Raw genomic sequence first — 40449 nt, 5'->3', positions numbered from 1 at the left:
ATTCTCGCCGAGAGCCATGGCCGAGTAGAGAGCCGAAGTACAAATTCGGAAATGACCTACGCGAAAAGCAGACGACATCACTTTGCTCGTCTGGACGAAAGCATTTTCGCGAAGAGAAAAAGAAGCGTCTCACCTGGTTGTCTGAAACGTCCGCAGTAAGCGGAACAATTTCAGACAACCAGATGAAAGCGGAACCTGGCCTCAGGAAGACAGGTAAGAGGAGCGGGTCAGACCCAGACGCAATGCATCGAGAAACTGAGTGCGCTCGCTGGCGCTGATGCGGGCACTGGCGCACTTGTCGCGGTAGTGGGTCATCAGCTCTTCCGGCGACAGGTGCACGTAGCGCAGCATGTCTTCGATGGTGTCGTGGGTTTCAATACCGGCGTGGTACACGCTGCCGTCGGCGTTCTGGTAAATGTTCACCGAGTCGGTGTCACCGAACAGGTTGTGCATGTCGCCGAGGATTTCCTGATAGGCGCCGACCAGGAATACGCCCAGCAAGTAATCTTCACCTTCGTTCAGCGCGTGCACCGGCAGGCTGGTCTCGATGCTCTGCTCGTCGACGTACTGATTGATCTTGCCGTCGGAGTCGCAGGTCAGGTCTTGCAGAACGGCACGACGCAGCGGCTCTTCGTCGAGACGGTGCAGCGGGATGATCGGCAGGACCTGATCGATCGCCCAGGTGTCCGGCAGGCTCTGGAACACCGAGAAATTGCAGATGTACTTGTCGGCCAGCTTGTCGTTGAGTTCGTCCAGCACCTGACGGTGCGAACGCTGACGCGCTTTCAGCGAGTTGTGCAGGCGACGGCACACGGCGAAGTAGCACTGCTCGGCCAGGGCTTTCTCGGCCAGGGTCAGTTTGCCGTCGGCGTACTGGGCGGCCACGTCGCTCATGTAGTGGGTGGCGCGCCAGTAGGTTTCGGTGACCATTTCGATGTCGGTCGGGCCGAGCAGGTCAACCAGCCACTGCACGGTTTCCGGCAGCGCTTCCTTGTTCTCGATCTGTGGCACGTCGTCGTTGTGCTTCTCGACGTCGGTCACCTGCACCACCAACATCGCGTGGTGGGCGGTCAGCGAGCGGCCGCTTTCGGAGAAAATGTGCGGATGCGGCAGAGCCTGCGCGTCGCAGAACTCTTTGAGCATGCCGACCACGACACCGGCGTAGTCGTCCATGTCGTAGTTGATCGAACTGGCGTTGCGCGAGTGCGTACCGTCGTAGTCCACACCCAGACCACCGCCGACGTCGATGTGATCGACCGGCAGACCGAGGTTGCGCAGTTCGCCGTAGTAACGGATCGCTTCCTTGAAGCCGTGCTGGTAGTCAGCGAGGTTGGCGATCTGCGAACCCATGTGGAAGTGCAGCAGACGAATGCCCTGATCCAGGCCCGCCGCGCGGAAGCGCTCGACCACCGACAGCAGTTGCGCCGCCGACAGGCCGAACTTGGATTTCTCGCCACCGGTGTCCGCCCACTTCGACGACGCCAGCGACGACAGACGCACGCGCAGGCCGACCTGCGGCTTGACCTTGAGCGAGGCGGCTTCTTCGATCACCAGACCGACTTCGGATTCTTTCTCGATCACGATGAACACGTTGTGGCCGAGCTTCTGGCCCATCAGCGCCAGGCGGATGAACTCGCGGTCCTTGTAACCGTTGCAGACGATGGTGCCGCCCTTCGGCGCCAGCGCCAGCACCGCCAGCAGCTCAGGCTTGGAGCCGGCTTCCAGACCGATGGAAACGTTCTGGGTGGCGATGATGTTCTCGATCACCGCTTCCTGCTGGTTGACCTTGATCGGGTACAGCGCGGTGTATTTGCTCTGGTATTCCAGACGCTCGATGTTCGCATCGAAAGCGCCGGTCAGCTGACGGACGCGGTCTTGCAGGATGTCGGGGAAACGCACCAGCAGCGGCAGGGACAAGCCACTCTTGCGCAACTGGTCGACTTGTTCGAACAGATCGATAGGCGAGCTGCTCGGGCCGTTCGGACGAACTTCGACGCGACCGGCGTCATTGATCGCGAAATACCCGGCCCCCCAATGGCGAATCCCGTAAACACTGCGGCTGTCCGCAACTGTCCATTGGCTGCCATCGTCTTTGCGTGTGCGTCGTACGGACATCGAAGTCCCCTATAAAGAAGTCATAGTGCGTCGCCTGATCTCAGGCCGGCGCAGTCTAAAGAATGAAAATGACGGTTCGTCAGCGGGGCGGTAGACCGCGCTGACAGCGTTGAGTTTAGAAACCGGTCATGAACAGGCTCTGTGAAAACCATGGAAACGACGTCAGGCCCAGAAACGCTGGAGCTGAATCAAGCCGCCGGTGGGTTTCACAGAGGCTGCTAGCCGCCGGACTTCTTCGCCTTGAAACCGTGCTTGACCAACTCGGCCAGGAGCAGCTCGACATGGTCGCCCTGAATCTCGATGATCCCGTCTTTCAACGCACCGCCGGTGCCGCAACGTTTCTTCAACGTTGTCGCCAGCTCCTTGAGTGCGTCTTCGGCCAGGGGCACGCCGGTGATGGTGGTCACCGTCTTGCCGCCACGGCCCTTGCTCTCGCGGCGCACGCGGGCAATGCCGTCGCCGGCCGGGATCACGGTTTGTTTGCAGATACAGGCGTCCACCGGCTTGCTGCATTCCGGGCAATGACGACCTGCGTCGGTGGAAAATACCAGGCCGCCCAGGGCGGCGAAGGATGCGGCTTTTTTGGCCACCGGCAATCCTCTCGGGAGGACAAAGACTGATCGCAGCCTTGGGCAAGGCTATCGACCGCGAAGCCCCACTCAGGCAGGGGCAGCGCTACTGTGCCATCGGCTCGTGAAAGCGGGCCGGCACAGCTTGAAAAGGTCGCGCAGTGTAACGGCAAAAACGCCGATTGCTAAGTGCCAATCGGCGCCAATTTATGTGTTCTTTGCGACGTCGCTTTGCTGAGCCTTCAGATAGCGTTTCAACGCGGCCAGAGAGTCCGGGCAATAAGGCTTTTGCTGGATTTCCAGCATGACCTGCGCGACCGGAATGAAGCGCGCTTCGAGCACTTCTTCCGGCTGCAGGATCAGCGGCCCGTCCCACACCGCCGAAAACGCCGAACACCACAGGCGATTGCCGGTGTCTTCGAAGTAGAAATGGTCGTGGGCCGTCAGCTCGACGCCGCTCACCCCCAACTCTTCCTCCAGTTCACGGGCCGCCGACTCGGCGTACGTCTCGTTCGCCTGCACCATGCCGCCTGCCGCCACGTCCCAGTAACCGGGATAAATGGCTTTGCTCAACGTGCGCCGATGCACGCAAAGTTCACCGGCGGAGTTGAACAGCATGATGTAGGTGCCACGGCCGATCAGCCCGCGCTCGCGCAGGTCGGCGCGCACCAGGGAACCGAGCAGGTTGTCCTGCTCGTCGACCCACGCAATCTGCTCGGCATCCGAGGCGGCGCGGTGGGCCGCCTCTCTGGCGCTCTCGTCCATGACTCAGCCCTGATTGAGCAGTTGACGCAAATCGATCACGGCGGCGTTGGCCCGGGAAATGTAGTTGGCCATCACCAGCGAGTGGTTGGCCAGCACACCGAAGCCGCTGCCATTGAGGATCATCGGGCTCCAGACCGGCTCCTGGGAGGCTTCCAGCTCACGAATGATCTGACGCACGCTGACGGTCGCGTTCTTCTTCGCCAGCACGTCGGCGAAATCGACCTCGATTGCGCGCAGCAGGTGCGACAGCGCCCAGGCCTGGCCGCGGGCTTCGTAGAACACGTTGTCGATCTGCATCCACGGAGTCTCGACGACTTCCTCGTCGACCTGCGGCACTTCACCCACCGCCGGCACTTCGGTTTTCAGCGCGGTGTTGAGCTTGACCCGGCCAACGCTGGCCGACAGCCGTTGCGACAGCGAACCGAGACGGGTGCCAACATCGCCCAGCCAGTTGTTCAGGTTGTCGGCGCGGGCGTAGAACAGCGCGTTTTTCTGGGTCGGGTCGGACAGGCGCGCCTGATAACGGCTCAGGGAATTGATGCCTTCCTGATATTCCGACTCGCTGGACGGCAGGATCCAACTCTTGTTGTCGAAGTTGAAGCGCGGCTCGGCCTTGGCCAGGTCGGCGTCTTCAGCCGATTGCGACTGCGAGCGGGCGAAGTCCTTGCGCAGGGCGCGGGTCAAATCGCGAACCTGCACCAGCACGCCGTATTCCCAGCTCGGCATGTTGTCCATCCACAGGCCCGGCGGGAAACGGTCGTTGGAAATGTAGCCGCCCGGCTTGTCGAGCAACGTGCCGGCAACGGTTTTCAGGGTTTCGACGGTGGTGTAGCCGACCACCATCTGCTTGCCCTCTTTCTCGGCGGCAACCTGAGCGTTCTGCGCCACGGGAAACAGCGCCGGCTCCTGGCTCCAGTACCAGCCAAGGGCAATAGTCACCAACAGGTAAATGGCGACCAGCGTGGCCAGCGCCCGGCTGAACAACAGCCCGCCGACATAGCTGCGGGTGGCCGACTTGGGCTCGGCGGCACGTTCAGGCGCGCTGCCCGCGCGGTTCTTCCAGTCCAGCATGGCGATATCCTTTCAATCTTGGGTTCAACGGTTCGACCACAACCATACAACAACGTGCCTCGACCGGGCACCCGTCAATATTGACAGGCGTTATCTCGCTACCCGACACGAGGCCTGTACAGACCGCCCTAAGGGATTCCCCGATATCCAATTCACCACCAATTCGATGCCGATACCCGCAACGCGACAGCACAAACACCCTGCCCCACCTTTCTCATACTCCGATAAATTCACCGGCGTACAGATCGGCAAATGTCCGGTAGATGGGGACTTCCGCGACGATCAGGGTCAAATTGAAACCCGGGAGTCAGAAACTGAATGATGTCGTACCGCAGATTATTGACGTACGACACTCATGTAAGGGAAAAGAGGTGCTAGCATAGAGCCACCAGTCGATCTCAGCATGCACCCTAACTAGTAGTCAGGATATGACCGAGCCAGAAGACCCCAGCCGTGAGCGCCTCAAGCACCACTTTGCCCAGCGGGTAATTCATCAGGCACGTCAGATTCTTGAGATATGGCAGCGCCTGCAACGCAGTGAGTGGTCCACTGCCGATCTCGCCGAACTGAGCGAGGCCAATTTGCGCCTGCTGCGTTTTGCCGAGCGTTTCGAACAGCCCGAACACACGCAGCTGGCCCGCCACATCAGCCAGTCGCTGGACGCGGTGGACGCCAATCGCGGACGCCTGAGCAGCGGCCTGATCACCGATCTCAACCGTTTGATGCAGCGTCTGTCGCGCACCGGCCTGCGCCATGGCGATCAGCTTGATCAAACCTTCCTGCCGCCCCTGCGCAAACCGATCTACGTGATGCTGCAGGATCACGACCGCGCCGAGCGGCTGGCCAAACAGCTGGAGTTTTTCGGTCTGAGCGCCCAGGCGCTGGACAGCGTGTCGGCGTTTCGCTCGTCGATGGTCGAGCGCCTGCCGGCCGCGATCGTCATGGACGTGGATTTCAGCGGCGTCGGCGTCGGCCTGAAACTCGCCGCCGAAGCCCAGCAAGGTCTGGAAGAACCGCTGCCCCTGCTGTTCTTCAGCCTGCACGAAACCGACACCCCGACCCGCCTCGCGGCAGTGCGCGCCGGTGGCCAGGAATTCCTCACCGGCACCCTCGAAGCCTCGAGCCTGCTGGAGAAGATCGAGGTCCTGACCTGCGTCGCCCAGTACGAACCCTATAAAGTGCTGATCATCGACGACTCCCGCGCCCAGGCCCTGCACACCGAACGCCTGCTCAACAGCGCCGGGATCGTCACCCGCACCCTGATCGAACCGATCCAGGCCATGGCCGAGCTGGCGGACTTCCAGCCGGACCTGATCATCCTCGACATGTACATGCCGGCCTGCACCGGCACCGAGCTGGCCAAGGTCATCCGTCACAACGACCGCTATGTCAGCGTGCCGATCATTTATCTGTCGGCCGAGGACGATCTGGACAAACAGCTCGACGCCATGAGCGAAGGCGGCGATGACTTCCTGACCAAGCCGATCAAGCCGCGCCACCTGATCACCACCGTGCGCAACCGCGCCGCCCGTGCGCGTAACCTGAAAGCACGGATGGTCCGCGACAGCCTCACCGGCCTGTACAACCACACGCACATTCTGCAATTGCTCGAAGACTGCTCGTTCCGCGCCCGCCGCGAGAACAAGCCGTTGAGCTTTGCGATGCTCGACATCGACCACTTCAAGCGGGTCAATGACAGCCACGGCCATCCCATGGGCGACCGGGTGATCAAGAGCCTGGCGCTGTTTCTCAAGCAGCGTCTGCGCAAGACCGATTTCATCGGTCGTTACGGCGGCGAAGAATTCGCCATCGTCATGCCGGACACCGATATAGAAGCGGCGCACAAAGTGCTCGACGAGATCCGCCAGCGCTTTGCCGAGATTCACTATCCGGCCCAGCCGCAGGATCTGTGGTGCACCTTCAGCGCCGGCGTGGTGGAAATGCACGACGACTCCGACAGCCTGATGATGGCCAGCCAGGCCGACGAGGCGCTGTATCGCGCCAAGGGCGAAGGACGCAATCGGGTGCAGACCGCGCGCGACTCAAAGCAAAGTGCCACTTTTTCATCGGATTCGACCCAATCGGTCATAACCCTGTAACAGAACCGCAATAAATTCAGGCGCTTACCATTCTGCCGTTGGTAGCCGTCATGCGCCTGAAGTTGCTCACCAATCTCAATACTCTGTTGCTGGTCGCCGTCTGCGTGGCCCTCGGCGCCACGCTGTGGTGGTCGCAGAAAGCCCTGGAGCGCCCGTATCTGTTGATGGAGCGATACCTGGGGCTGTCGCAGCAATTTCAGAATGACGTGGCACGCAACGTCGAGGATTACCTCGCCAGCGGCGACGCCCTGCGCCTGAGCAGAGCCAGCCAGGCCATCGATCAGTTGCAGAAGGAGCTCGACGAGCTGCCGCCGGCGCTGGCCGACACCTTGCGCCCGAGCCTCACCGGCCTCGATGAATTCAGCAAGACCGACCTGCTGGCCGCCGGCAAACTGGCCGGCGATCCGCAGGCCCTGCTGTTGCAGGCCGAGCGCGAATTGAGCGCCAGCCTCGATCAGCTCAGCACGTATGCAGGCGGCAACGCGACCTATCTCACGCCTCTGCTCGTTGCCTCTCAACATCTGGGCAAACTGTCGCTGGCCCGAGACAAACTGGTCAGCAGCGGGCGCAGTGAACTGGCCGCCGATGTCGAACGCGAAGTCAGCAACATCCGCGCCCAGGCCCAGACGATCGATGCCCTGCCCTTGCTCGGCGTGGTCGCCAGCAGTGAATCCGGCAGCGACGATTTCGCCGCGATGATGGGCATCGAAAGCACGGAAAAAGCCGCTGCCGAAGATGCTGGTGTCGGCCTCAAACGCGAGCTCAACAGCCTGCTGGGGCGTTACCCGGCGGAGCTGGCGCGCACCCGCGAGCAGATCCAGAAACGCACCGACCTGAGCACCGCGACCCACCAGAAAATCGCCGCCGTGCAGCAAGCCATCGCCGGTCTCGAACCGGTGGTGCGCGCCCAGCACGGGCAGATCCAGGGTGAAGTGCGGCTGATGCAAGGCGTGATGATCGGCCTGATTCTGCTGATCGCGCTGCTGATCGACACCCTGCAGCGACGCCTGGCCCGCACCCTGACCAACCTCGCGCCGGCGCTGTCGACCTGGGCCGAAGGCGATTTCAGCCGCGACATTCATCTGGGCAAGACCAACCGCGAACTGCACGACATCGAAGCCTCGCTCAATCGCCTGCGCGCCTATCTGGTGGATCTGGTCGGGACGATTCGCGGCAATGCCGAGCAAGTGGCCGGCAGCAGCCGCACCCTCGCCGAGCTGAGCAATGACTTGCACAGCGGCGCCGAACATCAGGCCGGCGATACCGCGCTGATCCGTGACTCCCTCGGCGAACTGGAAGCGACCATCCAGCAAGTGGCCGGCGATGCGCGCCAGGCCGCCGACGCCAGTCGCCATGCCGGGCTGGCCGTCGAACACGGGCAACAAGTGATCGGCCAGAGCCTCACCGGCTTGCACGCGCTGGTCGGCGAAGTGCAAGGCAACGCGCAGATGATCGAACACCTGGCCGAAGAATCGGCAACCATCGGCGGCGTGCTGACGGTGATCCGCTCGATTGCCGACCAGACCAACCTGCTGGCGCTCAACGCGGCGATCGAAGCCGCTCGGGCCGGGGAAATGGGCCGTGGGTTTGCCGTGGTGGCCGAGGAAGTGCGCTCGCTGGCGCAACGTACCGCCGGCGCCACCGCCGAAATCCAGACCCTGATCGCCGGCCTGCAAACCGCCGCCCGGCAATCGGTCGAGGGCATGCGCGCGCAGGTCGAACACGCCGAGGCCACGGCCAATCAGGCGCAATCGGCGGACGGTGCGCTGGACAAGATTGTCGGCGCGATCCAGACCATCTCCGACACCGCGATCCGCATCGCCGACATCACCGCGCAACAGAGCGGTGCGGTCAGCGAGATCCGCGATCACAGCGAACGGATTCACCAGTTGGGCGGGGACAATCTGCTGCGCATCGGCCAGGGCCGCGAGCAAGGCGAGAACCTGCTGTTGCTGGGCGGTCAGCTGCACACCGCCGTGCAAGCGTTCCGCGTGTGACACACAGCGCAGGGCCAAGTCCGCTATCATTCCCGCACCTTTGATTCGCGAGATTGTCATGCGCCGTCTGCTCTGCCTGCTGTTTTTCGTCTTCGCCCTGCCGGCCGGAGCCGCCGGTCTGTTCGACAGCAAACCCAGCGCCACACTGGGCTCGGTCAACAACAGCGCCGATTTCCTGCCGGTGCGTGAAGCCTTTCAACTGAGCCTGGTCGAGAGCACGCCGCAATCGGTCAAACTGCGCTTCGTCGCCACCGAAGGCTATTACCTCTACCGCCATCGTTTCCAGTTTCGTGCCGAGCCTGCCGAGGTAAAACTTGGCGCCGCACAATTGCCGCAAGGCGAACAGAAACACGACGAGTACTTCGGCGACGTCGAGGTCTATCACGGCATCCTCGATGTAGAACTGCCGCGCAATGATCCCCGGGCTTTCACGCTGGCCGTCACCTATCAGGGCTGCGCCGACAAGGGTTTGTGCTACCCACCGGAAACCGAACGCCTGAGCATCGAGGGCAACGCAGCGGCGAATGACGCGCCCGCTCCGGTGACGGGTTGGGACTGGCGTGATCTGGCGCTGTTTTTCCTGGCAGGCCTGGGCTTGACCTTCACGCCTTGTGTATTGCCGATGCTGCCGATCCTGTCCGGCGTGGTGTTACGCGGTCAGGTCGGTGGTTTGCGTGGCTTCAATCTGTCCCTCGCTTATGTGCTGCCGATGGCTGCGTGCTTCGCGCTGCTTGGGGCGCTGATGGGGCTGTTCGGCGCGCAACTGAATTTGCAGGCGCGGCTGCAGTCAGCGTGGGTGCTTGTGCCGTTCGCGATGTTCTTTGCGGTGTTCGCGCTGGCGATGTTCGGCGTATTCGAGCTGAAACTGCCGCACTTCATCAGCAGCCGTCTCGACCGGATCGCCGGCCGCACTGAAGGCGGCTCGCTGTGGGGTGCCGCGGTATTGGGTGTGGTGTCGAGTCTGCTGGTATCGCCATGCGTTTCCGCCCCGCTGGCCGGCGCGCTGCTTTATATAAGCGCCAGCGGCGATGCGCTGGGCGGCGGCCTGAAGCTGTTCATGCTCGGGCTGGGCATGGGCGCACCGCTGTTGCTGGTGGCTACCGGCGGCGCGGCGTGGCTGCCGAAAAGCGGGCCGTGGATGATGTACGTGAAGAATGGCATCGGCGTGTTGCTGCTCGGGCTGGCCATCGGCCTGCTCAGCCGGGTGGTGCCGGGGCAGATCACCTTGCTGCTGATCGGCTTGCTGGCTGGTGGCGTTGGCCTGTTCCTCGGTGCTCTGGAATTTGTCTACAAACCGCCGCGCAAACGCCTCGGCCAGCTGCTCGGCCTGTTCCTGCTGTTTTATGCGCTGGCCTGCTGGTACGGCGCGTTCAGCGGGCAGACCGACCCGTTGAATCCGATAGCCCCGGCACGCCTTGCCGACAGCGGCTCGACTGCGCAAAACAGCGGTTCGTGGCAGACCGTCAGCACCCCGGCGGAACTGGATCGAGTGCTGCTCGAAGCGAAAACCGTCGGCACCCCGCTGCTGCTCGACTGGTACGCCGACTGGTGCATCAGTTGCAAAGTCATCGAACACGAAGTGCTCAATGACGCGACAGTCGTCGATCGGCTCAAGGGCTATCGACTGATCCGCTTCGACATCACCGCAAGCAATGCCGAACAGCGCACCCTGCTCGACCGCTACAGCCTGTTCGGCCCACCGGCGCTGATGTTCTTCGGCAAGGACGGGGCGGAACGTCGCGATGTGCGGGTGATCGGCGAGATCAACGCCAGCGACTTCGCCGAACGTGTTGCCAAAGCGAATGACCGGATTTAATCAGTCAGTCACATATTTTGCGCAAACATCGGTCATCGTGCTGGCTATTGCAGAGAACTGGACAGTCACAAAGTCTTTGCGGCATAGTCGCCGGGTTCTGACGAAGGCTCACCCATAACAAGGAACACGCAGATGGCAACGCTACTGGTGCTGCACGGCCCCAACCTGAACCTGCTCGGCACCCGGGAACCCGGGACCTACGGGTCGACCACCCTGGCGCAGATCAATCAGGATCTGGAACGCCGCGCCCGTGAAGCCGGCCATCATCTGCTGTATCTGCAAAGCAACGCCGAGTACGAATTGATCGACCGCATCCACGCCGCACGCGGCGAGGGCGTGGACTTCATTCTGATCAACCCGGCAGCATTTACACACACAAGTGTCGCATTACGTGACGCGCTGCTGGGAGTGAGCATCCCATTCATCGAAGTGCATTTGTCCAACGTGCACAAACGCGAACCTTTCCGCCATCACTCTTACTTCTCCGATGTAGCGGTAGGAGTGATCTGCGGCCTTGGCGCCAGCGGTTATCGACTGGCCCTGGAGGCTGCACTAGAGCAGCTTGAACAACAAGCTATACGCCCCTGACCGACCCTTGGGAGTTGATGATTCATGGATATCCGTAAAGTTAAGAAACTGATCGAATTGCTGGAAGAGTCCGGCATCGACGAGCTCGAGATCAAGGAAGGCGAAGAGTCCGTACGCATCAGCCGTCACAGCAAGACCCCGGCGCAGCAATACTACGCTCCGGCTCCGATGCAGGCTCCGGCCGCTGCACCTGCCGCCGCTGCCGCTCCGGTTGCTGCTGCCGCAGCTCCAGCCGCCGCTGCTGCTCCAGCGCTGAACGGCACCGTTGCCCGTTCGCCGATGGTCGGCACCTTCTATCGCAAATCTTCGCCAACCTCGCCGTCCTTCGTTGAAGTCGGCCAGACCGTGAAGAAAGGCGACACCCTGTGCATCGTCGAAGCCATGAAGATGATGAACCACATCGAAGCTGAAACCAGCGGTGTGATCGAGTCCATCCTCGTCGAAGACGGCCAGCCGGTTGAGTACGACCAACCGCTGTTCACCATCGTTTGAACTGCGGAGAGCCTTTGATGACTGCGAAGTTGGAAAAAGTTCTGATCGCTAACCGCGGTGAGATCGCCCTGCGGATTCTGCGTGCCTGCAAAGAGATGGGCATCAAGACCGTCGCCGTTTACTCCAAGGCCGACAAAGAGCTGATGCACCTGGGTCTGGCAGACGAATCCGTCTGCATCGGCCCGGCGTCCGCCGCTCAGTCCTACCTGCACATCCCGGCAATCATTGCGGCCGCCGAAGTGACTGGCGCTACCGCCATTCACCCAGGCTACGGTTTCCTCGCGGAAAACGCTGATTTCGCCGAGCAGGTCGAGAACTCCGGCTTCGCCTTCATCGGCCCGAAAGCCGAAACCATTCGCCTGATGGGCGACAAGGTATCGGCCAAGCACGCGATGATCGAAGCGGGCGTGCCAACCGTTCCAGGTTCCGACGGCCCGCTGCCGGAAGACGAGGAAACGGCACTGCGCATCGGTCGTGAAGTCGGCTACCCGGTGATCATCAAGGCCGCCGGCGGCGGTGGTGGTCGCGGCATGCGCGTGGTGCACAAGGAAGAAGACCTGATCGCCTCGGCGAAACTGACCCGCTCCGAAGCAGGCGCGGCGTTCGGCAACCCGATGGTCTATCTGGAAAAATTCCTGACCAACCCGCGTCACGTCGAAGTGCAGGTTCTGTCCGACGGCCAGGGCAACGCCATCCATCTGGGTGACCGCGATTGCTCGCTGCAACGCCGTCACCAGAAGGTTCTCGAAGAAGCGCCGGCACCGGGCATCGACGAGAACGCGCGCAAGGAAGTCCTGGCCCGCTGCGTCAAGGCGTGCATCGACATCGGCTACCGTGGCGCCGGCACCTTCGAGTTCCTGTACGAGAACGGTCGTTTCTACTTCATCGAAATGAACACCCGTGTTCAGGTGGAGCACCCGGTTTCGGAGATGGTCACCGGTATCGACATCGTCAAGGAGATGCTCAGCATCGCCGCTGGCAACAAGCTGTCGTATACCCAGGATGATGTGGTGATCCGCGGTCACTCGCTGGAATGCCGGATCAACGCCGAAGACCCGAAAACCTTCATGCCGAGCCCGGGTACGGTCAAGCATTTCCACGCTCCAGGCGGCAACGGCGTTCGCGTCGATTCGCACCTGTACAGCGGTTATGCCGTTCCGCCGAACTACGACTCGCTGATCGGCAAGCTGATCACTTACGGCGCGACCCGCGACGAAGCCATGGCCCGCATGCGCAATGCCCTGGACGAAATCGTGGTCGACGGGATCAAGACCAACATCCCGCTGCACCGTGATCTGACCCGTGACGAAGGCTTCTGCAAAGGGGGCGTGAACATTCACTACCTCGAGCACAAGCTGGCTGGCGAGAAGCACTAAGCTTCAGCCCGCACCAGACAAGGCCGCCTTCGGGCGGCTTTGTTGTTTCTGCAGATTGCAAAAAACCTGTGGGAGCGAGCTTGCTCGCGAAGGCGGCGCATCAGTCAGCATCAAAGTGACTGGCAATCCGCTTTCGCGAGCAAGCTCGCTCCCACAAAAGCTTTGAGCTCGCGTAAACTTGCGCGCTTCTCGCTGGCCGCTAGGCTGCAATCAATCTTTTTCACAGGTGCCCGCCATGCCTTGGCTGCAAGTAAGACTCGCCATCAGCCCAGAACAAGCCGAAACCTACGAAGACGCTTTCCTTGAAGTGGGCGCCGTTTCGGTGACCTTCATGGACGCCGAAGATCAGCCGATCTTCGAACCGGAACTCAATACCACCCCGCTGTGGGCGCACACCCACCTGCTGGCCCTGTTCGAGGGCGGCACCGAAGCCGCTCCGGTACTGGCCCATCTGGAACTGCTGACTGGCAGCCCGCTGCCCGAGCACCACAGCGAAGTGATCGAAGACCAGGACTGGGAACGCAGCTGGATGGACGGTTTCCAGCCAATGCGTTTCGGTCAGCGCCTGTGGATCGTGCCGAGCTGGCACGCCGCACCGGAGCCGGACGCGGTCAACCTGCTGCTGGATCCGGGCCTGGCGTTCGGCACCGGCACTCACCCGACCACCGCCCTGTGCCTGGAATGGCTGGACGGCCAGGATCTGAAAGACTGCAACGTGCTGGACTTCGGCTGCGGCTCGGGGATTCTGGCGATTGCCGCCCTGCTGCTCGGCGCGAAAGAAGCCGTGGGCACCGACATCGACGTGCAGGCACTTGAAGCCTCCCGCGACAACGCCGGGCGCAACAACATCGCTGACGAATTGTTCCCGCTGTACCTGCCGGAAGACCTGCCGCAGGTCAAAGCCGACGTGCTGGTGGCCAACATTCTGGCCGGCCCGCTGGTTTCCCTGGCGCCGCAACTGTCCGGCCTGGTCAAGTCCGGCGGGCGTCTGGCGCTGTCAGGGATTCTTGCCGAACAAGGTGACGAAGTCGCTGCCGCCTACGCACAGGACTTCGATCTCGACCCGATCGCCAATCGTGATGGCTGGGTGCGCATCACCGGCCGTCGGCGCTAGAATGACCGCCTGCTCAATCCGGATCGCCGCATGACCGACAGCTTCGTCACCCAGTGCCCGCATTGCCAAACCAGTTTCCGTGTCAGCCACGCTCAGTTGAGCGTGGCCCGCGGGGTGGTTCGTTGCGGCTCCTGCCTGCAAGTGTTCAATGCCGCCAAGCAATTGCTGGAGCAACACGCAAGCAAGGAAGCGGTCACACCGGTGGCGCCGCTAATCAGCGAGCCGCCGATCAGCGAGCCTGAGCCCGTCGAGCCACCGGCCATCGTCGAAGCGCCCGAGCCGCGCGCCATCAGCCAGAAGCAATGGAGCGCCGCCGAGCTGGATCTGGACAGCCTGGATCTGGACGAAGAACTGGCCCGCCTCGAACAACGGGAAATCCAGCCGACCACCGAGTTCGGTCGCCCGCGCGAAGACTCCCTGAGCGCTCGCCGCGATAGCCACGAACCGGAAGACACGACGTGGCCGGACAGCCTGTTCAGCGAACCGGCAGATGAGCGCGCCCCCGAAGTCGAAGATGAACCCGAAGCCATCGAGCCCGAACCGGTCCGACCGGAGCGCACCGAACCTTCGCTGTCGCTGGAGCCGGTGGATCTCGACGACGAACCGCCGATTCCGCAACTGCGCCTGCACGATCCGATCGACCCGAATGCCCGCCGCGAACGCCTGTCGGCCAGCGACGACGTCGATGACGAACTGCCACTGATCGAAGCCCCGCGCAAAAAGCGCGAACGCGTCGAATCCAGTGTTCGCGCCGAAGCCTTGCAGGACCTGACCGACGACCCGCTGCAACTGGACTGGCAGAAACGCCGCTCGCCCTGGGGCCGTCGCCTGCTCTGGCTGTTGCTCATCGTGCTGGCCGCCGCCGGCCTGGGCGGACAATACATCGCCTATCACTTCGACGAACTGGCGCGCCAGGATCAATACCGGCCGTGGTTCCAGCAACTCTGCCCGCAAGTCGGCTGCACGGTGCCGTCCAAGGTGGATATCGCCAAGATCAAGAGCAGCAACCTGGTAGTGCGCAGCCACCCGGAATTCAGCGGTGCGCTGGTGGTGGACGCGATCATTTACAACCGCGCGCCGTTCTCGCAGCCGTTTCCGCTGCTGGAGCTGCGCTTCGCCGACCTCAACGGTCACCTGATCGCCAGTCGTCGCTTCAAGCCCGGCGAATACCTCAACGGCGACCTCGAAGGCATGGCGGAAATGCCGCCGCAGACGCCGATCCACATCGCCCTGGACATCCTCGATCCAGGCCCGAAAGCCGTGAACTACAGCCTGAGTTTCCACTCGCCCGAGTGAACGCTTCACCGCTCCCGGATTGACGGCAGTTTTCTGACTGCGCAGCGCGCGACCAAACCGCCGGTAATAACAGAATAACTGTTCAGATTTTGTTCAATTCAGCCTTTATCCAGTCATCGAGAGCGGGTATCATGCCAACCCTTTTTCGAACTCTCATGATCCGGCCCCACTTCAGGGAAGTCCTATGTCGGCGGTACGCATCGGCCCATATACATTGCAGAACGGCTTGATCCTCGCCCCGATGGCGGGCGTCACCGACCAGCCCTTTCGTCAGCTGTGCAAGCGTTTGGGCGCAGGGCTTGTAGTCTCGGAAATGGTCACCAGTGACATGAGCCTGTGGAACACCCGCAAGTCGCGCATGCGCATGATCCACGAAGGCGATCCCGAGCCACGCTCGGTGCAGATCGCCGGTGGCGATGCGCAGATGCTGGCGGATGCGGCCCGGGCCAACGTCGAACTGGGCGCACAGATTATTGATATCAACATGGGTTGCCCGGCGAAGAAGGTCTGCAACAAGGCCGCCGGCTCCGCGTTGTTGAAGGATGAGGCACTGGTTACCGAGATCCTGAACGCCGTCGTGGCGGCAGTTGATGTGCCGGTGACCTTGAAGATCCGCACCGGATGGGATCGCGACAACAAGAACGGCCTGACCGTGGCGAAGATCGCCGAGCAGGCCGGGATCACGGCGCTGGCGGTGCATGGCCGCACCCGCGCCGACCTGTACACCGGCGAAGCCGAGTACGACACCATTGCCGCGATCAAGCAGGCGGTGTCGATTCCGGTCTTTGCCAACGGCGACATCGTATCGCCGGAAAAGGCCCGCTACGTGCTCGACGCGACCGGTGCCGATGGCCTGTTGATCGGCCGGGCCGCCCAGGGGCGGCCATGGATTTTTCGCGAGATCGAACACTTCCTGCGTACCGGCGAAAAACTGCCGGCGCCGGAGCTGATCGAGGTGGAACGCATTCTGCTTGAGCATCTGGCCGCCCTCCACGCCTTCTATGGGGACGTGATGGGCGTGCGAATTGCCCGCAAGCATGTGGGCTGGTATCTCGCAACCTTGCCGGGCGCCAGGGAATTTCGCGCCCACTTCAATCGTTTGGATGGTACGGAAACACAATGCGCCAACGTTCGGGAGTTCTTCGCCGAACGTTACAAGAGCCTGACAGGGGACGGAGAAGGGGTGGCCGCATGACGATGATGACCGAGACTTTAGTGAGTGGAACAACACCCGTGAGCGACAACGTGAATTTGAAACAGCACCTCAATACCCCGAGCGAAGAAGGCCAGACCCTTCGCGGGAGTGTCGAGAAGGCGCTGCACAATTATTTCGCCCACCTTGAGGGCGCGTCCGTCACGGACGTGTACAACCTGGTGCTCTCCGAAGTCGAGGCTCCCCTGCTCGAAAGCGTGATGAACTACGTCAAGGGCAACCAGACCAAGGCCAGCGAGCTGCTCGGACTGAACCGCGGCACGCTGCGCAAGAAACTCAAACAGTACGATCTGCTGTAAGCATTCAATCAAACCAGAAAGGCGCCCGCGTAAAACCGGTCGCCTTTTTTGCTGACTTCCCTTGCTTTTGATGGAAATTGAGATGACCGACCAGACTACCCGCCTGCCGATCCGCCGCGCCTTGATCAGTGTTTCCGACAAGACCGGGATCCTCGAATTCGCCAGGGAGCTGGAAGCCCTGGGCGTGGAAATCCTTTCCACCGGCGGGACCTTCAAACTGCTGCAGGACAACGGCGTGGCCGCAGTGGAAGTCGCGGATTACACCGGTTTCGCAGAGATGATGGACGGTCGGGTGAAAACCCTGCACCCGAAAATCCACGGCGGGATCCTCGGTCGTCGCGGTATCGACGACGCGATCATGAACGAGCACGGCATCAAGCCGATCGATCTGGTAGCCGTCAACCTGTACCCGTTCGAAGCCACCATCAGCAAGCCAGGCTGTGACCTGCCGACCGCCATCGAGAACATCGACATCGGCGGCCCGACCATGGTCCGTTCGGCGGCGAAAAACCACAAAGACGTGGCCATCGTGGTGAATGCCAGCGATTACGCCAACGTCCTGGAAAACCTCAAGGCCGGCGGCCTGACCTACGCTCAGCGTTTCGACCTGATGCTCAAGGCGTTCGAACACACCGCCGCCTACGACGGCATGATCGCCAACTACATGGGCACCGTGAACCAGGCTGCTGACACCCTGAGCACCGAAGGTCGCAGCGAATTCCCGCGCACCTTCAACAGCCAGTTCATCAAGGCCCAGGAAATGCGCTACGGCGAGAACCCGCACCAGAGCGCGGCGTTCTATGTTGAAGCCAAGCCTGCCGAAGTCGGCATCGCCACCGCCACCCAGCTGCAAGGCAAAGAACTGTCGTACAACAACGTGGCCGACACCGACGCCGCGCTGGAATGCGTGAAGAGCTTCGTCAAACCGGCCTGCGTGATCGTCAAGCACGCCAACCCGTGCGGCGTGGCCGTGAGCCCGGACGCCGAAGGCGGCATCCGTCAGGCCTACGAACTGGCCTACGCCACTGACACCGAATCGGCGTTCGGCGGCATCATCGCCTTCAACCGTGAACTGGATGCCGAGACCGCCAAGGCGATCGTCGAGCGTCAGTTCGTTGAAGTGATCATCGCACCAAGCGTCAGCGAAGAAGCCCGCGCCATCGTTGCTGCCAAAGCCAACGTACGCCTGCTGGCCTGCGGCGAGTGGTCGGCGGATCGCGTTCCGGCCTGGGACTACAAGCGCGTCAACGGCGGCCTGCTGGTACAGAGCCGCGACATCGGCATGATCGGCGCCGACGATCTGAAAGTGGTGACCAAGCGCGCGCCGACCGAACAGGAAGTCCACGACCTGATCTTCGCCTGGAAAGTGGCCAAGTTCGTCAAATCCAACGCCATCGTCTACGCCAAAAACCGCCAGACCATCGGTGTCGGCGCCGGCCAGATGAGCCGCGTGAACTCCGCGCGTATCGCGGCGATCAAGGCTGAGCACGCCGGTCTGCAAGTGGCGGGTTCGGTAATGGCGTCGGACGCGTTCTTCCCGTTCCGCGACGGTCTGGACAATGCGGCCAAGGTCGGTATCACTGCCGTGATCCAGCCAGGTGGCTCGATGCGTGATGCTGAAGTGATTGCTGCTGCTGATGAAGCCGGCATCGCGATGGTGTTCACGGGAATGCGTCATTTCCGTCACTGATACACGGCAGCTACAAGCCTCAAGCTGCAAGCTGCAAGAAAGAGCAGTCAGGTATCGCTCCTTCTTGCAGTTGCAGCCTCATTAATTCAGAGCCATAAGCTGTAATCGAGAGTCACACACTCGCTCTTGCTTGCAGCTTGTAGCTTGCAGCTTTCTCCGAAGGAGTCTCTCTTTGAACGTTTTGATCATTGGCAGCGGTGGCCGCGAACACGCCCTGGCCTGGAAAGTGGCTCAGGATCCACGTGTGCAGAAGGTTTTCGTCGCACCGGGCAACGCCGGCACCGCGATTGAAGACAAGTGTGAAAACGTCGCCATCGACGTGCTGGCCCTCGAGCAGCTCGCTGACTTCGCCGAGAAAAACGTTTCCCTGACCATCGTCGGTCCGGAAGTGCCATTGGTGGCCGGCGTCGTTGACCTGTTCCGCTCCCGTGGCCTGGACTGCTTCGGTCCGACCGCCGGCGCCGCGCAGCTGGAAGGCTCGAAAGCCTTCACCAAGGATTTCCTGGCGCGCCACAAGATCCCGACCGCCGACTACCAGAACTTCACCGAGATCGAGCCGGCCCTGGCTTATCTGCGTGAAAAAGGCGCACCGATCGTGATCAAGGCCGACGGCCTGGCCGCCGGTAAAGGCGTGATCGTCGCCATGACCCTGGCCGAAGCCGAAGATGCCGTGCGCGACATGCTCGCCGGCAATTCCTTTGGCGACGCCGGTTCGCGCGTTGTCATCGAAGAATTCCTCGACGGCGAAGAAGCCAGCTTCATCGTCATGGTCGACGGCAAGAACGTTCTGCCGATGGCCACCAGCCAGGACCACAAACGCGTCGGCGACGGCGACAGCGGCCCGAACACCGGCGGCATGGGTGCTTACTCCCCGGCTCCGGTGGTCACCGCCGACGTGCACCAGCGCGTCATGGACCAGGTGATCTGGCCGACCGTGCGCGGCATGGCCGACGAAGGCAACGTCTACACCGGTTTCCTGTACGCCGGTCTGATGATCGACAAGGCCGGCAATCCGAAGGTCATCGAGTTCAACTGCCGTTTCGGCGACCCGGAAACCCAACCGGTGATGCTGCGTCTGCAATCGAGCCTGGTGCTGCTGGTCGAAGCTGCTCTGGCTCAAGCGCTGGACAAGGTTGAAGCACAGTGGGATCCACGTCCGAGCGTCGGCATCGTGCTGGCCGCTGGCGGCTACCCGGGCGACTACGCCAAGGGCGCGCCGATCAACGGTCTGGACGCAGCCGCCGCACTGGAAGGCAAGGTCTTCCACGCCGGTACTGCGCTCAAGGACGGCAACGTCGTGACGGCCGGTGGTCGGGTGCTGTGCGCCACCGCCATGGGCGCCAGCGTCAGCGCCGCCCAGGAGCAGGCCTACAAACTGGCCAAGGCCATCGACTGGGAAGGCTGCTTCTACCGCACCGACATTGGCTACCGTGCCATTGCCCGTGAACGCGGTGAGTCTCAGTAATAAGCTACGCTGTGTTTCCGGCAGGGGCTCATCGCCCTTGCCGGACTGTTCCGACGCTGCGCATCGTTATATTCTGGCATCAACCTACGAAGGGATTTCGCCGTGCGCTGGCTCAGGATTGCCATAGGCTTCACCGTCACGCTGTTGACCTTGCTCTGCATGCTCCCGGCCCAGGCCGCGCAAGGCAGTGGCTGGTCGGTATTGCTTGACGATCAGGGCAACCTCCAGCTGAGCGACATCCGCTCCGCCCGCTACACCAATCAATTCAGCCCTATCGAACTTGACCGCCTGACCGCGGCCGAACCCGATGGCGCCCTGTGGCTGCGCTTCAGGCTGGCGCCCGGCAAGCACGAACAAGTGCTGCGGATCTTCGCCCCCGACCTGTCGCACCTCAATCTGTATGTCCTCGACGGCGATCGCCTGATCGAGCAACGCGACACCGGCACCACCCAGCCCCAGGTGGAGCGGCCGCTGCCAAGCAGCGACTTCATGCTGCCGTTGCCGCAGAGCGACAAACCCCTCGACGTCTACCTGCGACTGGTTTCCGATCACCAGTTGCGCCCGTACATCACCCTGCAATCGGCGGTGATGGCCGCGGCCAATCACAACCAGACGCTGATCTACGGCCTGCTGTTCGGCTGTCTGGCGATGCTGATCCTGCATAACCTGATCCGCTACGCCTACACCCGCTCGCGCAGCAGCCTGTGGCTCGCAGTGTGTGAAGGCCTGTTGAGCCTGAGCCTGTTGCTGTTGCTCAACCTCGCCGGTCCGTGGCTGCCGAACTGGCATGCGATCCAGACCCCCGGCGCCTATCTGGCCCTGCTGCTGACCGCTCCGGCGGGCCTGATGTTCGCCTACCGTTTCTTCGCCCCGCTCGGCCCGCATCCGCTGAACAAGCTGCTGATCGGCGACATCCTGTTCATCGTGATCTGCAGCCTGTTGCTGTTGTTCGTCAACACCCTGCCGCTGAACATCATCACCTATGCGCTGGTGGCCCTGGCCGGGCTGAGCATGTTGCTGGTGGCGTTCTATCACTGGCAGAAAGGCTACCGCCCTGCCCGCTTGTTCGTCGCCGCGATGGTGGTGTTCAACATCGGCACGCTGATCATCCTCCCGGCCTTGCTGGGGCTGACCCTGGTCGCGCCGCAAGGCCTGATCATGACCCTGATGGGTTTCATCTGCATCAGTGGCCTGCTGATGAGCATCGCCCTCGGCGAGCGTCAGCGCAGCATCACCGAAAGCCGTTTCAGCATCAGCCGCGACCTGGCCGCGAGCAACGCCGAGATCAACGCCAAGGCCGAGTTCCTGGCCAAGATCAGCCACGAGATCCGCACGCCGATGAACGGCGTACTGGGCATGACCGAACTGCTGCTCGGCACGCCGCTGTCGGTGAAACAGCGCGATTACGTGCAAACCATCCACAGCGCCGGTAACGAACTGCTGACCCTGATCAACGAGATCCTCGACATCTCGCGGCTCGAGTCCGGGCAGATCGAACTGGACGATGTACAGTTCGACCTCAACGCGCTGATCGACGATTGCCTGAGCATCTACCGCGCCAAGGCCGAACAGCAGAACGTCGAGCTGATCAGCTTTATCCAGCCGCAAGTGCCACGGGTCATCAGTGGTGATCCGACGCGCCTGCGCCAGACGTTGCTGAGCCTGCTGGAAAACGCCCTGAAGAAAACCGAAGAAGGCGAAGTGCTGGTGGTCGTCGCCCTCGACGAACGCAGCACCGGGCCACGCCTGCGCATTGCCGTGCAGGACAGCGGCCAGCCGATGGATCAGGAAGAACGCGACGCGCTGATGCACGCCGAGTTGCACAGCAAGCACTTCCTGTCGGCCAACCGTCTGGGCGGCAACCTCGGTCTGGTGATCGCCCGCCAATTGATCCGTCTGATGCAGGGCGAGTTCGGCATCAAGAGCGGCGCCAGCCAGGGCAGCACGCTGTGGCTGACCCTGCCGCTGGACCCTGATCGTCTGGAGCATCCGACCTCGGACCTCGACAGCCCGCTGCAAGGCGCACGCGTGCTGGTGGTCGACGACAACGACACCTGCCGCAAGGTGCTGGTGCAACAATGCAGCGCCTGGGGCCTGAACGTCAGCGCCGTGCCGTCGGGCAAGGAAGCGCTGGCCCTGCTACGCACCAAGGCGCATTTGCGTGATTACTTCGACGTGGTCCTGCTCGACCAGAACATGCCCGGCATGACCGGCATGCAACTGGCCGCCAAGATCAAGGAAGACCCGAGTCTGAACCACGACATCCTGCTGATCATGCTCACCGGCATCAGCAATGCGCCGAGCAAGATCATCGCGCGCAACTCGGGGATCAAGCGCATCCTGGCCAAACCGGTGGCCGGCTACACCCTCAAGACCACGCTGGCTGACGAACTGAACCAGCGCAATCGTGGCCAGGTGGTGTTCCAGCCACAGGTTGCGAGCCCCGCAGCACCGGTCAAGGTACCGAGTGACTTCCGCATCCTGGTGGCCGAAGACAACACCATTTCGACCAAGGTGATCCGGGGCATGCTCGGTAAACTCAACCTGCAGCCAGACACCGCCAGCAACGGCGAGGAAGCCTTGCAAGCGATGAAAGCCCAACGCTACGACCTGGTGCTGATGGACTGCGAAATGCCGATCCTCGACGGGTTCTCCGCCACCCAGCAACTGCGGGCCTGGGAAGTCGGCAATCAGCGCATCCGCACGCCGATCGTGGCGCTGACCGCGCACATCCTCGCCGAACACAAGGAGCGTGCGCGCCAGGCCGGGATGGACGGGCACATGGCCAAACCGGTGGAGCTGTCGCAACTGCGTGAGCTGATCGAGCACTGGGTGGCCCAGCGTGATCAGCAGAACCGTGCGACGACACAACCGTCGTGAGCCGACAGACACGATAGCGCCTGTTAGACTCCCCCCGACTTTCCCCGCCAGCGAGCCCGCGCCATGCTCCACGTGTTATTCAGTGTTTACCTGAAGATGCTGGTGCTCTACAGCCCGTTCTTCGTGTTGTCCTGCTTCATCAGCCTGACCCGCGGTTACTCGCGCAAGGAGCAACGCCGTCTGGCCTGGAAAGTGGCGGTCGCCACCCTGGTTTCGAGCGTGTTGCTCTACCTGTTCGGGCGGGTGATTTTCGATGTGTTCGGCATCACGGTGGACGCCTTCCGCATCGGCGCCGGCAGCGTGCTGTTCATTTCCGCTCTGGGCATGGCGCAGGGCAAGTCGGCCGTGCAGACCGACAACGTGCAGCAGGACGTGACGATCGTTCCGCTGACCATTCCACTGACCGTCGGCCCCGGCACCATCGGTGCGTTGCTGGTGATGGGCGTCAGCCAGCCGCACTGGGACGACAAGCTGTTCGCGATCATGAGCATCGCCCTCGCCAGTTTCACGGTTGGCGTGGTGCTGTACCTGTCGAACCGCATCGAACGCATTCTCGGCGATCAGGGTTTGCAGATCGTCAGCCGCCTGATGGGGCTGTTCGTGTGCGCACTGGCGGCGCAGATCATCTTCACCGGGGTCAAAGGCTATCTGGTGCCTTGAACCCTGAAACGAAAAGACCGCCGACGGCAACGTCGGCGGTCTTTTTTCGTCAGCGCCCGCGCACCGTCAACCCGCAGACTCGACGGTTTTCTTCGCATCCGCCTGATCGATCAGCGCTTTCAGCGTCACGCCCTCGGCGCCCTCCTTGCGCGCCTTCAGCCAGCGCACCAGCGTCGACACCTGGCACGGACGCAGGCCCTTGACCTCAAGCATGGCATCGCCCCGCAGCGAGGGATCTGATGCATCCGCATTGCGTATCAGCACACAGTGCTCACTGTCGGGATCGATCACCACCAGGTGATCGTCGACCATCCCCACTTCGAGCTTGTGTGGATCAGCCATGGTCAGGATCAAGCGACTCATGACCGCGGGAAACCCCACCAGCGGATAACGGCAATCAACCACCAATGAATCGAGCTTGCGCATCAGCGCCTCGGACAGATGCCACTTCATCCAACCGCGCCCTACCCGCAGAACCAGCGTGCGCACATCGTCCGGGATCACCGGCAGAAGATCGTAGACATCCACCCGTCCCTCGAGCACCAGCACGTCACCCGTGCGCTGGACGTAATCCAGCGGCTTGATCTGGCGCATGCTCGGATAACCCTGAACGACCCGCTCGCGCGATTCATGCAACAAGACTTCAGCGTACTTTCGGGTTCCAAGCAGCTCGTAATCCTCCGGCAGGTCGACAGCGGGAATCTGGATCAGCCGTGCACTGTCAGCGATATACCACTGCACACTGGCCTCCTGAGAAGCGATAGAGATGAATGGACGATGCGCTGCGTTCGCCAGCAAGGCTTGCAAGTCTCTGATCAGATGCTCGCCATGGGCCGCCAGCCAATCGTGTTGCACGCCAATGATCTGCGGTGGTTCCTGATGCTCCAGTTGCAGCACCACGCCTTCGCGCGTCGTGCCCAAGAGACCGGCACCGTCGACCCGTACATCGGCAAAGCGCCACGCCGTCCACTGCCGCTCTGGTTTTGGCAGCATCCGGCTTTGCAACAACTGCGAGCCGTCTCCGAATGCCGCCTGCAGTTGATGCGGATCGATAAACGTCTGGCGCCAGACCTCGCCACTTTCGGGCTCGAACAGCCACGCCGATTGATTGTCCGGTGTCATGCCCAGCAACCGGAGCTGTGTTGGTTGCGCGTCACACAACAACAAGCGGTTGTCCACGTACCAGGCGTGCAAGCGCGCATCCCCGGCAGTATTGGCAATGCCGACAATCGGGAACTGCTCCACTGCATATTGTCGGGCGATGGCGTCGAGCGCCAGCCACCATTGTTTGCGCCCCTTGAGCCAGGACTCGGTCAGACCCGCAAAACGCACTTCACCGTCAGCGCCGATTTCGAATGACAATCCGTCCCCGGTGCGGGCCTGATAGCCATTGTGTTCAGCCGTCACCTGCTTCAGGCGCTCGGGCTGCACCCAGCGGTGCGACCACTGAATCTGTTCCAGCGTCACGGTGCGCTGCACCCGGCACAGGCTCTGGAACTGCCGGTCGTAGATGACAAACACGTCGCCGTCATCACTGGGCGTCAGCAGCATCAGCTCGTTCAGGTTCTGGATCGAGTCGGGCCAGGCGCGGGCATGGTGGCGGCGCGGTACCGGGCGCACGATCAGGTTGTCACGAGTACGGACCCAGGCCATGTCCCGAGCGTTGTCTTCGATCTTCCAGCAGACCGAAACGTAAGCAGCGAACTGCCAGTCGACCGTGGCGTAGCCTTTGTCTGCATCGACCGGTTTGAGCGATACCCAATCACCCAGTACCGATGTCCAGGCAGGCAACGGCGTGCCGTCATCGAGCAACATCTGGAAACCCGGCTCAAGTCCACGGGTAACCGAGCTCAGCCACAGTTCACCTTCATGAATCAGGTAGTTGAGGCGCTCACGCGTACCGTCCTCATACGCGTATTCCTGCACCACATGGACGACACCCTGCCCATCGGCTTCGACGCTAAGAATCGTGCTGACGCCGGTGCGTCGAAACATCAAACGAAAGCGATGACTGAGCAGGCCGGTGCCGGCATCGACCTGACAGATTTCGTAGCCAATCGGATCATGGAAAAATGCCGAATCGCCGGCCACCACCGACAACAGCCCTTCATCGTCGAACACCTCGTCGTTGCGGATATAGAGGATCCGGTCCTGCACAGCGTCATACCAGCCATTGGTGTAACGCGGCGCCTTGATGTTCTCGAACGGAATCAGGTAGTCGTGGATCGGCGTATAGCGCAGCGCCAATCGATGGGCTCGCGCCAGGTCTTGCAGATGATCCTGCAGGACCTGGCCGTCCAGGCCTCTGGGCGCCTGTTCTTCCAGAAGATCCAGTTCAGTCCGTTTATTGCCGGCAATCCGGAAGAGCCGGCCATTTTCGATCAGCAGGGAAATCTCCGGGGCAATGTCCGCCGTCACCTTGAACTCGCAACCTTTGATACCGAACTGCCCGTTGTTGCCCAGCACGATGTCCTTCTCGACGGCCCACGGCGCGACAATGATCCAGCGGTCCTTTTGTTTGCCCACTGACGTCAGTCCGACATTGACGCCGGGGTTGAGCACGAGTGTGCATGTGCCTCCACCACCCTGAATCCGATAGCTGACCTGCTCGCGCCAAGGCTCGGGGATCACCGGCACAACCAGTTTGCGCGCCTGCGCATCCAGCGTGACCCGGATCTCGGTCGGGCGATAATCGGGGTACATCCGATGGACAATGTAATGGCTGGGGAACGAGTAGAACGAAAACAGGAACAGCCACTGACCGTCCGCTTTTTTCTTCTCCAGACGCCGGGCGATGTCGAAACCCTTGTCGTGGCGCTGTGATGCGAACGGCAGGATCTGGTACTCGTAGCGATAGCAGGTAAGCGGCGTGCACGGCAAGACAATGGCCTGCTCGGCGGACGGTGAGAACTTCATCTCGGCTGGATAGCCCAGTTCTTTGCTGAGGTGGATCGCTCGCGGGTAATCGACCTCGAAATCCGGCACGCCGAAATGATCGCGCAGCGGGTAAAGACGGGTGCTGTCGAGCAGCAGCTTGCCCGTACTAAGGTCCAGATCGTTGATGATCAGCGAGGGTCGCGGCAACCAGGCACCTTGCTCGCCGCTGTAGTGAAATCCGTCCCCGTGATGCGCCTGCTCCAGTTCCGCAAAAAACAGCCCGACCGCCTTCGCTTCTTCAGCGATAGTGGCAAAGCTCTGCGCCAGCGCAGTCACGCCGACCGCAAGGCCACCCAGAATCACCCCGGCGCCTCCCAGCACCGCTGCTGCCGTACCCGCACCGGCAAACGCTGCGCCAAGTCCCGCGCCGGTGAGGGCCAGACTGCTGGCATCGAAGGTCAGCTGGGTGGCGTAGGTGGCTGTCTCCACATCATTACGTGCCGTCGCCAACTGATAGATATCGAAACCGACATTGGCCAGACCCAACACCGCGCCGACGCCTTCGTTGCCCAAATGCCCGGCCACAGCGCCGAGGGATCTGCCGGTCAACGGCTCGAGCGCTTCGCCGACCACCTTCGCAGTGGTGCGGGCGATCAGTTTTTCATCGCGCAGCGCGGCCTGCACCAGACCGATCAGTCCCGCCACATCGACCACATTGCCATGCACCAGTTGTGCGTAATTGACGTAGGCATGCCACTGCACCGCCGTTGTCAGTGTGCGGTCTTCACCTTCGCGACCACGCAAAGCATTCATCAAGGCCTGCACCGCGAAACCGGCATTGAGCGTATGCACTGCCGCTGCCTCGGTCGGATCCACAGCATCACCGACCGGACGCTTGCGCCCGAGGCTCGAAAACAGGTCAGTCAGGTAATTTTTGATTCGCAGCAGGCGATCATCCCGGCTGACGACCGTGGCGACCAACTCGCCGGTCTGTGGATCGATCATGCCCACCCGATAACTGCCCTCGGGCGTCACTTCCAGCGAGTCGAACAACGGCACAAGAGGCGTCACCGAGTCATGGCCCTCCTGCAACCGCGCCGTCATGTCGGCAATCTCCCCGCCCCACCAGTCATTGTCTGAAGACAACAGTGCCTTGCCCAGCCGCGAGTTCTCCATCAGCGTTCGTCCGTGAGCACTGTTCATCCTCTGGCGAACCGACCTGAACGGTTTGTCCGGCAGCGGCTCGTCCCTGAGCAATTGACTTACCTTGCTGCCGTTCGACAGGTTCAGATCGGCGACTTTTTCCCCATGCACATCGATCAGATCGAACTGTGGCCGGCCAGGTTTGCCGTACACGGCGTAATGACGGGCGATCTGTGCCTGCTTGAAAAATTGCCCAAGGGCCATTCTGAAGGTTACGGAGCTGTCGAACTGGAACAGGCCGAAGTTCGGATCGTAGAAGTGATAAATGACCGTACTCCCGTGTACAGTCCGAGCCACCAGCATCGAGTGGTTATCCGAGTTGAGCATCAGGGTTCGCGGCCCCACGGACGCCTCGAGTGTCGCGACCATCTTGTCCAGATCGCCCCGCCCCAGCGCCGTGCCCACATCGGCTGCGTTCACGCCACGCATTTCCTCCAGCGCGGCCAGAAACGCCTTCGAGTCCGGGTGCTCCGGCTCAAGCACCGCCAGAAAGAATCGCTCGCGCAATTGCCGGGTCGCTCCCTCGCCCTGTGTGAGGGCGGCCCCCATCGCCAGCGCCAGCGGAAAACAGCGGCCGGCCGCAGTGTCACCCGGCCCGTGCATCAACAAATCCTGAGGCACCATTTTGACAGTGCCGGCCTCGAACTGACTGAGCACCTGTTCCAGCCGCTCCAGAACCTGTTCGCGGTGTTCCTGAGTAGCGAGCCGCTGGATCTGCGCCACCTGACGCCCCCAGTCAAACAGTGTCGCAGTGTTGGCCAAGGCATTCTTTTTCAGGCCAAGTGCGGTGATCGGATGCGCGGGCAATTCATCACCCACACTGGACATGCCTGCCATGAACGCAGGTGCGCGGTGCTGATAGAGATGCTGTTCAATCGCCGCATAGCGCCCTGCCGTACCGCGCTCACTGAGGCTGTTGATCAGATTGTCCAGCGTACTGCGCAAGGCGGAAAAGCTTTGAGCGTCCAGTGAATCAGCGCCCAGCAATGCTCCGATGGTCAAACGCTGCAACGGGGTGAGCTGTTCGAGTTGCCAGGAACCGGCGCCCAACCCGATCAACAGCTCATCCAGTGCGAGGCTCTGGGCAACCGGATTTTTCGGGAATGCCGGTGGCCGCAGGCGAGTGTCCTGATTGCGGATGGCCTGACGATCATCGAAGCTCAGCGGCAATCTTTCAGCGAACACAAGGGTGCCGTCGTGACCGTTCGTCATCGCCTTGGTGAACGGCTCGCCGAGGTGATCAGCCATCCGCTGCAACAGCTCGGTATTCAGGACATGACGTCCTTCGATGAGCGGCCAGCCGAGTTCGAATTCGACGGTCGTCTGTTTCAACAACTCAGCGATGTTCCCGGCGTAGCGGCTCTTGAATTGGCCATCGCGCCAGCGTTGCTGCTCAGTCTCGAGCCACTTCTGAGTATCGGTTTCGTTTTCCTTCCAGGAGTGATCCAGTTCCTCTTCAGTGAGTTGATTGACCGTCTGCAGAGGTGCGATGGCCATTTCCCGCCGTGACGCCTGCGCGCCCTCGGGCGTTAAAAATGCCTTTTCGAAATCGCCGGTGCCATCCTTGATCGCGACCGGTCCGGTCAAATAAATGGTCCCCTCATTTTTTGGTCGGATACCTTCGTTGTGGTATCCGGCTGCGGCATTTGCCAGATAAGACGCAAAGATGGCTTCCATTCCGGGCAAATCAAACAAAGGCCCGTAAGACTTTTCCAGCACTTCACCAGCCAGTGTATCCATGGCTTCATGCTCTTGAAGACTGATACCTTTGTCAGTGGCCAACCGTGCGGTGTCATCGATCAATTCATAGTTGAACCTGAAGCGCTGGAGCACGGACTCAAGTACCGCCGAGCCGGCATGCGCCATCATGTAGGCATTGCTGATCGTGTTTCCCTTTGCCACCGCGCGCAATGCGTAGGGACGGACAAGCAGATCCTGTGGAGGCTGAAACACTTGGGTCAAAGGCGGCCGGCTTTTGGCAAACGCTTGCAGTACCGTGCGATGCTCTTCGGGTATTTGCAACAGCTTGTCTCTGTATTGCCCCCGCAACGCTTGTCGACCTGGCATCCAGTCAGGATTCTGATCCAGCATCAACTGCAAAACACCGAGTCGAGCATCCTCACCAAAGTCGCTTATATCGACACCTGCAATTTCCTTCAGCAACGGCGGCAAGTTATCGACATCGGTGTAACTGCCGCCCTCAAAGTACAAGACCTCTGCTCTTACGATATCCGATGCCGCCGCCAGGTTGCCCCGCATGCGCATTTCCCGCTGGTAAATATCCCGCAACTTCAAAGGTATTTCCGAACCCGCCAGATCGCGCACGCGAACGTCACCTCCGACCAGCGCATCAATACTTTCACGGTTCTTTGCCTTCAACACCCGTAAGTCCTGAGAACTCTGACCATAAGCACGGCTCAACAACTGCACCCTTGCTTCATCGGCTGATTCGCCCTTCGCAACTGCCGCATCAATGTGTTCGCTCATTTGTTGCTTCAACGCAATAGCGCGGGCCACATACATTTCGCCCAATACCTTATCGGAAGTGCTATCGACGCCCCCGTGCTCCATGGCGTCCGCCTTCGCCGCATCGACCATCAAGCGATTGGCCTGCCAGGCCAGCAACGCATCACTGTCATACCAGACGTTGATCTGATAACCCTGACCAGCCAATACCTGCTTCCAGACATTGATGTAGTCGCGCTGAATCTCGCCGATGCCGCCACCCAGCCAGATGAAGTGCAGGATCTTCGGCACTTGCGTAGCGGGCGTTTTCATCAGTTCGACGCTGTAACTCAGACGCGACTCAAAATCGGCGACTCTGGCGCCGATTTCTGAAAGATCAGGTGTCTTCTTGCTGTCCAGGCCCGGAGCAGGCGCCTGTTCCACTTCACGTCGTACCCGCAGGCCATCGAACTCTGCAAGCGCCCGCTTGAATAGCGCGAGCGGTTGCAGAAGCCTTGGCGAATCGAGCAAACCGACACAAGCAAAGTAGTAACGGATCACTTCGTCATGACGAACAGTATTCTTGTAGGGCAACAGCGCCTGTTCAAGATCAGACAACTTGAACAGATTGACGAACTTCACATAGCCGCCATCGACAACATCAACATTAGCATCCTGCATTTTAATACTTCCCTGAGTGGTGAACCATGTGCACTGCCAATCGGCTGGCACACGTCTGCACTGCAAGTAACAAGACTTGCAACACTTAAAAATCATCAATATAAAAAATTGAGCAAGCTTCACAAAATTGAAACTAGTACAAAACAAAAACCAAAAACACACACAAAACACTTCAAACAATGTCCAGGGAAATATTCAATAACATCGAGCCAACTATCGAAATAAACAAGCCATTAAAAAGCACATAAAAAAACAAGGCCGCGAATGGCGAATTCGCGGCCTTGTTTGTTTTATCGATCATTGCCACTCGACAGTGCGGGGATATCAGCCGGCCGGTTTTTCCCCGTACCAGCGCGGCGTATAAACCCACTCCCCGCCCTCGGCTCGAGGGAAAGTGCAGGTAGTGGAAGAACCGATCAGCACCATGGTGCGCATGTCCACTTGCTCCGGAGTCAGCGCGCCCAGTGTCGTGACGCGCAGCGTCTGCCCCGGCCGACCGATATCGCGGCCCAGCACCACCGGTGTTTGCGGCGTGCGGTGTTGCGCGACGATTTCCAGCGCTCGCCCCAGTTGCCACGGACGGGCACGGGAGATCGGGTTATAGAAGGCCAATGCCAGATCCGCCTCGGCGGCCAGATCCAGACGCTTCTCGATGATCGACCACGGTTTGAGGTTGTCCGACAGCGACATCACGCAGAAGTCATGGCCCAGCGGCGCACCGGCCTGAGCGGCGGTGGCGAGCGACGCCGAAACACCCGGCAGGATTTCCAGATCGACGCTGTGCCACGCCGGATCCGTCGACTCGTGCAATGCTTCAAGCACCGCCGCCGCCATGGCGAACACGCCCGGATCGCCGGACGAAACCACGATCACCGAACGACCCTCAGCGGCCAACCGGAAGGCGTGACGGGCACGCTGCATTTCTTCGCGGTTGTCGGTGCAATGCTGCACCTGATCGTCGCGGAACGGGCCGGCCATGCGCACATAGGTTTCGTAACCCAGCACGTCAGTGGCGCGGGCCAGTTCGGCTTTCACCGCCGGCACCATCAACTCTGCCGCACCCGGGCCAAGGCCAATGACAGCAAGGCGACCACGCGGACGACCGATCTGCGAAACATCCAGCGGCTGTTCGGCCACGGCGATGGCAAGGTCGCGGGATGTTGTGATGATTCGAGCGTCGGGGACTGCATCGCGAACCAGCTCAACGATGTCACTCGCCGGCGCGACAAAGCGCAACGGCACAGCCAGTTCAAGCGCGGCGTCACGCAACGCCGGACTGGCCATCTGAGTATCAGCCGCCACCAGACAGGCCAGCGATTGAATTGCCACACCGGCCTGAAGTAACGCATCGCGAATTACATCCGGTAGATCGGCCACATCTGTATCGACCGCCACCGCCACGCTACGCGGATAAATCAGCAACTCACTGGCGTTCGCCGCGCGGGCATCGCTGCCCACATGAATCGAGCGCTGCGCCTGTGGATCTTCCGGCAGTTGCGCCTGCTCAAGCCACGGCGCAGCACCGTCGATGCGTACGCTGTGGCCGGCGAGCAAGTCGGAGACAAAACGCTTGCCCTGCTCCAGATCGCCGAGGGCATAACCGCCGGGCGGGTTGAGCAGGCAGGTGCCGAAACGCAACTCGCCGCTGGTGGTAATCGCCGCTGCCACTTCAAGCGCAGACGCAATCTCGCGGGCCATGACGTTCACCCCGCCGAGGCCACCGAGCAGCGGCACCACGGCGCTGCCGTCTTCAGCCACGGCGAGCACCGCTGGCTCGACGCCTTTTTCCAGCAACAGCGGCACCAGGGTGCGAATGACAATGCCGGCCGCGCACAGGGCAATGATCGGCGTGTCCTGTTGATACAGCTCGCGCAGGGTTGCGCCGAAGTCGCTGTAAGTCAGGTCCGCGCCTTCGACGCGCCCTTTTAGTCCATGAATCTGCGCGGCCGGATAGACCTGCTGAAGACGACGGGCCGTGCCCAGTGCGCCCTGGCCGAGAATGACGATGGCCGGTGTGGAATGGGTCATCAGCCTTGCCACCGTTCGCCGGGCACAATGATCAGCGAGAAGTACGGCGACGACATCGGCTCGACCTCATCCAGCGGTACGATCTTCTGGTTGGCCATGGTCGCGCGCTCGACGTACAGCGCACGCTCGGCCAGACCCAGCTCTGCCAACACGTCGCGCACCTTCGGGAAGTTGCGCCCCAGTTTCATGATCACCGCCGCATCGGCATCCGCCAGGCGACGCTTGAGTTCATCGTGAGGCAGCACGCCGGACAGCACCGACAGGCTCTGATTGCGATACACCAGCGGCGCGCCCAGTACCGAAGCGCCGCCGAGCATCGAGCAGACGCCCGGCACCACTTCGGCTTCGTAACGGCTGGCGAGGCGATCGTGCAGGTACATGTAGGAGCCGTAGAAGAACGGGTCACCTTCGCAGATCACCGCCACGTCGCGACCGGCGTCCAGATGCGCGGCCACTTCTTCTGCCGCGTCATCGTAGAAATCGCTGATCACCTGTTCGTAGGACAGCGGCGCCGGCAGCACTTCGGTGGTCACCGGGTACACCAGCGGCAGTAGATTCTGGGCGTCCTGCAGGTGCGCTTCGATGATGCCGAACGCGTTGCCCTTCTTGCCCTTGGCCACGAAGTACGCCACCACCGGCGATTCGCGCAGCAGGCGCAAGGCCTTGACGGTAATCAGTTCCGGATCACCGGGGCCGACGCCCAGGCCAATCAAACGTCCTTGAGCCTGCATCATTCGATCTCCGTGGCGAGAGCATTGACCGCAGCGGCGGCCATGGCGCTGCCGCCGAGGCGGCCCTGCATGATCACGAACGGCACGCCACGGCTGTTGGCGGCCAGTTCGGCCTTGGATTCGGCGGCGCCGACGAAGCCCACCGGGAAGCCGAGGATCAACGCCGGTTTCGGGGCGCCGGCGTCGAGCATTTCCAGCAGATAGAACAGCGCGGTCGGCGCGTTGCCGATCACCACCACGCTGCCTTCCAGATGCGGACGCCACAGTTCCAGCGCGGCAGCGGAGCGGGTGTTGCCCAGCTCGCGCGCCAGCTCCGGCACGCTGTCATCGCGCAAGGTGCAAATCACCTCGTTGTTGGCCGGCAGGCGCGCACGGGTCACGCCCTCGGAAACCATCCGCGCATCGCACAGGATCGGCGCGCCAGCGGCCAGCGCATCGCGCCCGGCCTTGCCGGCGCCTTCGGAGAATTGCAACCCGTCGATGGCCTCGACCATGCCGCAGGCGTGGATCACCCGCACCGCGAGTTTTTCCAGGTCGGCCGGGATGCGAGCCAGGTTGGCCTCGCTGCGAATGATCGCGAAGGAGTTGCGATAGATCTCCTGACCGTCGCGGATGTAATCAAGCATCAAGGGGGCTCCGTGAGCGGGCGGCGAGCAGGGTCGCGGCCGCTTCGATAGTAAGGTTGTGAGCGTGCAGCGCGCCGAAACCCGGCAGGGCTGCACCGCGAAAATAGAGATCGTAGTGGCCGGGGCCGACCGCCAGCAGAGTCACCGCTGCCCGATGTGCGGCGGCGCAGGAACGCGGGCAACCGGACAGGTGCACATCAACGGCGTGTGGCAACAGCGTAGCCAGCAGGCGGGCATCGTGTTTGGTGTCGGCCAGGCCTTTGCCGCAGCCGTTGGCGCCGGTGCAGGCGATCAGGTGTGACAGGGGGTCTTCGATGCGGGTCAGCAGGTTCAGCTTGCTCAATTTGTCGAGCACTTGAACCGCATCGGTTTCCTGCACATTGGGCAGCAACAGACTCTGCCAAGGGGTGAAACGCAGGCTGCCGTCACCAAAGGTTCTGGCCAGGTGTGCGGCGCCACGCAGCATGTCCGGATCAAGGCGGCCAAGCGCCGGGGCAGCACCGACATAGACCTGACCGGCCGATTGCTGAGGGTGGATGCCAAGGTGCAAACCCTCCGGTCCGGCTTCGCGCTGCCAATCAGCAGCGGCTTTCAGGCTGATCCGCTGAGCGATTTTTTCCAGGAACACCGGCGCCGGGCATTCATCCAGCAGATGGCGCATTCGCGTCTGCTCCGGTCGGGCCAGATCGAGGAACAGTTCCAGCACCGCGACCACCAGCGCATGTCCGTGCGCAAGCGCCACAGCGGCCAGCGGTCGATCCGTCGGACAACCCGCCAGGCCGAACGCCAGCAGCGTGTCGCCGCGATCTTCGAATGCCGACAACCACAGGTCATGGGGATGTTCGAGCATCGCCAGCGCTTCACCGCCGTCCAGTTGCACGGCGAACTTGGCGCTCAGCTCGTGGAAGCGCGGATGACTTTGCAGGGTTTCGAGGATCTGCCCGGCCAGTGGACGAGTATCGAAGCGCATCTGCGGGTCGATGCCGGCGGCGGGGCTGAGCATCAGGTTGCGCACATCGTCGCCCGCTGCGGTTCGCGGCCCGAGACCGGCGGCCAGCAGGCTTTCGATCAGCGCGGCGGACTGCTCGCCGATCCCGCGAATCTGCAGATTGCCCCGGTTGGTCGCCTCGATCGCCCCGCCGGCAAACCGCTCGGCGGCATTGGCCACCGCATCGGCCTGATCGGCCGTGATCGAACCGCCATCGAGCTTGATCCGGCAGATCCCGCCGTCCAGCGCCTGGACGATACGCAGCAACCCCGGACAGGCCGAGGGGCGTATGGCGTTGGACATCGGACGTTCGTTCAAGGGCTGGCAGCTCTGTGGGAAAGGCGCTTCGCGGGCGAAGGCGCGGTATTATGCCTGCTTTGTCCGACGGCATGAAAAGTCTGCCCGTCGGAACGGCGCGTTTGCGGACACTTTTTTGAGGGGCTACAGATGTCACCCTGGCTGACAGTAGTAGGAATCGGTGAAGACGGCTTCAAGGGCCTGGGCAAGAATGCCCGGCGCGCCTTGATGGGCGCTTCGCGGATCATCGGCGGTCAGCGTCAGCTGGATCTGTTGCCGGTGTGCATCCGTGGCGAGCGCCAGTTGTGGCCGAGCCCGTTTTCCCTGGCCCCGGTGCTCGAGCATCGCGGTGAAGCGGTGTGCGTGCTGGCCAGCGGTGATCCGATGTTCTACGGCGTTGGCGCAAGCCTGGCGCGGCAGGTGCCGGGGGCCGAGATGCTGGTTCTGCCGGCGCCGTCGTCCTGCTCGCTGGCGGCGGCCCGACTGGGCTGGCCGTTGCAGGATGTCAGTGTGCTGTCTCTGGTGGCTCGCCCGCTGGCGGCCCTCAACGCACAACTATTCAGCGGCGTGCGCCTGTTGTTGCTGAGCAATGACGGACAAAGTCCGGCGGCTGTTGCCGCGTTACTGCGTGAGCGCGGATTCGGCGCCAGTCGCCTGAGCATCCTGGAACATCTGGGCGGCAGCGACGAGCGCCGCATCGACGGCACCGCCAACGACTGGAATGATCCGCTCATTGCCGACCTCAACGTGATCGCCATCGAGTGCCTGGGCGATCCAGATACACCACGTCTGTCGCGCCTCGCCGGCCTGCCTGACTCGGCTTTCCAGCATGACGGCCAACTGACCAAACGCGACGTGCGCGCAATCACCCTCGCCCGCCTCGCCCCGACACCGGGCGAACTGCTGTGGGACGTCGGCGCGGGCAGCGGCTCGATCGGCATCGAGTGGATGCGCGCTCACCCGAGCTGCCGCGCTCTGGCCATCGAGGCCGATGATGGCCGACAACAGTTGATCGAACACAACCGCGACGCTTTGGGCGTTCCCGGTCTGCAACTGATTCGCGGCAGTGCCCCGCAGGCTCTCGCCGGGCTGGAATGTCCGGACGCGATTTTCATCGGCGGCGGCGTGACGCGCGAAGGCGTGCTCGACACCTGCTGGGAACAACTCAAACCCGGCGGCCGACTGGTCGCCAACGCCGTGACCCTGCAAAGCGAAATGACCTTGATGAGCTGGCGCGAACGCCACGGCGGCGAACTGACCCGCATCCACATTGCCCAGGCGCAGCCGCTGGGCGAGTTCGACACCTGGCGCCAGGCCCTGCCGATCACCCTGCTCGATCTGGTCAAACCCCTCGATGCGTGACGAAACCGCCGAACAACCCGCGCCCTTGCGCAGCGGCCTGACCACCGGCAGCTGCGCCACGGCCACCAGCCTCGCCGCGGCGCGCCTGCTGCTCGGCGGAGCGGTGGCGGACGCCGTGCAGATCGTGTTGCCCAAGGGCAAGCAGGTGCAGATGCGTCTGGAGTTCTGCCGGCTGACCGAAGACGGCGCTGAAGCCGGGACGATCAAAGATGCGGGCGACGACCCGGACGTGACTCACGGTGCCCTGCTTTATTCGCGAGTGCGGCTGATGGCCGAGCCGGGAATCCGCTTCATTGCCGGCAAAGGCGTCGGCACCGTCACTCGGCCGGGGCTGGTGCTGGGCGTCGGCGAGCCGGCGATCAATCCAGTGCCGCGCAAGATGATCAGCGATCACCTGACGCTGCTCGCCGAAGAAACCGGCTATCGCGGCGGCTTCGAGGTGACGGTCAATGTCGAGGGTGGCGAAGCCCTGGCGCTGAAAACCATGAACCCGCGTCTGGGCATTCTCGGCGGCCTGTCGATCCTCGGCACCAGCGGCATCGTCAGGCCGTTTTCCTGCGCGGCATACATTGCCTCGATCCATCAAGGCATCGACGTCGCGAAAACCAACGGCTACCTGCACATCGCCGCCTGTACCGGCAACGCCAGCGAGGACACCATGCGCCGGGTCTACAACCTGCCGGAAATCGCCCTGATCGAAATGGGCGACTTCGTCGGCGCCGTGCTCAAGCACCTGCGCAAAGTGCCTGTGGATAAACTCAGCCTGTGCGGCGGCTTCGGCAAGATCAGCAAACTGGCGGCCGGGCACATGGATCTGCACTCGCGCCATTCGAGCATCGACTTGCCGCAACTGGCCGAATGGGCGGCGGCGATTGGTGCCGACGACGATTTGCAGCAAGCCATTCGCGGGGCGAACACCAGTCAGCAGGCATTGGCGATGGCCAGTGCGGCGGGCGTTGCGCTGGGCGATGAAGTCTGCCGCCATGCTTTGGAGTTCGCCCGTAGCGTGGTGCCGGCGCAGGTTCAGGTCGAGGTGTTTGCGATTGATCGTCAGGGCGGCATCGTTGGCCATGCGGGAGCCTTTGTATGAAGCGAATCTTGTTGCTCGGCGGCGTGACTGAAGCGCTGGCCATCGCGCGCACGTTGGGGCCGGAACACATTTACAGCCTGGCCGGGGTCGGCCGGGTGCCGACCGATCTGACGTGTCAGGTGCGCGTCGGCGGCTACGGTGGCGCCGAAGGTCTGGCGCAGTTCATTCGCGACGAAGGCATCACACTTTTGCTCGACGCGACCCACCCCTACGCCGCACAGATCAGCCAGAACGCCGCCACCGCTGCGCAACTCACCGGCACCCCCTGCTGGGCCCTGCGCCGCCCCGCGTGGCAACCGCAACCCGGCGATGACTGGCGCGAAGTCGCCGACTGGGCCGAACTGATCACCGCCCTCGAACCCTTCCGCCGCCCACTGTTCACCCTTGGCCGCGAACCGCTGCAACACCTCGACGAAATCCCCGCGCACCAGTTCTGGACCCTGCGCGCCCTCGACGTCTACCCCGGCAACGAACGCTGCGAAGTCATCGGCGCCCGTGGACCGTTTCTGCTGGAGGATGAACGGGCGTTGTTCGAGCGGCGGCAGATCGACGTGCTGATCAGCAAGAACAGCGGCAGCACCGCGACCGAGCCGAAACTGGACGTGGCGCGGGAGCTTGGGGTGCCGGTGCTGGTGTTGAAGCGGCCGGAGTTGGCGGGGGTTGATCGGGAGTTTTGGACGGTTGCTGAAGCCATCGCTGCCCTCGCGGCCGGAGTCCGACCGTGAAAAACAAAAAGCTCAAGTCCTACTGAGTGCTAGGACACTGCCCACAAGAACTTAAAGAATCGCTGACTATCTGCACGAGCGGCCCAGGCTTACGTTTAGCGTTTCATCGAATTTGTGAGCACGCTCCAATGACCGGAAAATTCACCCGCTTCGACATCAAGGACTTTCTCCACACGCCTGCTGAACTGGTGCACTACGTCAAGGCATGTTCGGAACTGGACTCAGGCGATGGACGATTTAACCGCGTGGCGCTCCGAGACTATAAGCAGACCATCCGATTGAGAATTCAATCTGATCCGGATTTCGCACAGGCATTGCGAATCGAAGCCGCTACACTCTTTCATAACGGCGAGACGGAACTGGCAAGCATGCTACTCGCACAATTGCATGTAGCGCTGCGACACCAAACCGCACGACGCTTTTTTACTTATCGGCCCTGATCAGGCTAAATAGCCGCGCCTGATCGCCCACCCTACGGATCTGTCCCATGAACCGACACCGGCTCGCATTTGCCTGGATCGCCTGCTTTGCAGTGCTGTTCAACATGCTCGCCATGCCGTTGACGGGAGCGATGGCGCAGGCGGCGCAGACGCCGGCCGAGCAGTTGCTGTGGAGCAGTTTCTGCACCGGCAGCGGGACGAAGATGGTGGCGATCGACATCGGCAGCCTCGATCAGAAAGCGCCGCAGAGTGGTGACCATCATTCGACCATGCAGCATTGCTGGTGCTGTTCCGGATCGGCGCCGGTGGTGGCGTTGCCGGGGCATTCGCCGCAGCTGTATTTCGCTCGATACGAAAGCAATCGCAGCGTGGCGCCCGCCGTGCTGCAAACTCCGACACCGCGCCAGCAATGGCCGAGCCTAAATCCCCGCGCCTCTCCTCTGGTTTGATTTGTTCCCGCATTTGACCTGCGTTTCAAATCGTTCTGGAGAACTGCCATGTTGAACAAATTCATCGTCATCGCTGCGCTGTTGCTGCCTGCGTGCTTCGCCCATGCCCACGAATACAAGGCCGGCGAGCTGGAAATCGCCCACCCGTGGTCACAGGAACTGCCGCCGAACGCGCCGACGGTTGCCGCGTATTTCATCATTCACAACGCCGGCAAGACGGCTGACCGCCTGCTCAGCGTCGACTCGCCGATCGCCCCGACAGCGGAACTGCACGAGCACGTGATGCAGGGCGATCTGATGAAGATGCAACAGGTGCCGAACGTGGCCATCCCGGCCGGTGGAAACGTGACCTTCGCGCCGATGGCCTATCACGTGATGCTGATGAATCCGACCGACCGCAGTCTGCTGACCGACGGCAAGCGCTTCCCGCTGACCCTGCACTTCGAAAAGGCCGGTGACGTGACCGTCGAGGTCGCGGTGCAGAAGAAGTCGCCGGAAGCCACGCAAGCCCACGCGCACGCCCAGTAACCGTTCCGGCAGACTCCGCCCATGCGCCCCCTGAGCGCCAGGCCCTCCCTGCAACGCCGTCAGACTGAACACCTGACCCGCGGCAGCTGGATCGCCCTGTTCGCCATGTTGATGATCTTCATCGGCCCGCTGATTTCCCAGTCGATGCCGATGGATCAGCACGCCTCGACCTCCATGCCGATGAGCATGGACATGTCGATGGACATGCCGGGCATGGATCATTCCGGGCACAGTGCACAGCCCTCCACCGAACACTGCCCACCGGAATCCTCGCACCATGTGCTGTGGGAAAAGTGCGGCTATTGCAGCCTGCTGTTCAACTGCCCAGCGCTGACCGGTGGCGGCAGCTTCGCCACTTTCAGCATTCCACTCGTCAACACCTTCACCCCGCCCTCCCCGCGTCTGGGCCATGCCCGGCAGCCCGTCGTCCCCGGCGCCCGCCCCCGCGCCCCGCCCGGCGCAGCGGAAACCCCC

At 62.0% G+C, this 40449-nt stretch carries 30 protein-coding genes; 21 read left to right on the top strand and 9 right to left on the bottom strand.

Annotated elements, in window-relative coordinates; translation table 11 throughout:
* Positions 1-201: 201 nt before the first annotated feature.
* The 4 genes from speA to C1X29_RS25025 all read right to left on the bottom strand — a co-directional run bounded on the left by speA (position 202) and on the right by C1X29_RS25025 (position 4520).
* On the bottom strand, positions 202-2115 hold the full coding sequence (gene speA / locus C1X29_RS25040; protein ID WP_011332271.1) for an arginine decarboxylase: 1914 nt from the start codon (positions 2113-2115) through the stop codon (positions 202-204).
* Positions 2116-2333: 218 nt separating this feature from the next.
* Complete coding sequence (locus C1X29_RS25035) at positions 2334-2705, bottom strand: translation initiation factor Sui1 (protein ID WP_007951016.1); 372 nt, start codon at positions 2703-2705, stop codon at positions 2334-2336.
* Positions 2706-2891: 186 nt separating this feature from the next.
* Positions 2892-3449, bottom strand: coding sequence for an NUDIX hydrolase (locus tag C1X29_RS25030; protein ID WP_085746565.1), 558 nt, complete (start codon positions 3447-3449; stop codon positions 2892-2894).
* Positions 3450-3452: 3 nt separating this feature from the next.
* A complete protein-coding gene (locus C1X29_RS25025; protein WP_102688343.1) occupies positions 3453-4520 on the bottom strand; it encodes a DUF2333 family protein in 1068 nt (355 codons plus the stop codon).
* Positions 4521-4948: 428 nt separating this feature from the next.
* Here C1X29_RS25025 and gcbA point away from each other — a divergent pair, with 428 nt between their 5' ends.
* From gcbA to C1X29_RS24955, 14 genes are all read left to right on the top strand, one after another.
* Positions 4949-6619 (top strand): diguanylate cyclase GcbA, encoded by a 1671-nt coding sequence (gcbA, locus tag C1X29_RS25020; protein ID WP_102718619.1) that lies wholly within the window; start codon positions 4949-4951, stop codon positions 6617-6619.
* Positions 6620-6669: 50 nt separating this feature from the next.
* Entirely contained in the window at positions 6670-8616 is a 1947-nt protein-coding gene (locus C1X29_RS25015; RefSeq protein ID WP_102718618.1) for a methyl-accepting chemotaxis protein, read from the top strand.
* Positions 8617-8674: 58 nt separating this feature from the next.
* On the top strand, positions 8675-10432 hold the full coding sequence (locus tag C1X29_RS25010) for a protein-disulfide reductase DsbD (protein ID WP_102718617.1): 1758 nt from the start codon (positions 8675-8677) through the stop codon (positions 10430-10432).
* 132 nt (positions 10433-10564) lie between these two features.
* The gene (aroQ, locus tag C1X29_RS25005; protein WP_007951022.1) at positions 10565-11020 is read left to right on the top strand and encodes a type II 3-dehydroquinate dehydratase; all 456 of its coding nucleotides are present in this window, start codon (positions 10565-10567) and stop codon (positions 11018-11020) included.
* A gap of 24 nt (positions 11021-11044) precedes the next feature.
* The gene (gene accB / locus C1X29_RS25000) at positions 11045-11512 is read left to right on the top strand and encodes an acetyl-CoA carboxylase biotin carboxyl carrier protein (RefSeq protein WP_007951023.1); all 468 of its coding nucleotides are present in this window, start codon (positions 11045-11047) and stop codon (positions 11510-11512) included.
* Positions 11513-11529: 17 nt separating this feature from the next.
* Complete coding sequence (gene accC / locus C1X29_RS24995) at positions 11530-12888, top strand: acetyl-CoA carboxylase biotin carboxylase subunit (RefSeq protein WP_064593229.1); 1359 nt, start codon at positions 11530-11532, stop codon at positions 12886-12888.
* A gap of 235 nt (positions 12889-13123) precedes the next feature.
* Positions 13124-14002 carry a 50S ribosomal protein L11 methyltransferase gene (gene prmA, locus C1X29_RS24990; RefSeq protein ID WP_007951025.1) on the top strand — a complete coding sequence of 293 codons (879 nt, stop codon included), beginning with the start codon at positions 13124-13126 and terminating at the stop codon, positions 14000-14002.
* A gap of 30 nt (positions 14003-14032) precedes the next feature.
* Positions 14033-15298: a DUF3426 domain-containing protein gene (locus C1X29_RS24985; protein ID WP_102688347.1), complete on the top strand. Its 1266-nt coding sequence runs from the start codon at positions 14033-14035 to the stop codon at positions 15296-15298.
* A 184-nt stretch (positions 15299-15482) separates the two neighbouring features.
* Positions 15483-16493: a tRNA dihydrouridine synthase DusB gene (gene dusB, locus C1X29_RS24980; RefSeq protein ID WP_011332261.1), complete on the top strand. Its 1011-nt coding sequence runs from the start codon at positions 15483-15485 to the stop codon at positions 16491-16493.
* Positions 16490-16810: a DNA-binding transcriptional regulator Fis gene (gene fis, locus C1X29_RS24975; protein WP_002555375.1), complete on the top strand. Its 321-nt coding sequence runs from the start codon at positions 16490-16492 to the stop codon at positions 16808-16810. Before dusB ends, fis begins: the two co-directional genes overlap by 4 nt.
* An 82-nt stretch (positions 16811-16892) precedes the next feature.
* Positions 16893-18500, top strand: a complete 1608-nt coding sequence (gene purH / locus C1X29_RS24970) for a bifunctional phosphoribosylaminoimidazolecarboxamide formyltransferase/IMP cyclohydrolase (RefSeq protein ID WP_102688348.1) — start codon at positions 16893-16895, stop codon at positions 18498-18500.
* A gap of 172 nt (positions 18501-18672) precedes the next feature.
* Positions 18673-19965, top strand: a complete 1293-nt coding sequence (gene purD / locus C1X29_RS24965; RefSeq protein WP_102718616.1) for a phosphoribosylamine--glycine ligase — start codon at positions 18673-18675, stop codon at positions 19963-19965.
* A 102-nt stretch (positions 19966-20067) separates the two neighbouring features.
* A complete protein-coding gene (locus tag C1X29_RS24960; RefSeq protein WP_102688349.1) occupies positions 20068-22845 on the top strand; it encodes a hybrid sensor histidine kinase/response regulator in 2778 nt (925 codons plus the stop codon).
* 63 nt (positions 22846-22908) lie between these two features.
* Complete coding sequence (locus tag C1X29_RS24955) at positions 22909-23505, top strand: MarC family protein (RefSeq protein ID WP_007951032.1); 597 nt, start codon at positions 22909-22911, stop codon at positions 23503-23505.
* A gap of 66 nt (positions 23506-23571) precedes the next feature.
* On the opposite strand, the gene C1X29_RS24950 is transcribed toward C1X29_RS24955, so the two are convergent.
* The 5 genes from C1X29_RS24950 to cobG all read right to left on the bottom strand — a co-directional run bounded on the left by C1X29_RS24950 (position 23572) and on the right by cobG (position 35387).
* Positions 23572-30882, bottom strand: a complete 7311-nt coding sequence (locus C1X29_RS24950) for a TcdA/TcdB pore-forming domain-containing protein (RefSeq protein WP_256584394.1) — start codon at positions 30880-30882, stop codon at positions 23572-23574.
* Positions 30883-31035: 153 nt separating this feature from the next.
* Positions 31036-32739, bottom strand: coding sequence for a precorrin-3B C(17)-methyltransferase (gene cobJ / locus C1X29_RS24945; protein ID WP_102688351.1), 1704 nt, complete (start codon positions 32737-32739; stop codon positions 31036-31038).
* On the bottom strand, positions 32739-33470 hold the full coding sequence (locus C1X29_RS24940; RefSeq protein WP_045121632.1) for a precorrin-2 C(20)-methyltransferase: 732 nt from the start codon (positions 33468-33470) through the stop codon (positions 32739-32741). Before C1X29_RS24940 ends, cobJ begins: the two co-directional genes overlap by 1 nt.
* Positions 33470-34096 carry a precorrin-8X methylmutase gene (locus tag C1X29_RS24935; protein ID WP_085609238.1) on the bottom strand — a complete coding sequence of 209 codons (627 nt, stop codon included), beginning with the start codon at positions 34094-34096 and terminating at the stop codon, positions 33470-33472. The genes C1X29_RS24940 and C1X29_RS24935 overlap by 1 nt, the downstream gene beginning before the upstream one ends.
* Entirely contained in the window at positions 34089-35387 is a 1299-nt protein-coding gene (gene cobG / locus C1X29_RS24930; RefSeq protein ID WP_102688352.1) for a precorrin-3B synthase, read from the bottom strand. Before cobG ends, C1X29_RS24935 begins: the two co-directional genes overlap by 8 nt.
* Positions 35388-35531: 144 nt before the next feature.
* Here cobG and cbiE point away from each other — a divergent pair, with 144 nt between their 5' ends.
* From cbiE to C1X29_RS24895, 7 genes are all read left to right on the top strand, one after another.
* A complete protein-coding gene (gene cbiE, locus C1X29_RS24925) occupies positions 35532-36743 on the top strand; it encodes a precorrin-6y C5,15-methyltransferase (decarboxylating) subunit CbiE (protein WP_102688353.1) in 1212 nt (403 codons plus the stop codon).
* The gene (locus tag C1X29_RS24920; protein WP_102688354.1) at positions 36736-37833 is read left to right on the top strand and encodes a cobalt-precorrin-5B (C(1))-methyltransferase; all 1098 of its coding nucleotides are present in this window, start codon (positions 36736-36738) and stop codon (positions 37831-37833) included. The genes cbiE and C1X29_RS24920 overlap by 8 nt, the downstream gene beginning before the upstream one ends.
* The gene (locus tag C1X29_RS24915; protein WP_102718614.1) at positions 37830-38558 is read left to right on the top strand and encodes a cobalt-precorrin-6A reductase; all 729 of its coding nucleotides are present in this window, start codon (positions 37830-37832) and stop codon (positions 38556-38558) included. Before C1X29_RS24920 ends, C1X29_RS24915 begins: the two co-directional genes overlap by 4 nt.
* A 128-nt stretch (positions 38559-38686) precedes the next feature.
* Positions 38687-38998: a hypothetical protein gene (locus C1X29_RS24910; protein ID WP_039772019.1), complete on the top strand. Its 312-nt coding sequence runs from the start codon at positions 38687-38689 to the stop codon at positions 38996-38998.
* Between the two features lie 47 nt (positions 38999-39045).
* Complete coding sequence (locus tag C1X29_RS24905; protein WP_102718613.1) at positions 39046-39447, top strand: DUF2946 domain-containing protein; 402 nt, start codon at positions 39046-39048, stop codon at positions 39445-39447.
* Positions 39448-39495: 48 nt separating this feature from the next.
* Positions 39496-39975 carry a copper chaperone PCu(A)C gene (locus C1X29_RS24900; RefSeq protein WP_102718612.1) on the top strand — a complete coding sequence of 160 codons (480 nt, stop codon included), beginning with the start codon at positions 39496-39498 and terminating at the stop codon, positions 39973-39975.
* 21 nt (positions 39976-39996) lie between these two features.
* On the top strand, positions 39997-40449 hold a 453-nt coding region (locus C1X29_RS24895; RefSeq protein ID WP_102718620.1), incomplete at its 3' end, for a DUF2946 domain-containing protein.

It is taken from the genome of Pseudomonas sp. GW456-12-10-14-LB2, from assembly GCF_002884345.1.
GTDB lineage: Bacteria > Pseudomonadota > Gammaproteobacteria > Pseudomonadales > Pseudomonadaceae > Aquipseudomonas > Aquipseudomonas paraglycinae.
Note: the sequence above shows the minus strand (reverse complement) of the source record. Positions and strands in the feature narration are given on the sequence as shown.

What these genes read in the sequence shown, in the direction of transcription:
- speA (WP_011332271.1), bottom strand. Translation starts at nt 2,115, where the DNA reads ATGTCCGTACGACGCACACGCAAAGACGATGGCAGCCAATGGACAGTT.
- C1X29_RS25030 (WP_085746565.1), bottom strand. Translation starts at nt 3,449, where the DNA reads ATGGACGAGAGCGCCAGAGAGGCGGCCCACCGCGCCGCCTCGGATGCC.
- C1X29_RS25025 (WP_102688343.1), bottom strand. Translation starts at nt 4,520, where the DNA reads ATGCTGGACTGGAAGAACCGCGCGGGCAGCGCGCCTGAACGTGCCGCC.
- gcbA (WP_102718619.1), top strand. Translation starts at nt 4,949, where the DNA reads ATGACCGAGCCAGAAGACCCCAGCCGTGAGCGCCTCAAGCACCACTTT.
- C1X29_RS25015 (WP_102718618.1), top strand. Translation starts at nt 6,670, where the DNA reads ATGCGCCTGAAGTTGCTCACCAATCTCAATACTCTGTTGCTGGTCGCC.
- C1X29_RS25010 (WP_102718617.1), top strand. Translation starts at nt 8,675, where the DNA reads ATGCGCCGTCTGCTCTGCCTGCTGTTTTTCGTCTTCGCCCTGCCGGCC.
- aroQ (WP_007951022.1), top strand. Translation starts at nt 10,565, where the DNA reads ATGGCAACGCTACTGGTGCTGCACGGCCCCAACCTGAACCTGCTCGGC.
- accB (WP_007951023.1), top strand. Translation starts at nt 11,045, where the DNA reads ATGGATATCCGTAAAGTTAAGAAACTGATCGAATTGCTGGAAGAGTCC.
- accC (WP_064593229.1), top strand. Translation starts at nt 11,530, where the DNA reads ATGACTGCGAAGTTGGAAAAAGTTCTGATCGCTAACCGCGGTGAGATC.
- prmA (WP_007951025.1), top strand. Translation starts at nt 13,124, where the DNA reads ATGCCTTGGCTGCAAGTAAGACTCGCCATCAGCCCAGAACAAGCCGAA.
- C1X29_RS24985 (WP_102688347.1), top strand. Translation starts at nt 14,033, where the DNA reads ATGACCGACAGCTTCGTCACCCAGTGCCCGCATTGCCAAACCAGTTTC.
- dusB (WP_011332261.1), top strand. Translation starts at nt 15,483, where the DNA reads ATGTCGGCGGTACGCATCGGCCCATATACATTGCAGAACGGCTTGATC.
- fis (WP_002555375.1), top strand. Translation starts at nt 16,490, where the DNA reads ATGACGATGATGACCGAGACTTTAGTGAGTGGAACAACACCCGTGAGC.
- purH (WP_102688348.1), top strand. Translation starts at nt 16,893, where the DNA reads ATGACCGACCAGACTACCCGCCTGCCGATCCGCCGCGCCTTGATCAGT.
- C1X29_RS24955 (WP_007951032.1), top strand. Translation starts at nt 22,909, where the DNA reads ATGCTCCACGTGTTATTCAGTGTTTACCTGAAGATGCTGGTGCTCTAC.
- cobJ (WP_102688351.1), bottom strand. Translation starts at nt 32,739, where the DNA reads ATGACCCATTCCACACCGGCCATCGTCATTCTCGGCCAGGGCGCACTG.
- C1X29_RS24940 (WP_045121632.1), bottom strand. Translation starts at nt 33,470, where the DNA reads ATGCAGGCTCAAGGACGTTTGATTGGCCTGGGCGTCGGCCCCGGTGAT.
- C1X29_RS24935 (WP_085609238.1), bottom strand. Translation starts at nt 34,096, where the DNA reads ATGCTTGATTACATCCGCGACGGTCAGGAGATCTATCGCAACTCCTTC.
- cobG (WP_102688352.1), bottom strand. Translation starts at nt 35,387, where the DNA reads ATGTCCAACGCCATACGCCCCTCGGCCTGTCCGGGGTTGCTGCGTATC.
- cbiE (WP_102688353.1), top strand. Translation starts at nt 35,532, where the DNA reads ATGTCACCCTGGCTGACAGTAGTAGGAATCGGTGAAGACGGCTTCAAG.
- C1X29_RS24920 (WP_102688354.1), top strand. Translation starts at nt 36,736, where the DNA reads ATGCGTGACGAAACCGCCGAACAACCCGCGCCCTTGCGCAGCGGCCTG.
- C1X29_RS24915 (WP_102718614.1), top strand. Translation starts at nt 37,830, where the DNA reads ATGAAGCGAATCTTGTTGCTCGGCGGCGTGACTGAAGCGCTGGCCATC.
- C1X29_RS24910 (WP_039772019.1), top strand. Translation starts at nt 38,687, where the DNA reads ATGACCGGAAAATTCACCCGCTTCGACATCAAGGACTTTCTCCACACG.
- C1X29_RS24905 (WP_102718613.1), top strand. Translation starts at nt 39,046, where the DNA reads ATGAACCGACACCGGCTCGCATTTGCCTGGATCGCCTGCTTTGCAGTG.
- C1X29_RS24900 (WP_102718612.1), top strand. Translation starts at nt 39,496, where the DNA reads ATGTTGAACAAATTCATCGTCATCGCTGCGCTGTTGCTGCCTGCGTGC.